The 56,869-nt window shown below is 39.5% G+C and carries 59 protein-coding genes (1 of these 59 cut by a window edge); 25 read left to right on the top strand and 34 right to left on the bottom strand.

Going from position 1 to position 56,869, the window contains the following annotated elements:
* The 6 genes from porN to A9P82_RS06995 all read right to left on the bottom strand — a co-directional run.
* A protein-coding gene (gene porN / locus A9P82_RS07020) for a type IX secretion system ring subunit PorN/GldN (RefSeq protein WP_066205913.1) crosses the window boundary here: on the bottom strand, positions 1–430 show its start. 662 nt of this gene lie to the left of the window's left edge; only the first 430 of its 1,092 coding nucleotides appear in the window; the start codon lies at positions 428–430; the stop codon falls past the left edge of the window.
* Between the two features lie 14 nt (positions 431–444).
* Entirely contained in the window at positions 445–1,971 is a 1,527-nt protein-coding gene (gene porM / locus A9P82_RS07015; RefSeq protein WP_231891223.1) for a type IX secretion system motor protein PorM/GldM, read from the bottom strand.
* Positions 1,972–2,060: 89 nt separating this feature from the next.
* Positions 2,061–2,690 carry a GldL-related protein gene (locus A9P82_RS07010; protein ID WP_066205910.1) on the bottom strand — a complete coding sequence of 210 codons (630 nt, stop codon included), beginning with the start codon at positions 2,688–2,690 and terminating at the stop codon, positions 2,061–2,063.
* Positions 2,691–2,729: 39 nt separating this feature from the next.
* Entirely contained in the window at positions 2,730–4,001 is a 1,272-nt protein-coding gene (porK, locus tag A9P82_RS07005; protein WP_066205904.1) for a T9SS ring complex lipoprotein PorK/GldK, read from the bottom strand.
* 4 nt (positions 4,002–4,005) lie between these two features.
* Positions 4,006–5,646, bottom strand: coding sequence for an adenine deaminase (gene ade, locus A9P82_RS07000; RefSeq protein ID WP_066209696.1), 1,641 nt, complete (start codon positions 5,644–5,646; stop codon positions 4,006–4,008).
* Positions 5,647–5,793: 147 nt separating this feature from the next.
* Positions 5,794–7,176, bottom strand: a complete 1,383-nt coding sequence (locus A9P82_RS06995) for an alpha-L-fucosidase (RefSeq protein ID WP_066205901.1) — start codon at positions 7,174–7,176, stop codon at positions 5,794–5,796.
* A gap of 160 nt (positions 7,177–7,336) precedes the next feature.
* Between A9P82_RS06995 and A9P82_RS06990 the strand changes: the two genes are divergently transcribed.
* The gene (locus A9P82_RS06990; protein ID WP_156522618.1) at positions 7,337–8,758 is read left to right on the top strand and encodes a hypothetical protein; all 1,422 of its coding nucleotides are present in this window, start codon (positions 7,337–7,339) and stop codon (positions 8,756–8,758) included.
* Positions 8,759–8,770: 12 nt separating this feature from the next.
* Here A9P82_RS06990 and trmD read toward each other — a convergent pair whose 3' ends face one another.
* Both trmD and A9P82_RS06980 read right to left on the bottom strand, forming a co-directional pair.
* Complete coding sequence (trmD, locus tag A9P82_RS06985) at positions 8,771–9,445, bottom strand: tRNA (guanosine(37)-N1)-methyltransferase TrmD (RefSeq protein ID WP_066205894.1); 675 nt, start codon at positions 9,443–9,445, stop codon at positions 8,771–8,773.
* A gap of 105 nt (positions 9,446–9,550) precedes the next feature.
* Positions 9,551–10,720: an AIR synthase related protein gene (locus A9P82_RS06980; RefSeq protein WP_066205891.1), complete on the bottom strand. Its 1,170-nt coding sequence runs from the start codon at positions 10,718–10,720 to the stop codon at positions 9,551–9,553.
* A 123-nt stretch (positions 10,721–10,843) separates the two neighbouring features.
* Here A9P82_RS06980 and A9P82_RS06975 point away from each other — a divergent pair, with 123 nt between their 5' ends.
* Positions 10,844–11,473 (top strand): hypothetical protein, encoded by a 630-nt coding sequence (locus A9P82_RS06975; protein WP_066205889.1) that lies wholly within the window; start codon positions 10,844–10,846, stop codon positions 11,471–11,473.
* 54 nt (positions 11,474–11,527) lie between these two features.
* Here the strand turns inward: A9P82_RS06975 and A9P82_RS06970 are convergent, their stop codons facing one another.
* Genes A9P82_RS06970 through A9P82_RS06960 form a run of 3 tightly spaced genes read right to left on the bottom strand, consistent with a single transcriptional unit; the run spans position 11,528 to position 13,401 of the window.
* Entirely contained in the window at positions 11,528–12,331 is an 804-nt protein-coding gene (locus A9P82_RS06970; RefSeq protein ID WP_231891222.1) for a TPM domain-containing protein, read from the bottom strand.
* A gap of 11 nt (positions 12,332–12,342) precedes the next feature.
* On the bottom strand, positions 12,343–12,804 hold the full coding sequence (locus tag A9P82_RS06965; RefSeq protein ID WP_066205885.1) for a TPM domain-containing protein: 462 nt from the start codon (positions 12,802–12,804) through the stop codon (positions 12,343–12,345).
* Between the two features lie 21 nt (positions 12,805–12,825).
* Complete coding sequence (locus A9P82_RS06960) at positions 12,826–13,401, bottom strand: LemA family protein (protein WP_066209694.1); 576 nt, start codon at positions 13,399–13,401, stop codon at positions 12,826–12,828.
* A 152-nt stretch (positions 13,402–13,553) separates the two neighbouring features.
* Here A9P82_RS06960 and A9P82_RS06955 point away from each other — a divergent pair, with 152 nt between their 5' ends.
* On the top strand, positions 13,554–14,504 hold the full coding sequence (locus A9P82_RS06955; protein WP_066209692.1) for a sterol desaturase family protein: 951 nt from the start codon (positions 13,554–13,556) through the stop codon (positions 14,502–14,504).
* A 50-nt stretch (positions 14,505–14,554) separates the two neighbouring features.
* Here A9P82_RS06955 and A9P82_RS06950 read toward each other — a convergent pair whose 3' ends face one another.
* The 4 genes from A9P82_RS06950 to A9P82_RS06935 all read right to left on the bottom strand — a co-directional run bounded on the left by A9P82_RS06950 (position 14,555) and on the right by A9P82_RS06935 (position 18,725).
* Positions 14,555–16,027 carry a glycine--tRNA ligase gene (locus A9P82_RS06950; protein ID WP_066209690.1) on the bottom strand — a complete coding sequence of 491 codons (1,473 nt, stop codon included), beginning with the start codon at positions 16,025–16,027 and terminating at the stop codon, positions 14,555–14,557.
* Between the two features lie 139 nt (positions 16,028–16,166).
* Complete coding sequence (locus A9P82_RS06945; RefSeq protein WP_066205882.1) at positions 16,167–16,601, bottom strand: SDR family NAD(P)-dependent oxidoreductase; 435 nt, start codon at positions 16,599–16,601, stop codon at positions 16,167–16,169.
* Positions 16,602–16,616: 15 nt separating this feature from the next.
* Positions 16,617–17,492 (bottom strand): AraC family transcriptional regulator, encoded by an 876-nt coding sequence (locus A9P82_RS06940; RefSeq protein ID WP_231891221.1) that lies wholly within the window; start codon positions 17,490–17,492, stop codon positions 16,617–16,619.
* Positions 17,493–17,714: 222 nt separating this feature from the next.
* Positions 17,715–18,725, bottom strand: coding sequence for an NAD(P)/FAD-dependent oxidoreductase (locus A9P82_RS06935; protein WP_066205879.1), 1,011 nt, complete (start codon positions 18,723–18,725; stop codon positions 17,715–17,717).
* Positions 18,726–19,204: 479 nt separating this feature from the next.
* Between A9P82_RS06935 and A9P82_RS06930 the strand changes: the two genes are divergently transcribed.
* From A9P82_RS06930 to A9P82_RS06915, 4 genes are all read left to right on the top strand, one after another.
* Complete coding sequence (locus A9P82_RS06930) at positions 19,205–19,756, top strand: nucleotide exchange factor GrpE (protein WP_066205873.1); 552 nt, start codon at positions 19,205–19,207, stop codon at positions 19,754–19,756.
* A gap of 79 nt (positions 19,757–19,835) precedes the next feature.
* Entirely contained in the window at positions 19,836–20,999 is a 1,164-nt protein-coding gene (dnaJ, locus tag A9P82_RS06925) for a molecular chaperone DnaJ (RefSeq protein WP_066205871.1), read from the top strand.
* 67 nt (positions 21,000–21,066) lie between these two features.
* Positions 21,067–21,489, top strand: coding sequence for a YybH family protein (locus A9P82_RS06920; protein WP_066209686.1), 423 nt, complete (start codon positions 21,067–21,069; stop codon positions 21,487–21,489).
* Between the two features lie 152 nt (positions 21,490–21,641).
* Positions 21,642–24,119, top strand: coding sequence for a TonB-dependent receptor (locus tag A9P82_RS06915; protein ID WP_066205868.1), 2,478 nt, complete (start codon positions 21,642–21,644; stop codon positions 24,117–24,119).
* Positions 24,120–24,177: 58 nt separating this feature from the next.
* Here the strand turns inward: A9P82_RS06915 and A9P82_RS06910 are convergent, their stop codons facing one another.
* Complete coding sequence (locus tag A9P82_RS06910) at positions 24,178–24,756, bottom strand: DUF6580 family putative transport protein (RefSeq protein WP_066205865.1); 579 nt, start codon at positions 24,754–24,756, stop codon at positions 24,178–24,180.
* A gap of 254 nt (positions 24,757–25,010) precedes the next feature.
* Between A9P82_RS06910 and A9P82_RS15860 the strand changes: the two genes are divergently transcribed.
* Positions 25,011–25,070, top strand: a complete 60-nt coding sequence (locus A9P82_RS15860; protein ID WP_156522730.1) for a DUF1563 domain-containing protein — start codon at positions 25,011–25,013, stop codon at positions 25,068–25,070.
* Positions 25,071–25,130: 60 nt separating this feature from the next.
* Here A9P82_RS15860 and A9P82_RS06900 read toward each other — a convergent pair whose 3' ends face one another.
* Positions 25,131–26,762: a pyruvate dehydrogenase complex dihydrolipoamide acetyltransferase gene (locus A9P82_RS06900; protein WP_066205857.1), complete on the bottom strand. Its 1,632-nt coding sequence runs from the start codon at positions 26,760–26,762 to the stop codon at positions 25,131–25,133.
* Between the two features lie 282 nt (positions 26,763–27,044).
* On the opposite strand from A9P82_RS06900, the gene A9P82_RS06895 reads away from it, so the two are divergent.
* The 3 genes from A9P82_RS06895 (at position 27,045) to guaB (ending at position 29,709) form a co-directional block, all read left to right on the top strand.
* Positions 27,045–27,536 (top strand): RNA polymerase sigma factor, encoded by a 492-nt coding sequence (locus tag A9P82_RS06895; RefSeq protein ID WP_197492263.1) that lies wholly within the window; start codon positions 27,045–27,047, stop codon positions 27,534–27,536.
* 5 nt (positions 27,537–27,541) lie between these two features.
* Positions 27,542–28,141 carry a hypothetical protein gene (locus tag A9P82_RS06890; RefSeq protein WP_066205854.1) on the top strand — a complete coding sequence of 200 codons (600 nt, stop codon included), beginning with the start codon at positions 27,542–27,544 and terminating at the stop codon, positions 28,139–28,141.
* Positions 28,142–28,209: 68 nt separating this feature from the next.
* Positions 28,210–29,709: an IMP dehydrogenase gene (gene guaB / locus A9P82_RS06885; RefSeq protein ID WP_066205851.1), complete on the top strand. Its 1,500-nt coding sequence runs from the start codon at positions 28,210–28,212 to the stop codon at positions 29,707–29,709.
* A 64-nt stretch (positions 29,710–29,773) separates the two neighbouring features.
* On the opposite strand, the gene A9P82_RS06880 is transcribed toward guaB, so the two are convergent.
* The gene (locus tag A9P82_RS06880; protein WP_066205848.1) at positions 29,774–31,072 is read right to left on the bottom strand and encodes a PSP1 domain-containing protein; all 1,299 of its coding nucleotides are present in this window, start codon (positions 31,070–31,072) and stop codon (positions 29,774–29,776) included.
* A gap of 109 nt (positions 31,073–31,181) precedes the next feature.
* The gene (locus A9P82_RS06875) at positions 31,182–32,321 is read right to left on the bottom strand and encodes a DNA polymerase III subunit (RefSeq protein ID WP_066205845.1); all 1,140 of its coding nucleotides are present in this window, start codon (positions 32,319–32,321) and stop codon (positions 31,182–31,184) included.
* A gap of 279 nt (positions 32,322–32,600) precedes the next feature.
* Here A9P82_RS06875 and A9P82_RS06870 point away from each other — a divergent pair, with 279 nt between their 5' ends.
* Complete coding sequence (locus A9P82_RS06870; RefSeq protein WP_066209681.1) at positions 32,601–33,245, top strand: hypothetical protein; 645 nt, start codon at positions 32,601–32,603, stop codon at positions 33,243–33,245.
* Positions 33,246–33,366: 121 nt separating this feature from the next.
* Positions 33,367–33,810 (top strand): single-stranded DNA-binding protein, encoded by a 444-nt coding sequence (locus tag A9P82_RS06865; protein ID WP_066205842.1) that lies wholly within the window; start codon positions 33,367–33,369, stop codon positions 33,808–33,810.
* 55 nt (positions 33,811–33,865) lie between these two features.
* Here A9P82_RS06865 and truB read toward each other — a convergent pair whose 3' ends face one another.
* Both truB and A9P82_RS06855 read right to left on the bottom strand, forming a co-directional pair.
* The gene (gene truB, locus A9P82_RS06860; RefSeq protein ID WP_231891220.1) at positions 33,866–34,579 is read right to left on the bottom strand and encodes a tRNA pseudouridine(55) synthase TruB; all 714 of its coding nucleotides are present in this window, start codon (positions 34,577–34,579) and stop codon (positions 33,866–33,868) included.
* Between the two features lie 6 nt (positions 34,580–34,585).
* Entirely contained in the window at positions 34,586–35,818 is a 1,233-nt protein-coding gene (locus A9P82_RS06855) for an ABC transporter permease (protein ID WP_066205838.1), read from the bottom strand.
* Positions 35,819–36,063: 245 nt separating this feature from the next.
* Here A9P82_RS06855 and A9P82_RS06850 point away from each other — a divergent pair, with 245 nt between their 5' ends.
* Both A9P82_RS06850 and A9P82_RS06845 read left to right on the top strand, forming a co-directional pair.
* Positions 36,064–37,029, top strand: coding sequence for a KpsF/GutQ family sugar-phosphate isomerase (locus tag A9P82_RS06850; protein WP_066205835.1), 966 nt, complete (start codon positions 36,064–36,066; stop codon positions 37,027–37,029).
* Positions 37,030–37,127: 98 nt separating this feature from the next.
* The gene (locus A9P82_RS06845) at positions 37,128–38,411 is read left to right on the top strand and encodes a sugar MFS transporter (protein WP_066205831.1); all 1,284 of its coding nucleotides are present in this window, start codon (positions 37,128–37,130) and stop codon (positions 38,409–38,411) included.
* A 67-nt stretch (positions 38,412–38,478) separates the two neighbouring features.
* Here A9P82_RS06845 and purH read toward each other — a convergent pair whose 3' ends face one another.
* The 7 genes from purH to A9P82_RS06810 form a co-directional block, all read right to left on the bottom strand.
* Entirely contained in the window at positions 38,479–39,990 is a 1,512-nt protein-coding gene (gene purH, locus A9P82_RS06840; RefSeq protein ID WP_066205829.1) for a bifunctional phosphoribosylaminoimidazolecarboxamide formyltransferase/IMP cyclohydrolase, read from the bottom strand.
* A gap of 19 nt (positions 39,991–40,009) precedes the next feature.
* On the bottom strand, positions 40,010–42,085 hold the full coding sequence (locus tag A9P82_RS06835; RefSeq protein WP_082915265.1) for a ComEC/Rec2 family competence protein: 2,076 nt from the start codon (positions 42,083–42,085) through the stop codon (positions 40,010–40,012).
* 114 nt (positions 42,086–42,199) lie between these two features.
* The gene (locus A9P82_RS06830; protein ID WP_066205824.1) at positions 42,200–42,613 is read right to left on the bottom strand and encodes an OsmC family protein; all 414 of its coding nucleotides are present in this window, start codon (positions 42,611–42,613) and stop codon (positions 42,200–42,202) included.
* Between the two features lie 125 nt (positions 42,614–42,738).
* A complete protein-coding gene (locus A9P82_RS06825) occupies positions 42,739–44,025 on the bottom strand; it encodes a M16 family metallopeptidase (protein ID WP_066205821.1) in 1,287 nt (428 codons plus the stop codon).
* A 3-nt stretch (positions 44,026–44,028) separates the two neighbouring features.
* Positions 44,029–44,340, bottom strand: a complete 312-nt coding sequence (locus A9P82_RS06820; protein ID WP_066205818.1) for a type II toxin-antitoxin system RelE/ParE family toxin — start codon at positions 44,338–44,340, stop codon at positions 44,029–44,031.
* Complete coding sequence (locus A9P82_RS06815; RefSeq protein WP_066205814.1) at positions 44,328–44,519, bottom strand: hypothetical protein; 192 nt, start codon at positions 44,517–44,519, stop codon at positions 44,328–44,330. Before A9P82_RS06815 ends, A9P82_RS06820 begins: the two co-directional genes overlap by 13 nt.
* 43 nt (positions 44,520–44,562) lie before the next feature.
* A complete protein-coding gene (locus A9P82_RS06810) occupies positions 44,563–45,801 on the bottom strand; it encodes a M16 family metallopeptidase (RefSeq protein ID WP_066205812.1) in 1,239 nt (412 codons plus the stop codon).
* A gap of 153 nt (positions 45,802–45,954) precedes the next feature.
* Here A9P82_RS06810 and A9P82_RS06805 point away from each other — a divergent pair, with 153 nt between their 5' ends.
* Positions 45,955–46,350 (top strand): SET domain-containing protein, encoded by a 396-nt coding sequence (locus A9P82_RS06805; RefSeq protein ID WP_066205809.1) that lies wholly within the window; start codon positions 45,955–45,957, stop codon positions 46,348–46,350.
* Between the two features lie 79 nt (positions 46,351–46,429).
* Here the strand turns inward: A9P82_RS06805 and A9P82_RS06800 are convergent, their stop codons facing one another.
* Positions 46,430–46,969 (bottom strand): hypothetical protein, encoded by a 540-nt coding sequence (locus A9P82_RS06800; RefSeq protein ID WP_066205806.1) that lies wholly within the window; start codon positions 46,967–46,969, stop codon positions 46,430–46,432.
* Positions 46,970–47,022: 53 nt separating this feature from the next.
* Here A9P82_RS06800 and A9P82_RS06795 point away from each other — a divergent pair, with 53 nt between their 5' ends.
* Entirely contained in the window at positions 47,023–48,087 is a 1,065-nt protein-coding gene (locus A9P82_RS06795; RefSeq protein ID WP_066205801.1) for a branched-chain amino acid aminotransferase, read from the top strand.
* Positions 48,088–48,477: 390 nt separating this feature from the next.
* On the opposite strand, the gene A9P82_RS06785 is transcribed toward A9P82_RS06795, so the two are convergent.
* The 3 genes from A9P82_RS06785 to A9P82_RS06775 all read right to left on the bottom strand — a co-directional run bounded on the left by A9P82_RS06785 (position 48,478) and on the right by A9P82_RS06775 (position 50,750).
* Positions 48,478–49,236 (bottom strand): SDR family NAD(P)-dependent oxidoreductase, encoded by a 759-nt coding sequence (locus A9P82_RS06785; RefSeq protein ID WP_066205794.1) that lies wholly within the window; start codon positions 49,234–49,236, stop codon positions 48,478–48,480.
* 49 nt (positions 49,237–49,285) lie between these two features.
* Positions 49,286–49,906 carry an NADPH-dependent F420 reductase gene (locus tag A9P82_RS06780; protein WP_066205789.1) on the bottom strand — a complete coding sequence of 207 codons (621 nt, stop codon included), beginning with the start codon at positions 49,904–49,906 and terminating at the stop codon, positions 49,286–49,288.
* Between the two features lie 82 nt (positions 49,907–49,988).
* Positions 49,989–50,750, bottom strand: a complete 762-nt coding sequence (locus A9P82_RS06775) for an SDR family oxidoreductase (protein WP_066205785.1) — start codon at positions 50,748–50,750, stop codon at positions 49,989–49,991.
* A 109-nt stretch (positions 50,751–50,859) separates the two neighbouring features.
* Between A9P82_RS06775 and A9P82_RS06770 the strand changes: the two genes are divergently transcribed.
* The gene (locus A9P82_RS06770) at positions 50,860–51,216 is read left to right on the top strand and encodes a winged helix-turn-helix transcriptional regulator (RefSeq protein WP_066205783.1); all 357 of its coding nucleotides are present in this window, start codon (positions 50,860–50,862) and stop codon (positions 51,214–51,216) included.
* A gap of 82 nt (positions 51,217–51,298) precedes the next feature.
* Here A9P82_RS06770 and A9P82_RS06765 read toward each other — a convergent pair whose 3' ends face one another.
* Complete coding sequence (locus A9P82_RS06765; protein ID WP_066209677.1) at positions 51,299–51,805, bottom strand: GNAT family N-acetyltransferase; 507 nt, start codon at positions 51,803–51,805, stop codon at positions 51,299–51,301.
* Positions 51,806–51,922: 117 nt separating this feature from the next.
* On the opposite strand from A9P82_RS06765, the gene rpsL reads away from it, so the two are divergent.
* The 6 genes from rpsL to A9P82_RS06735 all read left to right on the top strand — a co-directional run bounded on the left by rpsL (position 51,923) and on the right by A9P82_RS06735 (position 55,406).
* The gene (rpsL, locus tag A9P82_RS06760) at positions 51,923–52,303 is read left to right on the top strand and encodes a 30S ribosomal protein S12 (protein ID WP_066205775.1); all 381 of its coding nucleotides are present in this window, start codon (positions 51,923–51,925) and stop codon (positions 52,301–52,303) included.
* Positions 52,304–52,407: 104 nt separating this feature from the next.
* On the top strand, positions 52,408–52,875 hold the full coding sequence (rpsG, locus tag A9P82_RS06755; protein ID WP_066205768.1) for a 30S ribosomal protein S7: 468 nt from the start codon (positions 52,408–52,410) through the stop codon (positions 52,873–52,875).
* A 91-nt stretch (positions 52,876–52,966) separates the two neighbouring features.
* Positions 52,967–53,710, top strand: coding sequence for an MlaE family ABC transporter permease (locus A9P82_RS06750; RefSeq protein ID WP_066209675.1), 744 nt, complete (start codon positions 52,967–52,969; stop codon positions 53,708–53,710).
* An 81-nt stretch (positions 53,711–53,791) separates the two neighbouring features.
* Positions 53,792–54,769: a YpdA family putative bacillithiol disulfide reductase gene (locus tag A9P82_RS06745; protein WP_066205763.1), complete on the top strand. Its 978-nt coding sequence runs from the start codon at positions 53,792–53,794 to the stop codon at positions 54,767–54,769.
* 54 nt (positions 54,770–54,823) lie between these two features.
* Positions 54,824–55,084, top strand: a complete 261-nt coding sequence (locus A9P82_RS06740) for an AbrB/MazE/SpoVT family DNA-binding domain-containing protein (protein WP_066205760.1) — start codon at positions 54,824–54,826, stop codon at positions 55,082–55,084.
* Positions 55,077–55,406 carry a type II toxin-antitoxin system PemK/MazF family toxin gene (locus A9P82_RS06735; protein ID WP_066205757.1) on the top strand — a complete coding sequence of 110 codons (330 nt, stop codon included), beginning with the start codon at positions 55,077–55,079 and terminating at the stop codon, positions 55,404–55,406. Before A9P82_RS06740 ends, A9P82_RS06735 begins: the two co-directional genes overlap by 8 nt.
* A 79-nt stretch (positions 55,407–55,485) precedes the next feature.
* Here A9P82_RS06735 and A9P82_RS06730 read toward each other — a convergent pair whose 3' ends face one another.
* Positions 55,486–55,737 (bottom strand): hypothetical protein, encoded by a 252-nt coding sequence (locus A9P82_RS06730; protein WP_066205753.1) that lies wholly within the window; start codon positions 55,735–55,737, stop codon positions 55,486–55,488.
* A 123-nt stretch (positions 55,738–55,860) separates the two neighbouring features.
* Here A9P82_RS06730 and trpS point away from each other — a divergent pair, with 123 nt between their 5' ends.
* Positions 55,861–56,856, top strand: coding sequence for a tryptophan--tRNA ligase (trpS, locus tag A9P82_RS06725; RefSeq protein WP_066205751.1), 996 nt, complete (start codon positions 55,861–55,863; stop codon positions 56,854–56,856).
* Positions 56,857–56,869: the final 13 nt, after the last annotated feature.

The raw sequence follows: 56,869 nt of genomic DNA, 5'->3' as shown, positions 1-56,869 counted from the left end.
CGTCAATTACTCTCCATACACGCACACGGTAAACGGCATCTGTCGAATATAGCGGCGTGTAGGGTAAAGGCGTGGCTGTACTGTCAGTTGCGTCATCTTCTAAAATGCCATCTCGTCTTAGAGACTTTTTATTGTCTGAAAACAATCCGCCATTGGAAGAATCCTTAATGACAGTAACAGGTAAATTCGGATTAATGCCCATTGTGTCGGCAGCACTTGCATAACTGTCGGTTGGCAATTCTGTGGTATCTGCTGCCGGAACTTTTGATTTCTTCGGGGCACTATTGCTTTGTACGGGAATATCGCCGTAAGAATCTACAGGTGGACGCGATTTTTTCTTTTTGGATTGAGCGTTCAGTGAACCGAATGATATTAATCCAACGAACAAAAGCGCGGATAATTTTGTATAAGAAAAAGATTTGTTCATCATCCTACAAATATTATTTAAAACAAATTAAATGCAATAGGGGCAAGCGTGCGGCTGCCGCCGGGACCTGATGCCCTGATATCGTCTAAAGTAATCGTACATCCCGGTTTTGCACGTTCTATAATATCCCGTACCGGAGCAAACAGATTTCCGGAAACTGCTTTGTGTGTAAACTCCGGATAGCCTGCGCCGGAACACGTAATCGTGAAACTTGTAACAGTAAACTTCACGCCTTCAAATACGAAATTTTCCAATTCGGCACGTACGCCTACTTGTGCTTTAAAATCGTTCAGTCTCATACGTCCGCCTTTGCTGGCGCCAACCATTGCCGTAGGCGTAGGTACGGTTTTTACACGCATTTCCTGCACGGTTTGTGTTTTTCCGTCGGATACGGTAATGTGTGCAACGCCCGGTGTAGATACTCTTGCAATAAACTTGCCATGTCCTTGTGAAGAGATAGAACCCTGGTCAATGGAAGCGTGCAAGGTTTCTGCCCCACGGCCATTTCCACCACCGATAGAAATAGGATTGTCCAAGCCGATGTATAAAACTCTTGTAGCATCGGCACTTACGGTAATGCCTGTGGGCGAACCGACTGTATAAGGAATATCTTTTGTAATAGTTGCAAGGCTACCATCCGGTTTATAAAAAGAAATATTTACACGTTTTGTATAAGTTCCGGGACTTCCTGCGACGGATTTATACAACGCCATTCCATTGGCATCCAGCGGAACATTAGCGCCATCAACTGTTACAGTCGGTTTGGCATTTTTGCTGAATGCACCCACACCTGCGGAAATAGTCAATTCTTGTCCGGGTAAATAATAAGTGGAATTGGATGTAGCCAATGCTTCAAATTCGTCGTATACAACCTGTACGGCGCCTACTTGGTTGTGGCAAAATTCCACAACTTGCGCTTCACTATTTCTGACATCATTCTGGAATTTGCTTAAAATGGTAACTGCGGCAATAGTTGGCGTCATTCTGAAATAAGCGGCGGACCATGTATTGTTGCTGCTGTTTTCAACTTTCGGCGTAGTCAAATCAATCGGCAGAGAATTTTGAAATTGCGCTGCAATTTTCGGGTCTATTGCCAAAAGATTCTTTTTATACTCGGCTAATTTTTGATACAATGTATCGCCCAATTTTCCATCGTCCATAATTTTTGTAGGTACATCTGTATTGTCGTACCACGAAGAAGAACTATCTCCTTTTTCGGGATGGTAGCCAGATTCTTTTTCCAATCTTCCTTTAATGCTTTCTATATAATTATAAAGATCATCCGAATATTGTTTTGCTCTTTCAGCCTTTGGTTCCCACATTGCCGCCTGTTCGCGCGTTTTATCATCATTCATCAATTTCTGAAATGACTCAAATAAAGTTTGATTCTTTTGCTCAATAGTATTCGTTGCATTTCCAAGGCTATCATTGATAGTACGAAAAGCATTCAGTATTTCGGACGATACATTCAGCGCCAGCAATGCTGTAAGCACCAAATACATCAGGTTAATCATTTTCTGCCGTGGCTCGCGAGGTATTGCCATAGTTAATTTTTATTTTTAAAGTCAATAACTTTTTCCACTTGTGAAACGTGCGTATAATGCACGACTGACGTTTCACATCTCACGAAAATTTAATTAGGTTTCACATTCATTGCTGAAAGCATATTTGCATATACCTGATTGAGTTTCACTAAATTTTGCGCCAGTTGGGCAATCTGTTCCTGCGTACGTTTTGCATCGTCGGCGCTGCTTGCCAATGCCGATGAGGTTTCAGTAAGCTTGCTATAAAAGCTGTTCATGTTTGAAAGCGAAGCGGTTGCTTCCTGCAATTTCTTGGCATATTCATCCGTATTTGCAATGTTGTTGCTTGCAGTTCCGATGCGCTGGATGCTTGCCTCCAGATTTTTAAATCCAAGACTTAATCTGTCCAAAGATTCAGGTGTAATGTCGGCGCTTTTCAGCATATCGTCAATGGCTGTTAGCGATGTTTTCTTTGTGTCTGCCGTTTTTTTAGTATCAGCAGAATCAACGGCTATGCCCAACTCGTCCACGGCTTTTGGCGGCGACAGCCAATACAATAAACCGAAGGTTGTAAACACAATTGCTTCGGTACCCAAGCCTACGTAAAGCCAGGCATTTGGCGAGCCGAACGGGGTTGTATGCGTAAGTTTGAATAATGCACCAAGCAATACAGGCACTGCCGCGAAAGAATAGAATATTTCGAGTATTCTGTCTATTGGTCTTACTTTTTCGACTGACATAGATTAAAATTGGGGTTTATAGTTTTTAAAAATTGAGTTTTATTCAGGTAAATTTACAACGACTCTAAAGCCGATGTAGGAGTGTGCTCCGTCCATATCTTCATAAAAGCGATTGTAGGATGTTTTGAACTGCGGCGTGTCTTTCCAGCTTCCGCCGCGCACTACTTTTCTCCGTTTCGATTTTGAGTCGGAATCTATTTTTCCCCATTGAATATCCGGGTTAAAACGGTTCTCAAAATTATCGCCGCCTTCGTAGTAGGAAGTATTTGTCCATTCAGATACATTATCTGCCAAATCCACAATACCGTATTTACCGCGTTCGCCAAAGGCTATATTTTGTGGAAATAATGTATTGTCTTCGACTTCGTCATTTGAATGTTTGCGTGCGTTGTGTCTGCTTCTTTTTTTGGTTTTTGACGAGTCGCGCTGAACAAAAACAAAGGGGGTATCCGGTGTCGTTTGCTGTTTTATTTTTTTATCATTGTCCTCATTCAGGCTGGCGGCGTACGCCCACTCTGCTTCCGTCGGCAGGCGGCAAACCCCGCCTACAGCCATTCTTTTGCTGCGTTGTTCAGTATGGATTCTCTGTCTTGTAAGCCAGTCGCAGTATGCATTTGCCTGTTTCCAGTTTACTCCCACAACCGGGTAATTGGTGTATTTGGGACTTGAGAAATAGCTTAGTGCCATTTGCTCATTGTTGGAATAACCGAAGTCGCGCATCCATACGAGTGTGTCGGGATAAATTTTTACTTCGTATCTGTACCGAAATTCGTTTGGATTTTTTCCCTGGTTTTCTTTTTTTGCTGCTTCCTGATAATCAAAACCCTGCATTACATACACCAGTTTGGACGGGTCAACTTCGTAATGATGGCTCAATGTTTGCGCCGGCGGCAGCAATATGGGCGTAAGTTTTTCCCTGTTTTCAGAGCTGGTGCAATCAATATGCGAAGCATTTTTCCAGTTAATGCTTGTGTCGCCCGCTTTGCTTATGTTGAGATATTTTCCGCCTAAAAGATAGGCTGCAATAGAATCGCGAACCCAATCGGTAAACTCTTTATATTGGGCATTGGTAACCTCGGATGTGCTGATGTAAAAATCGCTGATTAACATGGGATGGTTATCGCCCGGCGACCCGTTTTTATTACTGTCGATGAATGTACCTGTCGGGATTTCTACTACCCGCAGTGGCAACCCCAGCACGTAGCCTCTTTTGCTTGATACTACTTTTTTCAGATGCTGTGTTTTTTGTGCGTACGAAAATGAAATGCTGAATAATGCGAGTGCCAATACGAAACCAAATTGTTTCTTCATAAATTTATTTTATTATAAAAGAAAAATTATCCCCGTCAAATAAGCCTTTATCGCTCAATTTTAAATGCGGGATGACCAACAATGCCATAAAACTTAAAGTCATAAACGGCGCGGACAGCTTACTACCTAACAAATCTTTTGCCATTTTGTCCAATTGCGCATATTTTCTGGCAACTATATAGCCGTCTTCCTTGCTCATTAAGCCGGCTACGTTCAGTGGAAGTACGTGTGTTTCCCGCTCTGCAACGCTTACGCCGCCTTTTACTTCGATGACCGCATTGATTGCACTGAGCAAACTTTCATCATCCACACCCACGGCTACAATATTATGACTATCATGCGCTACGCTCGAAGCAAGCGCACCTTTTTTTAAACCGAAATTTTTAATAAATGCTTTGGCGACAGGTGCTTTTTGATAACGATTAACAACTACAATTTTTAAAATATCTTTTTCCGTGTCGCTTCTTAATGAATCATTTTTAGTTTTGGGTTGAAGAAAAACTTTGTTTGTGATTAATTGTCCATCCAATGCTTCAATTATTGGGATTTCTTCGCGTTCATTGAAAAGAGCCTGCTTTTTCTCAAAACGAAAATCGGAAATATTTATTTTGTCAATAGAAAAATTGTTGATTTCTTTTTCCGCAACAGAATTAATTAAGGATTGTCCGTTTTCGGCGACTAAAGTGCCATCGATATAAGTTTTTAACGGCTTGAAAGATACCAAATCTTTTATCAGAATGAAATCTGCATCATCATTTTCCCGCAGCAAACCTACGTTCAATTTATAATGTAATACCGGATTGACGCAAGCTGCTTTGATGATTTTAAAAATATCAATACCCTTTGCAACAGCTCTTTCGCATAGTTGATTGATGTGTCCGAGAACCAAACTATCGGGATGTTTATCGTCGCTGCAAAACATGATTTCGTCTTCATAATCGTTCAGTAAATCAATCAACGCTTCAAAGTTTTTTGCCGCACTGCCTTCGCGAATCAAAATCTTCATGCCGTATTTCAACTTGTCCAAAGCCTCTTCTTTGGTAAAGCATTCATGGTCGGTTGAGATGCCCACTTCGATATATTTTTTAGCATCATCGCCGCGCAAGCCGGGCGCATGACCATCCACAGGTTTGTTCAAAGAATGTGCGTGCGCAATTTTTTTCATCACTTCTTCATCGCCATGCAGCACGCCGGGAAAGTTCATCATCTCGGCTAAATACTTTATTTCGTCCATTTCCAATAATTCTCTCACTGCGTTACTGTCGAGCGTTGCACCTGCCGTTTCAAAAACTGTTGCAGGCACACAGCTCGGCGCACCGAAATAAAATTTGAAGGGCACTTTCTTGCCGTTTTCAATCATGTATTTTACGCCGTTCACGCCGCAAACATTGGCAATTTCGTGCGGATCGCTCACGGTCGCAACCGTTCCGTGCGTAACGGCAATGCGCGCAAACTCGCTTGGAATAAGCATGGAACTTTCGATATGCACGTGCGCATCCACAAAACCGGGAATAATAAACGGAAGTGTGCTATCAATTTGATTGCCTAATTTTTTTATAGAAATAATTTTTTTGTCAAAAGAAATTTCCACAGGATAAATTTCTTTGGCAAAAGCGTTGACGAGATTGGCGGTTAGAGAATTCATAATTAAAGTTTTACTGTTCAATATTTCATGCTCTTCGGAATTTGCAATTCGCAAATAATTGTGCATTACAAATGCACGGATAAGAGTTCGTGATTGCAAATCCCGAACAGCACAATGCTTCGTGATTGCAAATCCCGAAGAGTCTTTTTATTTCAAATCAAACTCTACAACAGGAACTTCATAAGGCGGCTTTGCTTTTGGCAATTTCAATATCACATCTTTCCCATTATCCGCAACGGTAAAGGGTATTTCGGAGTCATCATTGAGGAGTTGTGCATAAGAAATTTTACCGTTGTAATTCGGTAGAATCAATTGCCCGTTTGTCGGATAATTCAGCAGATGCAAATAGAGTTTTTTTGTTGTGGGATTATACGTCAGCCGTTCATCCATAGAATCAGGCAAATCGTACTGCGCAGGCGGAAAAGTACAGTTGTAAATCGATTGCTTATTCTCGTGCATCCAGTAAGCCAAACTGTCCAAAGCTCTTGTTGCGCGATAATCAAATTCGCCGCGCGCTGTTGGACCGACATTCAAAATAAGATTGCCGCCGTTTGCAGTAGAAGTAATCAGCAAGTCGAGCAATTGATGCTGATTTTTCCATGTGTTTTCGTCGCGGTAATATCCCCATGAGCCGGAAAACGTTTGACAAGTTTCCCAATATTTCCCTTTATATGGAAGTAGCTGTTTAGGCGTTACCTGTTCTGGTGTTTCAAAATCACCGCCGTCGGAATAACCTTCCTGGTCAAGCCCCAGCCGGTTGTTCACGATAATCCCGGGCTGTAATTTCCGCACCAGTTTTATTAAATTTACAGCGTCCCAATCTTCGGGGTGCTTGCCGTATTTATCGTCTTTTCCCCAAGTCCAGTCGAGCCAGAGAATATCAATCTTTCCATAATTTGTGAGTAATTCCGTGATTTGATTTTTGAGGTATTGCTGATACTTTTTCATATCACGACCTTTATTAAAACGTGCATAAGCCGAATCTTTCTGCGCATTGGTTAAGCCGTCTGCAGGGCGTTGCGGATGCACATCGTCCATTGTATAATCGGGATGATGCCAGTCTAACAAAGAATAATAAAAACCAACCTTGATACCTTCCGCGCGAAAGGCATCTACGAACTCGCGTACAAGGTCTCTGTGCGCTTTTGTATTTGTCGCTTTATAATCGGTGTATTTTGAATCGAACAAACAAAATCCTTCGTGATGCTTTGTGGTCAACACGGCATATTTCATGCCTGCAGCTTTTGCTTCTTTCGCCCATTTTTTCGGGTCAAATTCGTCGGGATTAAAGTTGTCGAAATATTTTTGATAAGCAGAATCGGTCAATCTTTCATGGCTTTTTACCCATTCGTGCCGCGCTGCTAAAGAATACAATCCCCAATGAATGAACATTCCGAAACGCGCGTCAGTCCACCATTTCAAGCGTTCGGCTTTGTGTTGAGGCATTTCGTTGAATAGTTTTTTGTCTTGGGAGAAAGCAGATTGTGCAAGAAAACACATTAGAATAAATAACGAGAATATTTTTTTCATTAAACAATAATTTTAAAAGAAAAAATTGGAATATTAATTTGAAAATTCAATGGAGTAAATGTATTGAAAAAAAATATTGTTCGCCAATTAAACAATATTTTAAAAAGATTATTTAATTTTATAAAAGGCTTTAATTATTTTTTCGGTAAAACAAAATTAGATGAAATTTTCTTTTGTGTCTGCGCGGACGATCTTACTCCTCTCGATGATTTTTTATTTACTTTCATGCCATAAAGATGAAGTTAAAAATACTCCGTCAAATAATAATGAGCTAATTATAAGGATAAAGGGAAATGCTTTATACACGGGAAACGAAGAGCCTACAAATGCATTGGGAAATAATGGGGATTTTTATCTTAACTTAAATAGCGGTGTTTTTTATACGGGCAAAACTTCATTTGGTTGGACAAACTCTGTCACATTAAAAGTATCAAACTCTGCCCAAACAACAACTTCTATATTGAACATCGGCAAAGGAATTCCTTCAGAAAGTGTCGGAAAAACAGGAGATTTTTATATCGATACATCGAATTATGTTTTGTATGGACCTAAAGATACCGCAAGTTGGAATACCAATCTTTTAGCATTAACTACAGATTCTGCTACGGAAAATAATTATGTTCTTACATACGGTTTTGATAATATTCATTTGAATAAATCTGCGCGTGAGTTTGGAACAAAATATTTTTACAGCTTCTTATCAATTTCCAATTTTATTTTTAATCAAGATGATTCTATAAGAAGAGCGAAGTATAAGTATTTCAATTATGCAAGAATCAATTATTCGTATTTGGGATTCAATCAAATTTTGGCAAGAGCGATGAATGTTTCTGTGAGACAAGAAGACCTTGTCTCAGACCCTAATATTAAACTTGCCAAAGTTGGACAACCATTTCAATTTATCGCAGATAGTTTGCATAACTCTTTTACGTTTACCGGCGAAGATTCTCTAAGAATGGTATCCAAAGAATATCCCGATTCTATTTTATGGAGACCTCTTGACCCGACAATGAAAGTCGGAGAAAAGATGAGATTTGGAGTAATTACCTCAAAAGCAGATTCAATTAATATTTACGATAATGAATATTCGGCAGGTTCATCCGTCGCGTTAGCAAATTTAATTTCTAAATACATAACTCTTAAATCAACCTATCAGTTGTACTTGTTTATAAAAGTCTTACCTCAATATAAAACGGACTCTTTAAGCAATACCTGGGTTGGTGGCAGATGGACAAATACTTCTTCTAATATAGAAGTCGCCGGCAAAATAAACGATTCGACGAGTTTTTATACTTACACATACATTGTAGGAGATTCATTAAAAATAAGTTCAACTTTGTATGCGCATAGAAATGGTGGACCTAATGTACCGCCAACTATACCTGACTTTTCATTACCCTATTTACCTTCTGACACAACATTTGTTAATACAAATGGCGGCGGTCGTACACAAGGTTATAACGCGGATGAATATAGAAATGGAACTTTTTATCAAATAAGAGTTGTTATGGTTCCGCCTGGACATTCAGTAAATCTTTCGAGTATTCGTTCACAAGGTATTTTTTCAGCTAAAACCAAATAAAAACGAGGATTTTTAATCAAGTATATCCGGTCGTCTTTCTTTCGTGCGTTCAACAGATTGCTCGTAACGCCATTCTTCAATTGTTTTGGGATTTCCGCTCAACAAAACTTCCGGTACTTTCCAACCGCGAAATTCCGCAGGGCGCGTGTACACAGGCGGCGCTAAAAGATTGTCCTGAAAAGAATCGGTAAGCGCGGAAGTTTCATCGTTTAATACGCCGGGCAACAATCTTCCGATGGCATCAATCACTACATTAGCAGCAAGCTCGCCGCCACTTAATACATAATCGCCAATAGAAATTTCTTTGGTTACAAAATGCTCGCGTATGCGCTGGTCAATGCCTTTGTAATGTCCGCAAATAATGAGCAAATTTTCTTTGAGTGAAAGTTGATTTGCAGTAGATTGCTTAAAGCGTTCGCCGTCGGGTGTCATGTAAATAATTTCGTCGTAAGGTCTTTCTTTTTGCAAGTGTTCAATCGCATTTGCCAAAGGTTCGCACATCATTACCATACCAGCACCGCCGCCGAATTGATAATCGTCCACTTGCCCGTATTTGTTCACAGCCCATTGACGCAAGTTGTGCGTTTGTACTGTGAGTATGCCTTTGTCCTGCGCTCGTTTCATAATGCTGTGCGACAAAGGACTGGCGAGTAATTCGGGTACAACCGTGATAATATCGATGTGCATTGTGTGAATGAATAATTGAGGTTTGTGAAATAACTTATCGTGTCCAACTTGCATATCGCCGAAGCAAATTTGGGATACGAAACTTGTAACCGTATTTATTTAAAACTAATACACAATCCAACCTTCACTTGTCTTTAAATGCAATTCCTTTTTGTCCGATGCTTCCGTATGACCGATAATTTTTGCTTCGATGCCGAGTGATTTTGCTGCTTCAATCATTTTGTCGGCTGCACTTTCGTTGGTAAAAATTTCCAGGCGATGTCCCATGTTGAATACTTGGTACATTTCCCTGAAATCAGCTCCGCTGTTGGATTGTATGAGTTGGAATATGGGCGGAATGCCAAATAAATTATCTTTTACAACTTTTAAATTCTTCGGTAAATATTTCATGCACTTGGTTTGCCCACCGCCGCTGCAATGGATAACGCCGTTGATGTCGTCGAAATAATTTTCCAGTAAAATTTTCATCAAAGGTGCATACGTGCGGGTAGGAGAGAGCAATAATTTCCCAATCGTGAAATGCGAACCGCCAATCGTGAGTTCGTCTTCAACTTTGTTTTTTCCGATATAAACGACATCATCATCCAACGTTGTTTCAAAAGTTTCGGGATATTTTTCTGCGTAATATTTGCTCAGCACATCATGGCGCGCGCTTGTGAGTCCGTTGCTGCCGAGCCCGCTGTTATATTCAGTTTCATAGTTCGCTTTGCCGGAGCTTGCAAACCCAACAATTACATTCTTTTCAGCTATTTTTTCGTTTGTAATAATGCTCGATTTTTTTTGCCTTGCACTCATTGTTCCGTTCACGGCAATTGTGCGGACAACATCGCCCACATCGGCAGTTTCGCCGCCGAGATAATGAATGTTTACGCCGTATTTTTTCATCTCGTCGAAGAATGCCTGTGTGCCGTTAATTACCACTTCCAACACTTCACCCGAAACGATTTTTTTGTTTCTGTCGATAGTGGATGAGAATAAAATATTATCGTAAATACCCACACAAAGCAAGTCGTCCAAGTTCATCGCAATGGCATCCTGCGCAATACCTTTCCATACGGAAATGTCGCCTGTTTCTTTCCAATATAGATACGCTAAAATGCTTTTCGTGCCTGCGCCGTCGGCGTGCATGATGTTGATATAATCTTTATCGCCGCCGATAAAATCGGGATACATTTTGCAAAACGCATGAGGAAATAATCCCTGGTCAAGATGTTGAATTGCCTGATGAACTTCTTCTTTTTGTGCGGAAACGCCGCGCTTGGTGTATAAACTCATGCTGCAAAAATAATTGTTATAAATCAGAAGTCGGAAGATAGAAGTTAGAATGTGGGGAAGAAATTGTTTTATTTTTATGGAAAACAATGGAGATTAGCATCTTTATATAAAAGAAAGTTTTGTATGAAAAAAATTGCGTGTTTTTATTTAATAATTATTGCCATGAGTTGCCATAAAAAGAAAATTGAAAAATGGGACACAGTAATAATTGACAATACTTTAAGTCGAAACGATGTTTATAAGAAAATGGATAAAGAGAAAGAAATATTTTCATGGGATGAAAATATGCAAAACTCTAAACGTCAAGATTCTCTATTGGCTAAGAAAAGTAGTGATGTAAAATTATTTGAAGGTTCGCCAAATGAATTCATTGAAACTCTTTTTAATGCAAGCGGAGTAGCCGGATATGCAAGTTATAATAACTGCCGTGCTTATTTACAATCAGATACAGTGATAATAAATATTGGAATCAGTTCAATGTTTACGGGACATAATATCTCTATAAGATATACCAATAAAGCTTTTTCTGTTAAAGGCGAAGATTGGTCTGATGTGATAATGCCCTGTAAGGAAACAACATACGATTCAACAATTTTTCACAAATTGATTTTGGACAAATCAATTTATAAACTCGGCGACAGTTTGTATGGCTTTATTGATTTTAAATCTATCCAAACAAATGACTGCAAAGACACACTTTTATTTCGTGCAAATGGATTTTTTCGCACGAAAATTTTATTACCTAAAGAGTAAAAATCTTGCAAGCATATTATTTACTCGCAGGATTTAGTATTTTACGATTAATTTCTACCAACCGCCGCTTGCGCCACCGCCGCCGCTGCTTCCTCCGCCGAAACCACCGAAGCCGCCACCACTTCCTCCAAAACTGCCGCCGCCAAATCCCCCGCCACGGCTGCCGCCGAAACCGCCATTGAGTAGTGTGGGCAAAATCCACCAACCACCTCCGCTTCCCATTCCTCCTCCGCCACCGCCTCCGCGCGAACGGATGATAATGAACAGAACAACCAATAAAATAATAAGGAAAATGATGCCGCCGCCCGAATCGTCGCTACTGTCATGCGGATTAGGAATTTTATATTCGCCTACGGCGGCGGCTGAAAGCGAATTAATAGCATTATCAATGCCGCGATAATAATTTCCTTCGCGAAAGTTTGGGGTAATATCGTTATCAATAATGCTTCTCGATTGCAAATCGGTAATGGCTCCTTCGAGTCCGTAACCAACTTCGATGCGCACTTTATGGTCATTAACTGCAATCAGTAACAGAACGCCGTTGTTATGTTTTTTACCGCCAATGCCCCAACTGCGGAACAATTTGGTAGCATAATCTTCAATCGGGTAGTCGTCGCCGCTGGAATCTTTGAGAGTAGGAATGGTGACAACTGCAATTTGATTGGAAGTACTGTCGTCCAGCGTAACTAATTTTTCTTCCAGAATTTCCCTTTGTTCGGGAATTAAAAGATTGGCATTGTCCACCACCAATCTCGGCGGATTTGGCGGCGGCAATACATTTTGCGCATTTAGTTTTGTAAAACTAAATACAACAACAAATGCGGTAAATATGTTTTTTATCTTAAAAGAAAAATTCACTATTTATATTTTTATCTCCCGTAGGCAATATCATCGGGAAGTTCGTTTTTATCGGTAGCCGCATCATAGGGAAATGCGTGTGAAAGCGTATCTCCGATTTCCAAAATTACCTGCACAATTCCTTCGGCATAATTGTTCCTGTTGAAATGTGCAATCATTCTTTTTACTTTATTAGTCCAATAACTATCTTCTACGTGATTATATATGCCGCTATCGGCGAAGATGGCTGTTTGCCTGTCTTTCATTGCCACATAGACCAATACGCCATTGCGTTGCGCGGTTTGGTGCATTTGCAATTTTTCAAAAATTTCTTTGGCGCGGTCAATGGCATCAACGTATTTGCACCGGCTTTCAACATACAAACGGATTTCTCCGCTTGTCGTTTTTTCGGCTTGTTGAATAGCCGCCACGATTTCGTTCTGTTGTTCAACGGAAAAAAACTGCGGCGGTTTTCTTGTAAAAATATTCAGCATAAGAGCCAATAAAATGGAAGATTAGAATTGAATGTTAGGCGCATTTTCCGTGCCTGCTGCGGCTTGGAATAAGGCTTTGGGTTTAAAACCGAAAAGGTTTGCAAAAATATTTCCGGGAAACAATTGCACTTTAGTATTGTAATCCGTTACGGCCTGGTTATAATCTTTACGTGCGATGTTGATGCGGTTTTCCGTGCCTTCGATTTCGGTTTCCAGATTTTGAAACTGAGATGTTGTTTTTAAATCAGGATATTGTTCCGATACGGCGAGTAGTTTGCTGAACGAACTTTGCAGTTGTGCCTGTGCCGCTTGAAATTTTGCAAGGCTTGCAGTATCTTCAATATTTACCTGGATTTTTGTAGCATTGGCGCGCGCATTCACAACGCCGATTAATGTAGAATCTTCAAACTTTGCAGAGCCTTTGATGGTTTGCACCATATTTTGATACAAATCGGAACGGCGCTGATAATTGGTTTCAACACTTCCCCATGCGTTATTTACGTTAAGATTTGCAGTTTGCAATCCGTTGTATTTGTTACAACCCCAAAATCCGAGAATGACAATGAGTGCTAAAATGACAATCCAACCTTTTTTCATAGTACTTGTTTTTTTAAAAGTTTTAAATACAGAATAAAAGTATGATTTTAAAAGCATATACATTTACATTTTCGGCAAAAAATCGGGCGAACGGAAACTTTTGGAAGATAAACGGAAGATGTTTTAATATTTTTACTTTTTACATTTGCTTTATGTACAGTTTAAGAGAACAAATTATTCTGCTATGGTCAACGCCGTTTTATATTACGGTAATTGCAATTGAGATTTTGCTGACAAATATCCGCCTTCATAAAAAGACTTACACGCTGCGCGATACTTTTAACAATGTTGTACTCACGCTGTGCAATGCGGCAGTGGACGCGGCTTTCAAGCTTACTTATCTATGGATATTAATACAAGTGTTTAAAGTAAGTCCGTTTCAGCATTGGACTAATATGGCGGCTTATTGGATTTGTTTGTTGATTGCCGAAGACTTTGCTTATTACTGGCTGCATCGTTTTGACCATGAAATACGTTTTTTCTGGGCGGTTCATGTAACGCATCACAGCTCGGAGCATTTTAATTTCAGTACTGGATTTCGTTCGTCGGTGTTTGAACCATTATACAGGTTTGTTTATTTTATTCCGTTGGCTTGGTTTGGCTTCAAACCGCTGGATATTTTGTTTATGTATTCTGCTACGCAAATTTGGGGAACGCTTGTACACACAGAAACGGTTGGTAAGTTGGGTTGGCTTGAATATATTTTTGTAACACCGTCGCATCATCGGGTGCATCACGGTTCTAATCCGAAATATTTGGACAAAAATATGGGAATGTTTCTCATTGTTTGGGACAGAATTTTCGGTACATTTCAGGAAGAATTATCGGAAAAAGAATACGCGCCCATTCATTACGGGCTTACAAAAAATATGGAAAATCCGAATTTATTCCAATTGATTTTTCACGAATGGATTCAGATATATAAAGATGCTACGGCAAAAGGATTGACATTGAAGGAACGCATGAATTATATTTTTGGTGCGCCGGGTTATAGTCATGACGGCAGCAGAAAAACGAGTGTACAAATGCTTGCGGAAGAGAATGAACGGCGCGGAGAAATTGACACTGAGGAAGCGTTGGCAGTAGAAACGATACCTCTGTAAATTTAAAGAGCTACAAAATCTTAAACCTTGTAGCTCTTTAGTATTTTTTGTTACAATGATGCTTTAATCTTCGCTTTGATTTCATCGATGGAAATTCTTTCCTGTTGCATGGAATCGCGGTAACGAATCGTAACAGTTCTGTCTTCTTTTGTTTGGTGGTCAATCGTAATGGCGAACGGCGTGCCAAGCGCATCTTGTCTTCTGTAACGTTTTCCGATGGCATCTTTCTCTTCGTAAAAGCAACGGAAATCTTGTTTGCAATCGTCAAAAATTTCCTGTGCAATTTCGGGCAATCCATCTTTTTTGGTTAATGGAAATATTGCGAGTTTTACAGGCGCAATTTTCGGGTTGATATGCAATACAACTCTTGAATCGGTTGAGCCGTCTTCTTTTGCAATTGTTTCTTCGTGATAAGCGTTTGACAAGATTAACAAAAACATTCTGTCCAAACCAATCGACGTTTCTATTACATACGGAATGTAGTTGCCATAAGGTTTTCCGGTCGCAGGGTCAATGTCTGTATCAAAATATTGTTGCTTCTTTTTGCTGTACAATTGATGCTGCGATAAATCAAAATCGCTGCGCGAATGAATGCCTTCGACTTCTTTAAAACCAATGGGAAATTCAAATTCAATATCGCAGGCTTCTTTTGCATAGTGAGCCAATTTCACGTGGTCGTGATAACGATATTTGCTTGCATCAATGCCTAAGCTCAAATGCCATTTTAATCGTTCTGCCTTCCAATATTTATACCATTCGCCTTCCGTGCCGGGGCGAACAAAAAACTGCATTTCCATTTGTTCAAATTCGCGCATACGGAAAATAAATTGTCGCGCAACAATTTCGTTACGAAATGCTTTACCAGTTTGTGCAATGCCAAAAGGTACTTTCATTCTTGCCGTCTTTTGCACATTCAAAAAATTGACAAAAATGCCTTGTGCAGTTTCGGGGCGCAGGTAAACAATATTATCATCAGGATTATCACTTGCAACTGCTCCAAATTCTGTTTTGAACATTAAATTAAACTGGCGAATTTCTGTCCAGTTACTTGTTCCGCTGATGCTGCATGTAATTTTATTATCGTCGATTAATTTTTTCAAACCTGCAAAATCATCTTTCGCAAGCAACGCATCCATTTGTTGTAAAATATTTTGCGCTTCGCTTTCTTTTCCTTGCGCTGTAATCGTTTCGGCAAAAGCTTCAATCAAATGGTCAACACGATAACGCTTCTTGCTATCTTTGTTGTCAATCATCGGGTCGCTGAAATTGTCCACGTGTCCACTCGCTTTCCATGTTGTCGGATGCATGAAAATTGCGGCATCAATTCCCACAATATTATCGTTCAGTTGCGTCATCGATTTCCACCAATAATCGCGGATATTTTTCTTCAATTCACTTCCGTACGGACCGTAATCATATACGGCGCTGAGACCGTCATAAATTTCGCTGCTCGGAAAAACAAAGCCATATTCTTTGGCGTGCGCTATAATGGATTGAAAATTATTTTCTGCTTGTGTGCTCATGCCGCAAATATAGAAAACACAATTTAAGTTAAGCAGAAATTCTTTGTAAAGAATAAACCACAACGGCACCGAGAACACAACGGAATCACAACGTTGTGAATCGTCTGTGTCGTTGAGTCGTTGTGGTAACCAAGAAAAATCAGTCAAGCAAAAAATCGAAATCATCCGGGAAGCAATACCGCTTCAATATATTTCCATCTGCGAGTTCATAAACAGTTGCTGCAATGTTTTCCGCATTCGGATTTACATGAATAAGCTTTCCTTTATTTCTGATGCGAAAATGTGGAAGTATGGCGCGCATTACATTCATCGTTTCGTTGGCGTAAATTCCATTGTTAAGCACTACGTCAATTCCGCCGAATGTGTCGATGCTGTCGAGAATTACGTTTTCAATACTTGTAATATCGGCAACATTCATTTGTTTTATAAGAATGGAAGAATGTTCTGCCAATTCGTTTACATCGCAGAGTTTGTGCAAAGTCGCGACCACATTCCAACCTTGCTTTGCAAAATATAAGGACATGACTTTTCCTGTACCGAAAGATGCTTCGGTAATCATGATTGTCTTTTTCATCTTGTAAGATTTAGATTAAGTAATCGATGACGGATTTTGCCCGAAATGCTGCTTGAAAGAATACGAAAAGTGCGACAAGCTTTCAAAGCCCACTTCGAGATAAACGTCTGATGGTTTTTGTTTTTTCTCTTTTATCAAATAATATGCTTCCTGCAATCTGCGTTGCTGCAACCATCGATTGGGCGATGTTTGAAACGTTTTTTCAAAATCGCGTTTGAATGTTGCAAGGCTTCTTCCCGTGAGATAAGCAAGACGTTTTATCTCAACATTGAACTTAAAATTTTTGTTCATAAATGCTTCCAAATCTATCTTTCCCGGCATGCTGAAATCGAACAAAATATTTTTCAGTTCAGGATTGGATTGCAGTAATAAAATTATCGCTTCCTGCTTTTTCAATGCAATAAGTTCATCAGAAATCTGCGTTTCAAAATATGGTTCGAGTGAATCGAAATAGTGTTTCAGCAGAACATTCGGCTCAATGCGCGTAACAGCATTGATGCGCATCGCGGCAGCAAGATTATCGTGATGATATTGCTTGCTGAAATTCCAAAGCGTGTCTTTATCAAGTATAATGGATATACCTCGAAAAATACCGTTTTCCGCAGGTTGCTTTACAAATTTTGCAAGCTGGTTTTTCCGGTAAAAAAGCATATCGCCTGCGCGGAAAACATTTGTTTTATTGTTATCGGTTACGGTGTATGTTCCTTCGAGCAAATACGTTATTCCGAAGTCTTCAATAAAATGCTCGCCTGCCCAATTTTTCTCAATATAGCAAGCGTAAATAATTCCTGAATTAACGCCGATTCTGTATGATTTAATTTTCTCGTTATCCATTTTTACAACACAAAGGTCGGTAATAAAAAAGGAATACAGGTTTCTTAAAAAGCTCAAATTTTGTTTCGTAGAAAGCTCATTCAGAAACATAGAGCATATAAAGAATGAGGAATTGAATATTGTTTAATAATGAAAACGCAGGGAAGCATAGTTTTCATCGAAGACGAAAATCTCTTTGTGTCCTTTGCTTTTATAAAAGTAAGACCTCTAAAACTTTTAAGTCTCAGAGGTCTTACTCCTGTACACAAAAACTATATTTCTATGTGGTTTAAATTTGAATTAAAATTCATGCACGCCATTCACAGTCGTGTATTTGAAACTCAAATGCTTGTCGGGGAATACGTGCTTGAACGCACTCTGCATCATAATCGCTCCTTCGTGGAAACCGCACAAAATCAGTTTCAGTTTTCCCGTGTAAGTATTAATATCGCCGATGGCATAAATGCCTTCAATATTTGTAGAATAATCGGTCGTATCTACTTTTATCTGATTTTTTTTATCGATGTCCAAATTCCAATCGGCAATCGGTCCCAATTTCGGGCTTAAACCAAACAACGGAATTAAATAATCTGCATTAATGGTTTGGATTGCTTTGTTCTCATCTTCGTAATGCACTTCTTTCAAAACGCCGTTGCCGTCGATTTTTGTAAGATTGGCTTTCAGTATCAAATTGATTTTTCCTTCTTTTGCCAGATTAAAAACTTTCTCTGCCGAATCGGGCGCACCACGAAAAGTTTCGCCGCGATGAATAAGCGTTACTTTCTTTGAAATACCTGCCAAGTGAATTGTCCAGTCAAGTGCAGAGTCGCCGCCGCCTGCGAGTACAATTTCTTTATCGCGAAAAGTTTCTGGATTTTTTACCATGTACGCAACGCCTTTGCCGTGTTCAAATTCTTCGAGCCTTTCAATCGCGGGCTTACGCGGCTCGAAGGAGCCAAGTCCGGCAGCAATTACGATTACTTTTGCATGAATTTGCGTGCCTTCATTTGTACCTATCGTGAAAGATTTATCTTCATTTCTTTCAATCGTTTCCACTCTTTCGCCCAAAGTAAAAGTCGGATGAAACGGCTTGATTTGTTCCATTAAATTATCGACCAGTTCCTGCGCATTAATGCTCGGAAATCCCGGAATATCATAAATAGGTTTTTGCGGATAAATTTCGGAAAGTTGTCCGCCAACCTGCGGCAGCGCATCTACCAAATGGCAACGCATTTTCAACAACCCTGCTTCAAAAACTGCAAATAATCCAACGGGTCCTGCACCCACGATACATATATCGGTTTCAATCATCTTGAATAAAAAATTTTCGCGAAATTAATCAATCGTTACTTTTTCCGTTTACGAAATACGAAACATTTTTACAATTGACAGCAAAATGACAAATATTAAAAGAATTTTGTCATTTTAAAGCGCAATTCTCTGTCAATTTTACTGTTTTGCGGCTTCGGCAAAAAATTTGACGGTTAAATGGAACGTAGATTTTTTATAATAATGATGAATTAATGTCTGAATTCATTTAAAGTTTTAAACAATAAAGGACCCGAAGGGTTCAATATTTATAGCAAAAATGCTAAGTTGTTACATACGACTCCTTTGGAGTCGAACGTGTGTCTTCACTAAACTGCTATAAACGTATAATCCCGTTGGGATTAAGAAAATTGAAAACAAAAAGTTTAAATGACCATCGGGGGATAATCATAAAAATCATCAATAATCAGCGTTCTATTTTTTCATACAAGAAAACAGATAACAAATAACGGAACACAGATATGAGCAAACACGAACATACCGAGGAAAATCAAAAGCCAATCGAAAATGTAAACGAGCAAGCGGGAGAAACTTCGCAGGAAAATGCGGCAGAAGAACAGGTTTCCGAAACAGAAAAATTGCAAAATGAATTGGCGGAGCAAAAGGACAAATACATTCGTCTTTTGGCAGAATTTGAAAACTATAAAAGACGTACTGCGAAAGAAAGAATCGAATTGATTCAAACTGCAGGAAAAGACATTATCATTTCCCTGCTCGACGTGTTAGACGATACCGACCGCGCGGAAAAACAAATGCAAACTGATACCGACATCAATCATGTGAAAGAAGGTGCGTTTCTCGTGTTCAACAAATTCAGAAATGTGATGCAATCAAAAGGTGTGAAAGCATTGGAAAGCATTAACAGCGATTTTGACGTGGAACAGCACGAAGCTATTGCGGAAATTCCCGCACCAACTCCTGAACACAGCGGAAAAATTATCGACGAAGTTCAGAAAGGTTATTTGCTGAACGATAAATTAATCCGCCACGCGAAAGTAGTTGTGGGAAAATAACCCCCGTCCCCTAAAGGGGCGAAATTTTTATTATCTATTTTTAAATTAAAAAAGAAATTCCCCTTTAGGGGGCAGGGGCATGAAAAGAGATTACTACGAAATATTAGGTGTGAGCAAAAGCGCAACCGCGGATGAGATTAAGAAAGCATATCGCAAAACAGCGATGCAATATCATCCCGACCGCAATCCCGGCGATAAAGAAGCGGAAGAAAAATTCAAGGAAGCAGCCGAAGCTTACGAAGTGCTGAGCGATACGGACAAACGCGCAAAATATGACCGTTACGGTCATCAGGCTTTTGGTCCCGGCACGGGTGGCGGAAATCCTTTTGGCGGCGGCGGAATGGATATGAACGATATTTTTAGTCATTTCGGCGATATTTTCGGAGGCGGTGGTTTTTCCGATTTCTTTGGCGGCGGTGGAAGCTCGCGTGGCGGAAGAAGCCAGGGCGAACGTGGCAGCAACCTTCGTGTGAAAATTCGTTTGAATTATGAAGAAATGGCGAACGGCGTTACCAAAACAATCAAGGTAAAAAAATATATTGTCTGCAGTACCTGTCATGGAAGCGGCGCGAAAGATAAAGGCAGCATTCACACTTGTAAAACCTGCGGCGGCACAGGACAAGTGCGCAAAGTGCAGCAAACATTTTTGGGGCAAATGCAAACCGTTGTGGTTTGTCCTACTTGCCATGGCGAAGGTTCTACTATTTCCGCAAAATGTACAAGCTGTAAAGGCGACGGTCGCGTGTACGGCGAAGAAACCGTGAGCATCAATATTCCCGCAGGCGTGTACGACGGAATGCAACTGAGCATGAGCGGCAAAGGAAATGTAGGCTTGCGCGGCGGCGCTCCGGGCGATTTGATTATTGCGATTGAAGAAGAAGCACACGCAGAACTTCATCGTGATGGATTGAATGTGGGGTACGACTTATTCATTTCTATTCCCGATGCTGTTTTTGGCGCACAGGTGGAAGTTCCTACGATTGACGGACGCGCAAAGATTAAAATTCCCGCAGGCACGCAAAGCGGTAAAATATTTCGCTTGAAAGGGAAAGGTTTTCCTGAAATTAACGGCTACGGACGGCGCGGTGACCAACTGATTAATGTAAATGTATGGACTCCGCAAACACTTTCTTCCGAAGAAAAAGCATCGATGGAAAAGATGAAAGACAGTCCGAATTTTCAACCGCAGCCGAATAAATCAGAAAAAGGATTTTTTGATAAACTGAAAGAAGTTTTTTCTTAATGATGAAAAAACTTAAGAATATATTTTATCTTCATTTTCTCAATTCCTTAATGGTTTAATTATGAAAATGAAATTCATTATAACATTCATGGTCGTAGTATTTGCTGCGACCATTTCTTTTGGACAAAATGCAAAACAAACTATTTTGCAAACTATGCATCAACAGCAAGACGATTGGAATAACGGCGATGTAGATGCTTTTATGCAAGGCTATTGGCAAAGCGACAGCCTGCAATTTGTAGGAAAACAAATCACTTACGGTTGGCAGAATACGCTGAACAATTATAAGAAAGGTTATCCCTCAAAAGAAGCAATGGGAACGCTTACTTTTTCTGATTTGAAAGTAGATGTTTTATCCAAAACTTCGGCGTTTGTCATTGGTGCATGGAAAATTGTCCATTCGGATAAAACTACGATTGGCGGACATTTCACACTTTTATGGAAAAAGATTAACGGCAAATGGCTGATTGTGGTTGACCATACTTCTTAAAGAATACAAATCCTTTTTTGAGGAAGAGATTTTGTTATGGCGCGGGCAAAGCCCGCGCCATATTTTTATTATCCAATCATAAATTAGGTTTACCTAATTTATTTATTAGGTTGTAATAAATTAATTTTTACATTTGCTGGAAATAAAAGCAAATGAAGAAAATATATTTATCCATTATTACTATGTTATTCATTCTCCCTAAATCCTTGTTTTCTCAGGTAATTACGGGAATTGTAAAAGATGCGCAGACCAAGCGACCCGTTAATTTTTGCAGCGTACAAATATTGCAAATACCAACAGGAACAACGACCGATGCAAACGGTATTTTCAAAATCAACATTCCTGAAAATGCTGAACATTTTAGATTGATATTTTCCGCAATCGGTTATCAAAGAGATACAATTGATGCGCAAAATAATCTTACGGTTTATCTCACACCGCAAAACAATTTATTGAACGATGTAGTAGTTACCGGAACGTCCAAAGCAATTCGTATAAAAGAAAATCCTGTGGCAATGGTAAGCGTTTCGCAAAAGGCAATCGAGCAAACTATTTCTGAAAATACGATTGATGCGATTTCGCAAAATGCGCCCGGGTTTGCTGCCGTGAAAACAGGTCCGAATGTATCGAAGCCTTTTATCAACGGGCTTGGCTACAATCGTGTATTGACTTTATACGATGGCGTTTTACGAGTTGAAACACAACAATGGGGCGACGAACACGGCGTGCCGATGGACGATTATACAATCGACCGAGCAGAAGTGATTGAAGGTCCGTCGAGTTTGATGTATGGCTCCGATGCAATCGCGGGCGTGTTGAGTATGTTTGTGGTTTTACCAAAAGACACAGACAGATTAATTCACGGAAAATTTCTTTCGGAATATCAAACCAACAACGGATTAATCGGTAATAGTCTGATATTGAATTACGGCAGCAAACATTGGTCTTATGCATTGCGCGGCTCGGAGCGCATTGCAAAAAATTACAGTAATCCAATCGACGGGCGAGTATATAACACAGGCTTTAAAATGCAGAACCTGTCTGCTTTTGCGGGTTATAAAAATGCAAAAGGTTATTCGCATTTTAATCTTACTTATTACAATAACCGACAAGGCATTCCCGATGGAAGCCGTGATTCATTAACGCGAAAATTTACTTACCAGATTTATGAAACAGAAGGCGAGAATATAAACATTCCGCAAGTGGATACAATTACCATTCGTCCTATTGTTCCGAACAATATTTTAAATTCATACAAGCTTAGTCCGTTGTCACAACGCATACAAGATTTTCGCATTTATACTGATAATCAATATCAGCTTGGACAAAGCGAAATCAAAGCTACGCTTGGCTTTGAGCAAAATATACGAAGAGAATATGACCATCCGACAGACGTAAATCAGGCTGGCGAATACATTGTTTTAAACACAGTTGATTATGCGGTTCGTTACAACGCGCCGAGTGTTTGGAACATTCAACCTTCGGTTGGCGTAAATGGAATGTATCAAACCAACAGCAATAAAAATGCAACGGATTTTCCTATTCCTGATTATCATTTGTTCGATATTGGCAGTTATTTTTATGGTTTGTGGAAGTACAAGCAATGGACGATTGCGGGCGGTATTCGTTATGACCGGCGCAGCGAAAACGGCGATGATATGTACATCAAGGCAAATCCTGTAACGGGATTTTACCGGCAAGTTTTCAGCAACGATACTGTGGGAAGCGCACATCAGTTCAATGCGTTTCATTTTTCTTTTCAAGGCATCACGGGAAGTGTTGGTGCAACGTATGCGTTGAACAATCAAATCAGTTTGAAAGTAAATATTGCACGCGGTTATCGTGCGCCGAATATTACGGAAATTGCATCGAACGGATTAGACCCCGGCGCGCATATTTATTATGTTGGCAATTTGGACTTCAAACCTGAATTTAGTTTGCAGGAAGATTTAGGTTTGCTTGGAACATACAATGATTTTTCTTTTGAACTGAGCGTTTATAACAACTACATTCAAAATTATATTTATGAAGATTTGGAAGTGGATAAAAACGGCGTGCCTGTTGTGATTGTGCCGGGCAATAAAACTTTTCAATACCAACAAACCAATGCGGAGTTGTATGGTTTGAACGCAACATTCAATGTACATCCGCAAAGTTGGAAAGCCTTTCAGTTCGACAATTCTTTTTCGATGGTGTATGGCAATAACTTAAATCCGAAATATAAAAATGCAAAAACACAGGGACAATATTTACCTTTCATTCCGCCGCCGCGATGGCTGAGCAGCATTGATTATGACATTGAAACGAAGAATAAAATTTTGCAGAACATTTCCCTGAAAGTCACGACAGACTTGAATCTTGCGCAAAACAGGTATCTCGGTTTATATAACACGGAAACACCTACGGCGGTATATACTTTGTTGAATTTTTATGCGACAGCAGATGTTCATTATTCAAAAAATAATATCATCAATGTTGAGTGTGCCGTGAATAATTTGCTGAACACGGCGTACCAAAATCATTTAAGCAGGTTGCAATATTTTGAATATTACACGCAATCGCCGAACGGGCATTTGGGTATTTATAATCCGGGAAGAAATTTTTGTTTTAAAGTGATTGTGCCGTTTTAATAAAAAAAGCGCAGATATTTTTTTATCTGCGCTTGCATAAAAGTTTATGTTTAGTTTCTTAATGAGAAACTGCCATTTTCTTTGCGGTAAAATTCTGCACTCCGTAAAATGCACCGAACAAAATGCCTGAATAAACGATTGTTGAAACCACACTCCAAGGCAAATAAAACGGCAAGCCGTCAATATAACATTGAAGCAAAGTTTTATGCTCATTGTAATATGATTGCGTAAATGCCCAATAAGAAAAATTAGATAGAATATAGAATAGCGTAGGTGCTGCAATTGCTGCAAGCGTAACATTCACGATATTGATTTTCTTGATAAAAAATCCTATACAAACTGTGATTGCAAACAAAATATAATTCAGCCATTGGTCTTTGTAAAATCCCCAATTTCCGTTAAATGGTTTGCCTGCATTATAAAGTAATTGATAAATGATATCCGAGAAAAAAAACGTTATCAGCGGTAAAGCAAAAGCCAATTTTTTATTATCCTTAAAAATTACTCCGCCGAAAATTGCCATCGCAAACATGGGTGTAAAACCATAAACACCTTTTGGCAAAGGAATAAAACGATACAAAACTGCAATAACAATTAACGCAGCAAAACTGATGATGATTTTATTGGATAATTTCATTCATGATATTTTTATTTCAGAAATTTCAGGAAAGCAAATATGGCGCTCAACTGCGTAACCCAGAACACAAACGCCCATAATATGATTTGAAATTTAGATTCTGATATTTTGGATTCTACCTTAGCAATTTCAGCCGCGACAAAATCTTTTGTTGCAATATTAGGAACCTGCTCTTTTATTTCTTCTTTTACCGAAGTGCGTACATAACTTACCAGTGTTTCGGCTTCCGTTTCGCCTAACTTCTTTTTCAATACATTGAAAAGCTGTATATCGGTTATGTGCAATGTTTCCGCCATCAGATTTTTCTTTCGTAAAATTAATTTAAAATAACAAAATTACAATAGAATTTTATAAAGACAAATGCCTCAAAGAATTTACAACAACATCTTCAAAGGCTCTTCCAGCAAGCCTTTCAGCGTTTGCAGGAATGCGGCTGCCGTTGCGCCGTCCACCACGCGATGGTCTGCGCTCAACGTAACTTTCATAATGTTGCCCACCACAATTTGCCCGTCTTTCACAATCGGTTCTTGCGAAATGCCGCCAACCGCAAGAATACACGCATCGGGCGGATTGATGATTGCCGTAAATTCATCAACGCCGAACATTCCCAAATTGCTAATCGTGAATGTACTGCCTTCCCAATCGGACGGCTGCAATTTTTTATCCTTTGCTTTCTGTGCGAAAGTTTTTACTTCCGCAGAAATTTGTGTCAATGATTTTGTATCTGCGAAGCGAACAACAGGCACAAGCAATCCGTCTTCCACCGCAACTGCAACGCCAATGTTCACATGATGATTGATGCGGATTTTATCGCCCAGCCAACTGCTGTTCACGGCAGGATGTTGTTTCAACGCAACGGCAACCGCTTTCAACACAATATCGTTAAAGCTGATTTTTGCTTTGCCGTCTTTATTCAACACGGGACGCGCGGCAACCGCAGCATCCATGTTGATAGACATGGTAACATAAAAATGTGGCGCGGTAAATAAACTTTCCGACAATCGGCGCGCAATGGTTTTGCGCATTTGTGTAACAGGAATTTCGTCGAAAGAAACTTGTCCCGCAGGCGCGGCAGTTGCAAAGGTTTCAACGTTCGCAGATGCAGGTGCAGCTTGCGTTTGTGCACTTGGCGTATAATTCTCCACATCGGCTTTTACGATTCTTCCGTTGTCGCCGCTGCCTTTTACATATTTTAAATCGATGCCTTTTTCGCTTGCCAATTTTTTAGCCAAAGGCGAAGCCAAAATTCTTCCTTCGTTTACCACAACCTGTTCCGCTTGCGGCGCAGGCGTTGCGGCAGGCGCAGCAGATTTTTCAACAGTTTGAGCTTCTTCTTTAGCAGGCTCCGCTTCGCTTGCGGAAGTGTTACTTTTTGCTGCGGCAACAATCGCGTTTACATCAATTCCATCGCTGCCGATGATTGCGAGTAAATCATTTACCGCAATTTTTTCGCCGGCAGGCGCACCTTGATAAAGCAGTTTCCCGTTTTTATAACTTTCCAATTCCATCGTTGCCTTGTCGGTTTCGATTTCGGCAAGAATATCGCCTTTCTTCACATCATCGCCCACATTTTTTTGCCAGGAAGCGATTACGCCTTCCGTCATTGTATCGCTCAGGCGAGGCATCAAAACTACTTCGTCCAATTTGGAAATATCGATAGATGAACTTGGCTGAGATGCAGTCGCAGCAGGTGTTTCAGCAGGTTTTGCTTCTTCGGTTTTTGCAGGAGCAGTTGCGCCGCCGGAAACCAATGCGCTAATATCTTCGCCTTTATTACCAACGATTGCGAGCAAATCATCTACCTGCAATTTGCCGCCGTTGTCTGCGCCGAGATAGAGAATCGTTCCATCTTTGTAACTTTCGAGTTCCATTGTTGCTTTGTCGGTCTCAATTTCTGCCAACAAATCGCCTTTCTTCACATCGTCGCCCACTTTTTTGTGCCATGCGGCAATCACACCTTCGGTCATCGTATCGCTTAAACGCGGCATTTTAATTACTTCTGCCATAATCTTATGTATAAAATTTTGCTCTGTTGTCGAATAAAAAATCGTGCGTGAAATTACGCCAAAAAACCTAAATGCTCTAAGTCGCCGCAAATTTAATTGGTTAAATTTAAAATGGGTGGAAGTTTGTTAAGAAAAACATGCCATTGTTGCGTCTTCAGACCAACAACGAATACGGTTTATGGTAAGTCATCGCCATGCTAAGACAAATGATAGCAGGAAATTTTTTGGATTTAACTGTAACAAATTTAATTTGTCTGCAACTTATTATAAAGCAATTGTATTTTGATAAAGAATGAAACACAACAAAAGTTCGGAAATCTTATAAAAGAAAATCAATTACTAATACTCAAGGTTTCCCGAATTTATACTTCTACACCACAAGATTGTCAGGATTTGTTTCAAGAAATTGTAATTCAGATTTGGCGCGCTTTTCCATCGTTCAAAGGCAATTCAAAAATCACTTCATGGATGTATAAAATAGCAATTTATACGGCTTTGATGAGAGTGAGAAAAGAAAAGTCTGCATTAAGATTTCAAGACATCAACGATATTTCCGAAAATATTATCCAAGTCAGTTACGAACCTTCTGACGATGAAAATCTGGAAAAATTGTACACCGCTATATCTAAGCTAAATTTGGTTGAAAAGGCAATTGTAATGCTGTATCTCGACGGAAAGTCATACGATGAAATGGAAGAAATAATTGGTATCAACGCAGGAAACTTGCGCGTAAAAATGAGTAGGATAAAAGATAAATTAAAACAATTGGTATAAAAATTATGGAACTTGATAATTTAAAAGAAAACTGGCAAAATCAGCAAGCCAAGACAGACGATATTAAATACAATCGATTGCTTGGAATTTTGCAAAACAATGAATACAATCCGCTAAATTCATTTGTGAGAAAAAATAAAAAAAGGCTTTGGGGAATGCTTGCCCTGTTGGGAATCTGGGTATTGAATGATATACAAAAACCCGAAAGACTAAGCAATCCTTTGATTTGGACAGCAACCTTATCTATAATCGTTTCCTTGTTTTTTAACTTGAAAAATTACATGATTGCAAACAGATTGATAAGCATTGATTCATCGTTAAAATCCAATATCGAAATGGAAATTGTCGCGCTGATAAAAAACAGAAAAGATGCAAAGATTGCAGGTATAATTGTAATTATACTTCTTGCCATTGTAATAGAGCTGATGATTACTTTTGATATTCCACCGTTAATGCCCGGGTGGGCGAACACGCCTTCGTTTTTTCGCATCTTAGCATATCTTTCTTTTGTATTTTTAATGTATATATGGAACAGATTTTATACGCAGCCTAAGTTTGAAAATAATATCGGGCATCTTAAAGATTTATTGGAAGCAATGAGTTGATTTCTTCATTTAATATTCCCTTTACAAAAAAATTTTGCCTATAAAAATTTCTCGTTCTACCTTTGCTCATGGCAACAAGAAATTCTCCCCAAAGCACACAATCTTCCCTTTCAAGATTTTACGGAACAGGTTTAACATTCGACGATGTATTGTTACAACCCGCATATAGTGAAGTACTTCCAAGCGAAGCAGACCTTCGTACCAATCTCACAAAAAGTATTCAACTCAATGTTCCCATGCTGTCCGCAGCAATGGACACCGTAACCGAAGCAAGCCTTGCGATTGCGTTGGCACGCGAAGGCGGATTGGGCATTTTGCACAAAAATATGTCTGTCGAAAAACAGGCGGAGCAAGTGCGCAAAGTGAAAAGAAGCGAAAGCGGCTTAATTCTCGACCCGATTACTTTGCACGAAAATGCAACCATCGGCGATGCTTTGAAACTGATGAAAGAAAATAAAATCGGCGGTATTCCTGTTGTGAATCAGCAAAAAAAATTGGTCGGAATTATTACCAACCGCGATCTGCGTTTTGAAGATAATATGAAGCGTAAAGTTTCAGAAGTAATGACCAAAGAAAATCTTGTAACTGCGCCCGCAGGAACGGATTTGAAAAAAGCAGAAAAGATTTTCCGCCAACACATGATTGAGAAATTGCCTGTCGTAAATAAAGCCGGCGATTTGGTGGGGCTGATTACTTACCGCGATATTCTTCAACTGAAAAATTTCCCCAATGCCGTAAAAGACGGTTATGGTCGTTTGTTGGTTGGAGGTGCATTGGGTATTACCAAAGATTTGCTGGAGAGAGCCGAGGCATTGCTGCAAGTGGGTGTAGATGTAGTTGCACTCGACAGTTCGCACGGACATACAAAAGGTGTGATTGATGCCTTGAAAAATCTGAAAAAGAATTTTAAAAATCTGCAAGTGATTGCAGGCAATATTGCCACAATAGCAGGAGCTAAAGCATTAGCCGATGCAGGTGCAGATGCTGTGAAAGTGGGCATTGGTCCGGGTTCTATTTGTACGACAAGAATTGTTACGGGCGCAGGTGTTCCGCAACTTTCCGCAATTATGGATGCTGCCAATGCGCTGAAAGGAACGGGTATTCCCGTGATTGCCGACGGTGGTATTCGCTATACGGGCGATATGGTAAAAGCGTTAGCGGCAGGAGCTGAGACTGTGATGATGGGAAGCGTGTTTGCAGGTGTAGAAGAAAGCCCCGGAGAAACCATTATTTTTGAAGGACGTAAATTCAAACAATATCGCGGCATGGGGAGCATCGGCGCGATGCAGCAGGGAAGCGGCGACCGTTATTTTCAAGATGGAAAAGCAGATGCGAAAAAACTTGTTCCCGAAGGTATTGAAGGTCGCGTGGCATACAAAGGTTATTTGAGTGAAATTGTTGCTCAGTATGTGGGCGGATTGCGCGCAGGTATGGGACTGACCGGCTCGAAAAACCTGGAAGCATTGCGCAAAGCAACATTTATCCAAATTACCAATGCCGGTATGTCTGAAAGTCACGCGCACGATGTTTATATTACGAAAGAAGCGCCGAATTACAGCAGAAGATAAATTTATAGCAGATTAATAAAAATAAAAACGGAACGTATTAAACACGTTCCGTTTTTATTTTTACTTATTGCTTCGGCTTTGCCGTTCCATTGTTAGGCTTGTTATTGTTATGATGATTATTCGGCTTCGGCGAATGCTGGCGGCGGTCATTATTTTTCCGCTTATCATTATTATGATTTTGCGGGTGCTTAGCTGTGCCGCGATTGGCGTGCTTGTGATTGCTTTGTTGTTCTCCTTGTTGTTTTTCCGCTTTGTGTTTGTGCTTGCGTTTTTTGTCGTTGCGTTCCAGCGCGCTCAGGCTGATGTGCCCGACTACGTCCACAAAACTTGGCTCTACTTCTTTTACTTTTCCTACCAATTCTACGGCTTCAAGGCTTTCGGGTCTCTCGCCCTTATTGTTCAGCATTTGGATTTCCTTTACACGTTTCAGCGTGAGCGGATATTGCTTTGAGCTGTCGGGCAAAGTGTACCACATTAAATCTTTGAAAATATCTTTCTTTACCAAAAATGCCTTGCCGCGTTGAATTTCAAGCGTGTCGGCATTGTTGGGAAAATGCTGTAATGCGTCAAGGTAAGTATCCAATTCATAATTCAAGCAACATTTCAACCGCCCGCATTGTCCGCTCAGTTTTGTCTGGTTAATGCTGAGATTTTGGTAACGTGCAGCCGTTGTATTCACACTTTTAAAGTCAGTCAGCCAAGTGCTGCAACAAAGTTCGCGACCGCAACTGCCAATGCCGCCGACTTTGCTCGCTTCCTGACGAATGCCTATCTGGCGCATTTCCACTTTCAGCTTAAACTCGCCGGCAAACATTTTAATCATTTCGCGGAAGTCCACACGGTCGTCTGCTGTGTAGAAGAATGTTGCTTTTTTGCCATCTGCCTGAATTTCCACTTCGGAGAGTTTCATTTGTAGTTTCAATTCGCGGGCAATTTCGCGCGAGCGCATCAGTATTGTTTGCTCTTTATTTTTGCTTGTATTAAAAAGTTCGAGGTCCCGGTCGCTACTCTTGCGGAGAATTTTTTTAAACTCGGCGGAAGTTTCGTTCACGCCTCTTTTTTTCATCTGAAGTCTTACGAGTTCGCCACAAAGACTCACTTCGCCAACATCGAAGCCGCTGACACCTTCGACTGTTACATATTCGCCCTTGTCGAAAACCTGTAGAGTATTGTTTATAAAGAAATCTTTGCGACTGCCGTTTTTAAAACTCAGCTCAACAATTCTGCAAGCGCCGTCAAGATTATCAATCGGTAAGTTTTGTAACCAATCGTGTACATTCATTCTATTGCAACTTCCCGTGCTGCAACCGCCATTGCTTTTGCAGCCGCCCGGTTTACCCGTACCACAATTTCCGCATCCCATGTTCCTGAATATATATTTTGATTTTGCAGGGATTGCTCCCGGCAAAAAGTGAATTAATGATATTTAATATATTTATGTGCCTCATTGGTATAACTGTTAAAATTATACTTTACGAATCCGCCAAAATTACTGTTTTATGCTGAATAATATATTTTAATTTGATGCTCAGTGCATGGAAAAGCATTTTGGCATTAGCGTTTCTTTCGATATAATAAGCGGCTTTGTCAAGTTCTTCCACAATTGCTTCCTGCTGGCTTACGGAAGCGATTTTATTTAACCGCAAAGCAAAATCTTTGTCTTGTTCAGAGAGCGCAACATTTTGTTCGCCAATGATTCTCAGGCGTAAACTTTGTGCGAGCAAATGGTTGAAATAACGTAAAAACTGTTTTTGCTTTTCTCTGCCGAGCTTGTTCATTTCTTCAATCCATTTTACAATTGCAGAATGTCCGCCTTTTAAAATAGCATTGAGCCAATCGCGCAAATATTGCTGCCAATCGTCCGAAGCGTGTTGTAATAATTGTAATGCAGCGCGGTAATTTCCTTCGGAAATATTGGCAACGTCCAATGCTTTATTGGCTGACAAATTTGCTTTTTGTTCCAATGAAAGTTGAATATCTTTCGTTTCCAACAAAGGAATTTTTACCAATTGTGTGCGGCTCAAAATTGTAGGCAAAATTTGTTCTTCATTTTCTGCAACAAAAATGAACAAGGTTTTTGCCGGCGGTTCTTCAATCAGCTTCAGAAGTTTGTTGCCTTCTTTTCCCAAATATTCGGGCATCCATTGGATCAGAATTTTGTATTCGCTTTCATAGCTTTTCAGGCTAAGCTTACGCATAATATCGTTACATTCTTCTGCCGTAATATTTCCCTGCTTGTTTTCTGCACCAATGGATTGCAGCCAGTCAAAAGCATTTCCGTACGGGTAATTTTTTAAAAATTCGCGCCATTCCGAAATGTAATCTGCACTCGTAGGTTTGTCGCCCGACTTTTTTGGAATCACGGGAAATGAAAAATGAATATCGGGATGAATGTATTGCGATGCTTTTATACAAGGCGCGCAAACGCCGCAGACTTCGCCGTTTTGCTTATTTTCGCACACAATGTACTGTGCAAATGCCAATGCCAAGGGCAACGCGCCCACGCCTTCTTTTCCTAAAAACAACAATGCGTGGCTGATGCGGTTTCTGCCGACCATATCTGCCAATTGTGTTTTTATTGCTTGCTGACCTATAACATTTTTAAATTGCATAAAAGCGAAGATAGGAAATTAGGGCTTTCGCCGGATTGCAATGCCCACACTTTTGCTTGTCAGTTTCTGACACAGACGATTGATTTTTCAGGATTATGTATTGTCGATAAAAGATTACCGTTATTTTTGTGCAGAAATAAATAATTGTTTTGCAGTACGTTTTAATTATAAAAAGTTTCTAACTTTTTTGAAAAGTGCTTGTTTGGCACGATTTTCAAATATAGGTTTTATGAAACTCAGGTGTATGAGAATTTAAACATTAACTTAAAATCTAAACAGATGAAAAAACTATTATTCTTAGCAGTTGCAGGTGTGTTAGGCTCTTTTGGCATTGCCAATGCACAAATTCAAAAAGGAAATTTGATGTTGGGCGCCGATTTGGGAAATAGCGTTGCAGGGTCGGCTGGCATCAATACAGGTCTATTTGGTGCAAATTTCAACTTAAATAAAAATGCAGGATGGGGTATTGGAATCAATCCTAAAGTTGGTTATTTCGTAAAGGATAATCTATTAGTTGGAGGAATTGTTACTTTGGGTTACAACAAAGCCAAAGGTGTTGATGCTGACCATACAACTACATACGGTATCCAAGCTTTAGGTCGTTATTATTTAAGTCCGGGCGAACATGGTATTGATAATTACTTAAAACACGGTCGTTTCTTTGTGGAAGCAAATGCAGGTTTTGCCGGCACTAATACGAGCGGAAGTGGCGGAACAACAAATGGTTTTGCATTTGGTTTTGGTCCTGGTTATTCTTATTTTATTACACCGAATGTAGCCCTAGAAGGATTGGTTAAATATAATGGCTTGGCAGGTGGAGGAAGTGCCGGCTATCAAAATTCGTTAGGAATCAACTTCGGGATACAAGTATTTTTACCTTCGTCTAAGGTAAAATCGATGATTAAAGACCCATCACAATTGTAGCAGTATTCTGTACAAAACCTGATAAACAAAAAGCACGGTAAAAAATTTTTTATCGTGCTTTTTGTTTTAAAAAATGTATATTGCTCTTTTGATTGTAATCATTATGTAAAAATTTAATTCTATGATTAAGCTACAAGTAATTGGAAATTTAGGACGAGATTGTACTGTAAATAATGTAAACGGACGCACGGTTATCAACTTCAGCGTAGCACATACCGAACGTTTCAGAGATTCTGCCACCGGAGAAATGAAACCCCGGACAACTTGGGTCGAATGTGCTTACTGGACAGACAGAACGGCGATTTCTCCTTACCTGAAAAAAGGAACAATGGTATATGTTGAAGGAACCCCGGATACACGCTCTTACCAAACGCAGGATGGAACTATGAAAACTTCGCTTACGTTGCGCATTGTGAATGTGCAACTGTTAGGCGCGAGAACAGGCGACAATTCAGGCGAAGGTTCATCTGCACCAGGTGGCAATACAAATTCGGCGTCACATTCATCGTCGTCGGACTATACACCGGCTTCCGATTTTGACGGAAATGATGATTTGCCGTTTTAATCTTTATAAGAGGGACGAAAAAAGATATATGTGCCGGAATTTTTCGGCACATTTTTTATTGCTGAACAGCGCCTTTTAATGCTTCAATTTCTTGCGTAAAAGTTTCAATTGTTTCCGCATCTTCCAGTTTGAAATTACCGATTCTTGTCCGGCAAAGTTCGCTTAAATGTGCGCCCACATTGAGTTTTGCGCCAAAATCATTTGCTAAAGTTCGGATGTAAGTTCCCGTTGAACAAACCACACGGAAATACACTTTAGGCAAATCAATCTTTGTAATTTCAAATTCTTTGATGAAAATTTTTCTTGGTTCGAGCTTTACTTCAATGCCTTTGCGCGCAGCAAGGTAAACAGGCTTTCCGTCTTTTTTTATGGCAGAATGAATCGGCGGCGTTTGTTCTATTTCGCCTGTGAAATTATCGGTACAACTAATTATTTCGTCATTCGTTAAATGCGAAATATCTTTTTCATTTTCGGGTGCGCTTTCCAAATCGTATGTTGGCGTGGTTGAACCTAAAGTAAAACTGCCGGTATATTCTTTTTCCTGCGCCATATATTCGTTTATTTTCTTGGTAAACGCGCCTGTGCAAACAATGAGCAAGCCTGTTGCCAGAGGGTCGAGCGTGCCTGCATGACCAACTTTTGAAACGCCGGTTAGTCCGCGAATTTTTTTAACTGCATCAAACGAAGTCCAACGCAAAGGCTTGTTCAGTAAAATAACTTTTCCGTCCAAAAATGGCTGCATTGCAGGATGCACAGGTTTTTGCCGCATAAAAAATCAATCAAAATTTATTGCCTTTACAGGCTGTATTTTTTTTATAAAAACAGTAGGTAAAATAAGCGATGCATAGCATACAAGAAACGTAGCTACGCATATGATAAATACTTCTGTCCACACAATTTTAATAGGCGCCACGCGAATGTAATACGCCGATTCATCGAGCTTCAGGAAACCCGTGTATTGCTGCAACAAACACAGTCCAACACCAAACACAAAACCGTACAATACGCCGCGCAAAGCGATAATGGACGAGTGATACAGGAATATTTTTTGTATCAGCCAGTTGCTCCCGCCGAGCGATTTTAAAACGCCTGTCATTTTCATTCGTTCCAAAACCAGAATCAATAAACAGGTTATTAAATTGATAATCGCAACCACAGACATAATCACATATATGACGGTTTTGTTCACGTCCTGAATATCGAGCCAGTCAAAAATATTCGGGTAAACATCACGAATAGTGCGGCTTGTCCACGAATCGGGCAGTACGTTGTTGAAGTCGTCGGATACAGAATCCATGCTCTTGTAATTTTTTAAAAATACTTCGTAGCCGCCAATCTCATGATTTTCCCAACCATTAATTCGGCGTATCAAACGAATGTCCGCAATTGCAAAAAGTTTGTCGTATTCTTCAATGCCGGTTTTGTAAATGCCTGCCACATGCAGCTTTCGGCGTTGCGGCTGGTTTTGTGTTGAGGATATAAAAAATACATTTACCGTGTCGTTCAGCTGAATGTTCAGCTCTTTTGCAATCGGCTGCGACACAACAATATCTTTGCTGTACAAAGTATCTGAAAAATTAACCCAATTGCCTTTTTGTAAAAAAGATTTCAGATTGTCAAAATTATAATGCGCGCCAACACCTTTGATTAAAATGCCTTCGATGTCTTTGTTGTGTTCAAGCACGGCAGACTTTGTTGCAAAGGGCTGAATTTTTTCCACGCGGCTATCTTTTCTCAACATATTGATGATACTGCTGTTTTGCTCCAGCGGCGTTTCTTCCGCGACAATGGATTTTGTTGGTTCGTTCTCCTGAATATGAATGTGTCCCCAAAAGCTGAAAATCTTTTGACTGATGGCGGTTTGAAATCCGCTTACAAATGAAGAGGCAATAATCATAGCTGCAACGCTGATGGCTGTCGCAACTGTCGCCAACCGGATGATGAATCTTGAAAAAGATTTTTGCCTGTTAAAGGCAATTCTTTTTGCTATGAAAGAAGATACATTCATCCGGTAAATATTCGATTGGTTAATGTGGCGAAGTTAAATGTTTAAATGAATAAAATTAAAACACATAGAAACAGAGATTTTACATAGATAGATTAAAGCGAGTATAATGCGGCTCATAGATTTTCATCTTCGATGAAAGCACCATAATTCCCTTTATTATAAAATGCAGAATGAAATTAAAATCTTAATGCTATAATAAATCCTATGTATCTATGTGGTTTCATTTTCCCCTAACTTTGGCGCGTATGAGCAATGCAATCATAGAAACGGCAAAGAATGTAATTCTCGCAGAACGTGATGCCATCAGTGTTTTGGCGGATTTAATAAATGAACAATTTGAGAAAGCAGTTCAGGCAATTCATCTTTGCAAAAGCAGAATTGTTGTGAGCGGCATTGGTAAAAGTGCCATTGTTGCACAAAAAATAGTGGCTACTTTTAATTCCACAGGAACGCCGGCTATTTTTATGCACGCGGCAGATGCGATTCACGGCGATTTGGGTATGATACAAAAAGAGGATGTTGTCATTATTCTCAGCAAGAGCGGCGAAAGCCCGGAAATAAAAGTGTTGTTGCCTTTGATAAAAAGTTTGAATAATACAATTATCAGCATTGTGGGTAATAAGCAATCTTATCTTGCAAAACAGTCGGATATTGTGCTGAATAGTTTTGTAGAAAAAGAAGCGTGCCCGCACAATCTCGCTCCCACTTCTTCCACAACTGTTCAAATGGTTCTTGGCGACGCGCTCGCAGTTTGCTTAATCGAACTGAAAAAGTTTTCTTCTGAAGATTTTGCAAAGCTGCATCCGGGCGGAAACTTGGGCAAAAGATTTTATTTAAAAGTAAACGACATTTACAAACATAATGCTGCACCTAAAGTTTTAGTTGATGCGGATTTGAAGAAAGTGATTCTCGAAATTTCCAAAGGAAGAGTAGGCGCTACGGCAGTTACAGATGGAAATAATTTGTTGCAAGGAATTATTACGGACGGCGACGTGCGGCGTTTACTGGAAAAAACAGAACAGCTTTCGGGCATCACGGCGAAAGATGTTTTGTCCGCAAATCCAAAAACAATTTCTGCTGAAACCCTTGCTATTGAAGCCTTAGAGCTAATGAAGCAATTTGATTTAAGCCAACTGATAGTTACGAATGAACAAAATCATTTGCTTGGATTTATTCATTTGCACGATTTGATTCGGGAAGGAATTTTCTGATTTTCAAAGCTGAATGAAAACACAATCGTTTGCACTAACCTGTTTCAGTTTGAGAAGAAAAGATTAAGTTAGCGAATTATTAACTTAATCAAAAAATTATGCCTGCATCGTCATCTGCAAACAAAAGCTATCTTGTGCCAACACTTCTCATTGGAACTTTATTTTTCGTATTTGGTTTTATCACGTGGGTAAACAGTACGTTGATTCCGTATTTGCAAGCCGCTTGTGAACTGACTCCTTCACAAGCCATTCTTGTTACTTTTTCTTCTTACATAGCTTATGCGGTAATGGCGTTTCCGTCGTCATGGGTTTTAAAATTTACGGGATTTAAAAAAGGCATGATTCTCGGGTTGCTCATAATGGCATTGGGCGCGTTGATATTTATTCCTGCCGCGCACACAAGAACTTTTGGTGTGTTTTTGACGGGGTTGTTTGTCATCGGCATTGGCTTGGCTTTGTTGCAAACAGCGTCAAATCCGTATATTACTATTCTTGGTCCTATAGAAAGTGCAGCAAAAAGAATCAGTGTAATGGGCATTTGTAACAAAGGTGCCGGTGCATTAGCGCCGTTGATTATGGGAACAATTTTGCTGAAAGGAATGGATGCTTTTGCGCCTGCAAAATTGGCCGCGCTCGCTCCCGATGCCAAGAATCAATTGCTTGACCAATTGGCAAGCCGAATTGTTGCGCCGTATGTAATTATTGCTATTGCATTTGTGATTGTAGCCATTGCTATTTATTTTTCTTCTTTGCCCGATATTAAAAATGAAGATGAAACCAATCCTTCACACGCAACCAAAGACAGAACGAGCATTTTTTCGTATCCGTATTTGTGGTTGGGTTTTGTAACGCTTTTCCTGTACGTGGGAGTGGAAGTAATTGCCGGCGATGCAATTCAATTGTACGGGCATTCCGGCTTGGGTATTCCGCTTGAGATTACAAAGCATTTTACAACTTATACTATGCTTGCTATGCTTGGCGGATATTTGCTGGGAATTGTATTGATTCCGAAATTCATATCACAATCAACAGCGTTGAAAGTTGCAGCCATACTCGGTATTATTTTATCTATCGGCGTTATATATTCTCCGGGCATTTATTCCATTTGGTGTTTGGCATTATTAGGTTTTGCCAATGCGCCTATGTGGCCTGCAATCTGGCCGCTTTCTATTGACGGGTTAGGAAAATTCTTAAAAACAGGTTCGGCATTATTAATTGTGGGAATTGCAGGCGGCGCAATTGTTCCATGGCTTTGGACAAAATTGAGTGCCAGTGAAAGTGTAGGAATGCAACATGCTTTCTGGCTGCTCGTTCCTTGCTATGCTTTTATTCTGTTCTTTGCAACCATCGGAAATAAAATAGGAAAGACCGTAGGGGAATAAAATGTGATTGCCACAGATACACAGATAAAAATAATTTGTGCATCTGTGGCAATTTTGTAGAAAATAATTAATGCCTGAAATGCCGTTGATTGGTCAAAACCATTGCCAGATTTTTTTCAACCGCATAAGCAATACTGTCTTTATCGCGAATTGAACCGCCCGGCTGAATGAATGCTTCAATGCCTGCAGCGTGCGCAATTTTTACACAATCGTCAAACGGGAAAAACGCATCGGATGCCAACACCGCGCCATGCAAATCAAAAGCAAATTGTTTCGCTTTTTCAATTGAATGACGAAGCGCATCCACGCGGCTGGTTTGTCCGCAACCTTTACCTACAAGTTGCAAATCTTTAATCAACGCGATGGCATTGCTTTTTAAATGCTTGCAAACAATGTTGGCAAAAGCCAGTTCTTTTTGTTCCGCTTCGGTGGTTGTTCTACCGCCGACTTCTTTCCATTCTGCAAAATTTCCTTTGTCCGTATCTTGAACTAACGTTCCGTTTAAAACAGATTTATATTGATTATTTGCAATTGAATATTGAGGATTTATTTGCAGTAAAATTCTGTTCTTTTTACTTTTCAAAATTGCAAGTGCATCTTCGTCAAACGCAGGTGCAACCAATACTTCAAAGAAAATTTCGTTAATTGCATTTGCCGTTTCGGCATCTATATTTTTATTGGTAATAATCACACCGCCGAACGCACTTTCCGGGTCGCCTGCCAAGGCTGCGTCCCATGCTTCTTTCAATGTTTTACGAATGGAAATGCCGCAAACATTGGTGTGTTTGAAAATAGCAAACACAGCATCTTGCTCATCCTCAAACTCGCTGATGAGCTGGATGGCGCCATCTGCATCTACGAGATTGTTGTAAGATAATTCTTTGCCGTTAAGCTGTGTAAACACTTCATTTAAATTGCCGAAGAAGCTGCCGTTTTGATGTGGGTTTTCGCCGTAGCGCAAAGAAATTTTGTTTTTCAACGGTTGAAAAATTGTTCCGTTGAAGTAATTATTAATGGCAATATCATAATTCATCGCCACTTCGAAAGCCTTTGCTGCAAAGGATTTGCGCTGTTCAAGTGTTGTTGCTCCATTTTGATTTTGCAAAATTTCCACCAAAGAACTGTAATCGTTTTTATCGGAAATCACAACGAGGTCTTTAAAATTTTTCGCTGCTGCACGAATCATGGACGGACCGCCGATGTCGATTTTTTCAATGATTAATTTCTCTTCATTGGTTTGCTTCAATGTTTCTTCAAAAGGATATAAATCAACAATCACTAAATCAATTTCGGGAATGTTATATTCTTTCATTTCCTGAATATCTTGCACGTTGTCGCGTCTTCCTAAAATGCCGCCAAATACAGCGGGATGCAGTGTTTTAACGCGACCGCCAAGAATAGACGGATACGTAGTAAGGCTTTCAACAGGCACACATTTAATGCCCAAATCTTCGATAAATTTTTGTGTTCCGCCGGTAGAATAAATGGTTACATTTTGTTCGGACAATGTTTTGACCAATGGCTCTAATCCGTCTTTGTAAAAAACAGAAATGAGTGCCGATTGAATTTTCTTTTCCATAAAATTTTCTTGTGTGATTTTATAAGTTCATTACGAAAGCGCCTTGCGCGGGAATCGAATGAAAGTGCAAATGTACGCTGTCGCAGGCTTTTTTCCATTGGTTGATTTTCCACAGTTTATTTGTATTGTCGAAGACAAAAATTGTTTTCGGAAAATGATTTTTCATTTGCCGAAAATCAATATCAACATTGTTTGACAAAATGAAAACATCTGTTTTTTTATTTGTGTCTAATTGATTTGCTGAACTATTATTTAGTATAAAAATGCTTTTGTTTTTAAACTGAAATTCGGGATAAATTGTACGCAACTCCGGAAAATTGTTTTTTGTTTTCACATGAAGAAAATTTCTTGCAGGTTTTAGTATATATTGATATTCTTCAGAAAATTTAGTAAATGTTGTATCGCTGAAATTCACGTACGACGAGCCTTTCACAAAATCAATAACCGTATGTTTCGAAATGTTGTAAACAATTGTTTTTTGCTGATGAGATACATGAATATGCCGGACAATATTAATTGTGAAGAAACAGAACGCGCAAACTAATGTTGTAGTTATTGCAATTTTATTTTTTATTTTTATAAAAAAATAAATACAAAAAGTTGCAATAATTAATAACACAACCTGTAATATGTTGATATAAATTCCCTCAATAACCGAGAAAGAAATATTACCGACTAATTGTATAGTTGTGTCAAAAAACGAAATTAGTTTTTCAACAATTTTTCCTGCAAATAAAGACAATGGAGAGAAGAAACTTAATGCAAACATTATAATTTCCGCATACAATATAATTGCTGAAAGTGGCACTGCTACAATGTTTGCGAGCAAAAACAAAACCGGAAACCGATGAAAATAATATAATACAAAAGGTAATGTCAATATTTGTGCGGCTAAAGAAAGTGCAATTGTCTGCCACAAAAATTTAATTATTTTATTATCGAATTTAATGAGATTAGAGATTGGTTTGTAAAATAAGGAAATGCTCAAAACGGCTGCATAAGAAAGTATAAAACCTGCGTCCCACAAATAATAAGGATTAATCAACAACAATAAAAATGCAGAGAAGGCAAGCGAATTATAAATAGAAGATTGACGTTGAAAAATTTTCGCCAGTAGAATTATTGTAAACATAATTGCTGCGCGCGTTATAGAAGCAACGGCACCTGCAACAAAAGTGAAAATCCAAAGAATAATTATTATCAGAATTGTGTGAATAATATTACCGTGTTTCAGCCGTTTTAACGGCGATAACAGCCATATAAAAATGTATGCGATTAAAGCCAAATGCATTCCGCTAATCGCGATGATATGTATCACACCTGCATTGGAAAATGCCTGTAATATATCTTTGTCCAAATCGCTGCGATAGCCAATTAGCAAGGCTTTCGCGACAGCGCGCTCTTGATTTCCGGAAATATTTTCATCGATTTTTTTGATGATCCAAGCGCGCGTGTCGTTCAGTTTTTTGCTTAAAAAACTAATATGCTTTTGAGGCAATACATTGAAATCTTCTTTATTCAAAAATTGCTGAAAATAAATGCCATTCTGATGACAATAAGCTGTATAATCAAACTCGCCTGGGTTTCCTGCATTGCGAATTTCTTGCAACGGTTTTTTAAAAATTAATTGTGAACCGGCTTCCAAATTCGGTGGCAAACTGTCTTTGTATATGTACACAAATATTTTTCCCTTGGCTGTTTTCCATTTCCCGTTATCTAAAATTTTTTCGATGAAAGCTGTGCTTTTCCATGTTTTCGGCTTGCTGGTTAATGGCTCTTTTAATGAAATTAAATATGCCTGCGGCGATGAAAATTTACCGACAAATTGTTCATTGTTTTTTACATTATTCGTATAAAATCTGAAGCATCCCAATGACGTCAAAAGCAGCAGCAATAAGCAATTGCGCGTATATTCAAAACGAAATTTAATATTGAGCGGAAGTAATGCAAACGCAAAATAAAACGCAATAAATATAATTGCTGAAATAATGATGTTATGAATTGAAAAATGAAAATTATTCTGCAAAATGATTCCAATGGCGAGTGAAATCGCTAAAGACAGAAAAGGAATTTTTCTTATGGTCGGGTTGTTCACGGCACGACATTTTGTAATGAACGCTCAAGGTTATTGAACACAAATTACAAAATTTTATGCAATAAAAAAGACCGTTTACGGCGGTCTTAGATATACAATAAATATGTTTTCGCATCAGCTTACCAGCGTTGCATCCAGCAAGATTTCAAAACTGAATGCGCCACTTACGGGACAAGTTTCCTCCGCACCTTTGGCAATTTTTTGAAATTCTTCTTCAGAAATGTTCGGCACTTTTGCTTTTAAAACCAGTTCAGACTTTGTGATTTTCCCTTCATCCAAAGTGATGTAGGAAGTAGTTTCCAGCTCGTCGGGAACAAAGCCGGCTTGCGTTAAATCCAAACTTAACTTCATGGTAAAGCACCCGGCGTGTGCTGCTGCGAGCAGCTCTTCGGGATTCGTTCCTACGCCATCCGCAAAGCGGCTGTTAAACGAATATTGCGTTTTGTTGAGCGTAGTGCTTTGCGTAGTAATATTTCCTTTTCCGTCTTTGATAGTGCCGTTCCAAACGGCTGTAGCATTGCGTTTCATCTTTAAATTATTTTATTGTTTTTAATAATCAGACGGAGTGCGAGGTTATCGCATTCCATAATTTTTGTTGATTATCAAAATTACGAAATTGATGTGTGGCTAAATATTAAACTTATGAGAAGAAATTAAAACACCGTCAATTGATGAAAATCGTCTTCCGTCAAATATTTATTTGCAATATCCTGCAACGCTTGTGCGGAAATGGTTTTAATGGTTTCGATGCTTTTGTAAAAAAATGTTTCGTCCAAATTGTTTAGTACATAACTTTTCCAGCGATTGATGATTTGAAAAGGTCCATCCAGACTGCCGAGAATGCTGCCGAGCATATAATTTCGTACGAGTTCAAGCTCATCTTCGTCAATCAGTTCTTCGCGCAAAATTTTTGCTTCTTTCCACACTTCATCAATCGTTGCCTCGCAAACGTCTTTGCCCGCTTCGGTGGAAATGATGAGCGCGCTTTCTTTGATATGGTTTTGCAAATAGCTGTGAATGCCGTAAGTGTAACCTTTGTCTTCACGAATATTGCTCATCAAGCGCGACCCAAAATAACCGCCGAAAATCGTGTTCAGCACCTGCACTTTTTGCCAGTCTTCGGAATGCCGATTAGGGAAATTCCGCGCAATTCTTATGGCGCCTTGCACGCTGCTTTCGTCGTTGATGATAATTTGTTTTTTCTCTGTTGATGGATTTGACGAATAATTTAGTTGATTAACTAAATTGAAATTATTTTTAAAATCTAGCGAACCAAAATATTTGTTTAATTGCTCGTGAATATCGTTGGGTAATTTTCCCGCAGCGAAGATTTGACAAGTTCCGTTGGTATAATTTTCTGTATAAAAATTTATCAAATCTTCTCTTGATAAAGCGTCCAAACCCGCAGCAGTTGTGAATTTTCCGTAAGGATGCTGCTTGCCGTACAAGGCTGCGTCAATCAATCTTCCGGCAACAAATTCTCCTTTTTGCAAATTAATCGCGAGACGTTGTTTTTGGTTTTGTTGGTAAATGGAAAGTTCCGTTTCCGGGAAAATACTTTCTGTAATCACCTCACTTATCAAGGGCAAAAGTTGCGGCAAATGCTTGCTCAGACAGCTCACGCCGATGGAGGAAACCTCGTTGCTGCAAAACGTAGAAAGATGCGCGCCGTAAAACTCAAATGCTTCGCTTATTTCAAAAGCGGTTTTATTTTTAGTCCCGGTTTTCAACAAGTAATTTACAGATGCTGCAACTAAGTTTTTCTTTTCAAAACTATTTCCTGCGTAAAAAACAAATTCAATATTGGCAACTTCTTCCGCGCCTGCATTTACGAGGTACACAGGCGTTTTGTTGTCCAGAGAAAATTGTTCGCAGGGTTTTAATTTAATATCGAAATTGACCGCATCTACAATCGGCGGCGCTATGGTTCTGTCTAACATTGTTTATTTTGTATAATCTTTAATCGGGTTTACATTTTCCAACAAACGTGCTTGATGATGGATGGTTACAACAGTTACAACGTCTTTGTCGTAATGATAAATGATGCGATAAGACTTGTGCAGTAATTGTCTAAGTCCGTTGTATTTATCGGGAAAAACAGGCTTGCCTATTTCAGGATATTTTTCCAAAGTGTCAATCTTTTTGTCAATTGCAAGAATGAATTTATTCGCGTTGGATATAGAATCGGCAGAGATATAATCTTTTATGTGCTCAATATCTTTTAAAGCTGATTCAGCATAAATTATTTGAGCCATGAATACATTATTTTTTTTGCTTCTTCCTGTGTATAAACTTTGCCTTCGCGCATATCTTTTAAGCCTTGCTCAATTTTTTCCAGCAAAATAATTTCTTCAATCACTTCGTCAATGTCCTCAAATTCTTCCTGCGGCATTGCTTCAATTGCAGCTATTATTTTTGTTTTTGAGATAGACATAAGAAAAATGTTTTTTCAAATTTACGATTTATTCCCCACGAAATCAATTCTCCGCAAAATATCGCAAAGTATTGCTGTTCGAAGGTTTGAAAATTTCTTTTGCTGTTTTTGTAAGCGATTCCAAAGTTACGGATTGATACTTGCCAAGTTCTTCATTCATTAAGTTTGCATCACCCAATAATTCATAAAAAGCCAGACTATTCGCACGGTTGAGAACGCTCATGTCTTCAAACGCAATCATACTTTCCGTTTTGTTGATGACTTTTTGTAGCTCTTTTTCCGAAATACTTTCGTTCAGCAATTTTTCAATTTCTTTATCCACGGCAGCTTCCGCGTCCTGCATGGAAACGCCTTTGGACAATTTGCCGTCCACAACAACCAAACCTGCATCAATACTTCCTAAATGATAACATCCGATGCCGGAGAATAATTGCTGCTCTTTTACCAGACTTTGGTACAATCTCGACGATGGTCCTTCGCCCAAAATATCCGTGAGCAAATCAACCACATAATAACTTTCGTCCAATCTTCCGCCGATATGCCAAGCCTTGTAAAGTGCGTCCACAGGTACTTTCGCACGAACTTCGGTTATTTTTGCTTCGGTTTGTTCAGGCTCTTGCGACAAATTTCTTTCGTATTTTTTCCCTGAAGGAATCGGCGCAAACCATTTCTCCGCAAGCGATTTTATTTGTTCTGTTTTTACATTTCCTGCAACTACGAGAATCGCGTTGCTTGGCGTATAATGTTTAAAGAAGAAATTTTTTACATCATCCAATTTTGCATTTTCAATGTGGCTCAATTCTTTTCCAATCGTCATCCAGCGATAAGGATGCGTGGTGTACGCCATTTCGCGCAGCTTGTGCCAAACATCGCCGTAAGGCTTGTTGATATAATGTTCTTTAAATTCTTCACTCACAACTTTGCGCTGCACGTCCAAACTTTTTTTGCTGAATGCAAGGCTTAGCATTCTGTCGCTTTCCAGCCAAAAAGCCGTTTCAATATTTTCCGCAGGAAGCTGGCAATAATAGTTGGTCAAATCGTTTGTGGTGTACGCATTATTCTCTCCGCCGGCACGTTGCAAAGGTTCGTCGTAATCGGGAATGTTGATGCTTCCGCCAAACATTAAATGCTCAAATAAATGCGCAAAGCCTGTCTGCTCGGGGTTTTCGTCGCGCGCACCCACATCGTACATGATGTTTACAACAGCCATTGGCGTGGAATCGTCTTCGTGAACCAACACGCGCAATCCGTTGTCTAAAACAAATCTTGAATATTCAATCATAATTTTCTAGTATAAAAAGTGTGTAAAATTACGGCATTGAGATGGAAAGTTGAAAATCGAAAAAAATGACAAGAAATAAAAGATTCCTCTATTTCATATTTTATAATTCTTAATTCAAAAATCCCTTACATTTGTCTCCGTCAAAATTCATCTATGATATTACCTTTTTTAACTATTGCGCCGTCGGAGAACAGAGGCAAAGGCGTGTTTGCAACCAAAAATATAGCTAAAGGAACGATTGTTGAAATTTCTCCTGTGCTTGTTTTATCGCCGAAAGACAGAAAACAACTTGAAGCAACAAAGCTCACAAATTATATTTTCGAGTGGGGCGACAGTCGTCGGAAAGCTGCCATGGCATTGGGTTACATCTCAATGTATAATCATAGTTATGATGCGAATTGCGAGTACGAAATGGATTTTGATGATGAAATAATGACGATTAAAACCGTAAAGCCGATTAAAAAAGGAGAGGAGCTGTTTATCAACTACAATGCAACGCCGGATGATAAAACCGAAGTCTGGTTTCATCATTTGATTAAAGAAAGTTAATACACTCCCGCAGATTTTCGCCGATAAAAAATACGCAGACACTCGCAGAAAAATCCGCGAAAATCTGCGGGAAATTATTCTATAACTGAAACATCACTTTCAACGCATTCCACAATTTTCCTTTGAATGTTTTTGCGTCGGGTGTGTTTTGCATCATAGATTGAAGCGAAGGTGCATTCAGTATTTGAACCTTATGAATCGTTTTTATTTCAAATAAATTATCGTGTTGCGGCAGCGAAATTTTTTCGGCGTTCACGCCAAAAAATAAAACAAATTTGCTGTTTGCATCTTCGATTATCTGGTTAAAACTTGCGGGCGTTTTTGCAAGATTGATAATAGATACATCGCCGATGTTAAATTTGCAAGCCGCGAGAATATTGGACAAAAACTGCAATTCATTTTCGCCGATAAATACATTTTCGGCATCTTCCACTAAGATAGAAATATTGCGCTGATTGTTGCCGAGCCACTGCAATTTGTTTACATTTTGCGTAGGATTAATTTCCTTACCTTTGGACGGAATTTCAACAGCACGAACAAGCTTTTCTTTCGGTTCAATAATGACCAAATCATTTTTGTACAGTTGTGTGAAAATAAAGCCGGGCAGATGAAAATCCATAATAAAACAATAATAATTTACAAAGCACGAATATACATTTAAAACCCAATTTTATGGATACCGTTTCAACAATTAAAGTTACAAAAACAGAGACCAGCAGATTATCGCAGGTAAAACTGGAAAACCTGTCGTTTGGAAAAGTTTTTACAGACCACATGCTGGTTGCCGATTATGCAGACGGCGCGTGGCAAAGTGTGGAAATTATACCTTATCAGAAGCTTTCTTTTGAGCCGTCTTTGGCGGCGATTCATTACGGACAATCGATTTTTGAAGGCATCAAAGCATATTTGAATGTTCGCGGCGAAGCGGTTATTTTTCGTCCGTATGAGAATTTTGCGCGCTTCAATGAATCGGCTTTGCGTATGCAAATGCCTGAAGTTCCCGAAGAGATTTTTATTGATGGAATGAAAGAATTGATTAATCTTGATAAAGAGTGGATTCCAACAATGGAAAATCATTCTTTATACATCCGCCCGTTTATGTTTGCAACGGATACGTTTATTGGAGTTCGCCCTTCGGCTACTTATAAATTTATCATTTTGTTGAGTCCTACGGGACCATATTATGCAAAGCCGAGTCGCATTGCGGTGGAAGAAAAATATACGCGCGCTGCGCCCGGCGGCGTTGGTCGTGCAAAGAATGCAGGCAACTATGCCGCGAGCCTGAAACCTGCTGAGGACGCTCGTTTGCGCGGTTACGACCAGGTTTTATGGACAGATGCTTTTGAACACAAATGGTTGCAGGAAGTGGGAACGATGAATGTGTTTTTTGTGTTGAAGGATGCGGTAGTTACTCCGTCTTTGGAAGAAGGAACAATTCTTGACGGCGTTACGCGCAGAAGCGCCGTAACCGTTTTAAAAGAAATGGGCTTGAATGTCGAAGAAAGGCGCATAAACATTGATGAATTGGTAGATGCCTATAAAAAAGGCGACCTCATCGAAGCATTCGGAACAGGAACTGCGGCAACTATTGCGCCGATTAAAGAATTGGCGTATAAAGATGAACATTTGGAATTTGACTTGGCAAAAAATCAGGTGTCGAGCGAATTGGGTAAACGTCTTTCTGATATTCGTTCAGGCGTTGCAGAAGATACGCATGGCTGGATTGTGAAGATATAATTTTTCATTTTTTGTAAAATAAAAATCCGCTTTGATTAAAATTTCAAAGCGGATTTTTGTTGCAAGTCGTTTTTGCCAGGGAATTTCTTTGGTTTCGGGATTATTTTCTTCGCTGAAAAATTTGCCAGTTACTCCGTCGTTGTCAGTCAAAGCGTATTTGATTATATGTTTTGTCGCTTCCTCAACTGTTCCTGTTTCTATATATGTCCGTTGAAATCTGTTTTAATAAATCCGGTGTAAACGACATTAATTCTGAACGTGATGTCCCGAAGTTCAAACGCGGGGTCAATTTTGCATATGTCCCAAAGTGATTTTTGTTAAAAACAAAAAGCCACAAATAATTTGTATCTGTGGCTTTTTAGTGATTGTTTCAAACTTGTCTCTATGCGATTAAAAACCGTACATACCGCCCGAAACAGAAAGCTGTTCGCCGGTAATCCACGCCGCATCATCGGAAGCAAGAAATACGGCAGCTTTCGCAATATCTTCGGGCTTTCCCCTGCGACCAAGCGGTGTATTAGCAATAAACATTTTCTCATATTCGCTGCCTTTGGTAACGCCTGCATCGGCTGCTCCTTCTGTTTCCGTAGCGCCCGGCAAAATGGAATTGATACGAATGTTTTTTGCTCCCAATTCTTTCGACAATGAAATCGTAACGGCATCTATTGCTGCCTTAGTTGCTGAATACATCGAGGCGTTCGGGAGCGGCATTTTGCTTGCACCCGAACTGATATTGATGATATTGCCGCCTTTATCGCTAAACAGTTTCAAAGCGGCTTGGATAGTAAGTACAGCCCCCAGAACATTAACATTGAAAGACTGATGAAAAATTTCTGCCGTTACCTGTTCGATAGGCGCGTATCCCTGATACACCGCATTGTTTACCAAAATATCCAACGAGCCAAAAGCATTTTTGGTTTCTTCAAACAGCTTGTTTACATCAGCTTCATTTGATACATCGGCTTGCACTGCAATGGCAGTTCCGCCGTTGTCGGTTATCGTTTTCACTACTTTGTCTGCTGCTTCTTTACTGGAAGCATAATTTACAACTACCTTTGCCCCTTCGTGGGCAAAGGCTTTTGCAATGCCTGCACCTATTCCTTTTGATGCGCCTGTAACGATTGCTACTTTGTTTTCTAACTTACTCATTTTTGAAAATTTATTTTTAAGATTTAAAATATGCCATCACGATTCATCATCAATCGAACTTGACCAAGTCCTGAAATATCAGCCTGCCCCATCTCTTTCCGATAGCGTGTACAAGTAGTCCTCCTTCCGAAAGCCCGCCAAGGTTAATCGGCGCAAAACCGAGATTTTCCGTAAGTTCACTAATCTCCGCTACTGCGCCGTCATCATCGCCTGCCAGAAACACAACTCTTCTTCCGCCATTTACATTTGGGTTTTGGTTAAGAACAGCAGCTATCAAATGGTTAAAGCCTTTTACAAGTTTAGCCCCGTTAAATGCCTGCTCTACAAACTTGGAAGACGGCTGTCCTCCCAATTCTTCAAGCGCGGTAAACGTGTTCATCGCATCAACGATAATTTTTCCTTTCCAGTTAGGCAGCGCCTTTGCGACATTTGGATGAGACTCGAAACGAACAGCTAAGAAGATGATATCCGCCTTAACGGCTTCTGCCAAAGTTTTGGGAATAACTTCGGTGCCGATTGCTGCCGCATCGGCAGCAAAGCTTTTAGGGTCTCGAGTGGTTGCAACAAATACTTCAATGCCGTTGCGGGCAAACGCCTTCGCGAGTGCCTTTCCTATATTGCCGAAGCCAATAATTGCATAGCTCGCTACTTTGTCTTCTGTTTTGCTCATTGTGTCTGATTATTTTTAATTAAATTTTTTGGTAAAAAGCCACAAACAATTTGAGTGTATGTGGCTTTTTGTTTATTGTTGGTTATTGCAGTGAAGTGGCAAGATTCAGCATTCCGCCGTCTGCCAATATTTCTGTACCTGTAATAAAACTTGCTGCGTCAGAAGCTAAGAACAAAACTGTTTTAGCAATTTCGTCTGCATTGCCAACTCGCTTTACCGCAGTTGCCGCAGCCATTTGTTTTTTGAATACTTCTTTTTGTTCATCACTGAAACCGCTTGCTTCCATCCAATTCGTTTCAACTGCTCCCGGAGTAACAATATTTACACGAATTTTTCTGCTTGCCAATTCATTGGCGGCAATTTTAGTAATGGTGCTTACGGCGGCTTTCGTTGCCGAATAAACACTGCCGTTTGCCATGGTAAAATGGGCAGCGTTTGAAGACGTTGTTATAACTGATGCTCCTTCTGCTAAATGTGGTATCAATTTTTGCAATGTGAAGAACAAGCCTTTTACATTGGTGTTGAACTGCGCGTCAAAATCCTCTTCGCTTGTAAATTCAATCGGTGCAAATTTTCCGAAACCTGCGTTCAGAAAAAGCACATCTAATTTTCCGTTTGCTGCAACTGCCTTTTCTAACGTTGCGATGTCAGCCAATTTTGAAATGTCGGAAACCAGTGTATTTAATTGAGGGCTGTTGATTTCTGTTGCCGCTTTTTGCAAGGCATCAGCCTTTCTTCCTGTTATCAAAACATTTGCTCCCGCATTGATAAATGCTTTTGCCGTGGCTAAGCCAATGCCTGTGCTGCCGCCTGTAATAACTATGTTTTTGTTTGTAAAATCCATTTTGAAAATTATTTTAATTATTTAATAGAGCAAAGGTAGAATCGGTAAGTTATTTTTAGTAACTTTGTGCTCAAAAATAACAGTAACACAGGTGTAACAAAGTAACATTATGGGGTGTAAAATAGCAGAGTTCCAGCAGGAGCAAAAGAAAAGAATGAGGTCTGTTCAGGACGCGATGGATGCGCTGAACGGGAAATGGAAAATTTCCATTATTTCATCTATTTGCTGTTACGGCAAAAGGCGTTTTTCCGATATTTTGAACGATGTGGAAGGGATTTCCAACAGAATGTTGAGCAAAGAATTAAAGGAATTGGAAATAAACCAATTGATAAAACGAAGCGTTTTAGAGACGCAACCCATAACGGTTCAATATGAACTGACGGAACATGGCAATACGCTGCAAACCATTATCAGTAATCTTTCAGATTGGGGAGTTGTACACCGAAAGAAAATTGTGGGGAAATAGATTACCGAATGTTTTTTCTAATCCAACCCAATGAGTGTTACAAAATATCTCGGAAAGAAATGATGTATCAATAAGAGAAATTTTACACCAAATTTTTTATCATCCAAATATTGCATGTCGGGTGTCCGGAATTTCCCAAAGGGTTTTCCAATCTTTTAAACCCGTTTTTCTCATAAATGGAAACGGCTTTTGAAAATACGGGAAGGCTTTCAATATATAATTGTGTATAGCCAAAATTAGTCGCGGCTTCAAAACATTTTTCCATCAATATTTTTCCCAAGCCTTTGCCTCGTGCTTCTTTGGAAATATAAAATTTTACCAATTCTGCACAGCCTTCGGGCAAATTTTCCGTTGGATAAATTCCGCAACTGCCGACAATCATATCATTTATCTCAGCCACAAAAAAGACTGATTTCGGTGTACGGAAAAGCTCATACAAGTTATCCGTTGTCGGGTCGGAGTAAACTGTTCCACATTGCGGCGCATCAAATTCGTGAAATACTTCGCGTATCGTTTTTGCGACAGTCGGATTATCTTCGGACCGAATTTCCCGAATCTCAAAAAACTTATTTGGTAAATTGTCAGGCATAATTCGACAAAAATAATGAAGAAACCTGCCGTTTTTCATTATTTATCCGTGAAAATTTTGAAATGTGTAAATAATATACTTACCTTTGCAGTCCGTTAAAAAAATAAGTATTTTAGAATGCCTACTATACAGCAATTAGTAAGAAAAGGTCGCGAGACCATCAAAGCAAAAAGTAAATCAAGAGCGTTGGATGCTTGTCCTCAACGTCGCGGCGTATGTACTCGTGTATATACCACTACTCCTAAAAAACCAAACTCGGCTCTGCGTAAAGTTGCAAAGGTGCGTTTGACCAACAAAGTGGAAGTTATCGCTTACATTCCCGGAGAAGGGCACAATTTACAGGAACACTCTATCGTATTGATTCGCGGTGGTCGTGTTAAGGATTTACCGGGTGTACGTTATCACATTGTTCGCGGTAGCTTAGATACTGCGGGCGTAAAAGGACGCAAGCAAAGCCGTTCCAAATATGGCGCTAAGAAAGAAAAAGCTAAGAAATAAACCCTTAACCCCTAAAGAGGGAAAGAGTATAAATATTTTTTCATAACGGCTGAGTAAAGTTTTAATACTTGAAGAAGTTCAGCCAACATTAAAAATTAAAACAAATGCGTAAAGCGCAAGCAAAGAAAATTCCTTTAGCACCTGATGCTAAATACAATGACATCGTGGTTACACGTTTTGTAAACAACTTAATGTGGAGCGGTAAAAAAAGTACGGCTATAACTATTTTTTACGATGCTTTGGATAAAGTTTCCAAAACTACCGGAGAAAACGGTTATGAGGTTTGGAAAAAAGCATTGGCAAATGTAACTCCATCTGTTGAAGTTCGCAGCCGCAGAATCGGTGGTTCTACTTTTCAGATTCCTGTGGAAGTTCGTCCGGATAGAAAAATTTCACTGAGCATTAAATGGCTCGTTCGTTACAGCCGCGACAGAAACGGGAAAACAATGGCAGATAAATTGGCAAACGAAATTGTTGCCGCAAGCAAGGGCGAAGGTGCTGCTTTCAAAAAGAAAGAAGATACGCACCGTATGGCGGATGCAAATAAAGCATTCTCGCATTTCAAAGTTTAACGGAATAAAACTTAAATATTGTAAAAGCTGTTCGCCCGCGAACGGCTTTTTTATTTTAAATGCCTTAATTTGCAAAACATATTATAATAGTATGTTTTCAAGTTTTCTTACTTCGTTCGGCAGATATTTACAGATGTTGAAACTAATGTTCAGCAAGCCTGAAAATTTCAAAATGTATTGGAAAGAATTTATGACCCAATGCTATGAAATCGGTTACGGCTCACTGCCCATTGTACTGATAATTTCTGTGTTTCTTGGCGCGGTTACAACAGTACAAACGGCTTATCAGTTGGTAAGTCCGTTGATACCTCAGGCAACTATCGCGCAGATTGTGCGTGAGAGTATGATACTCGAGTTATCGCCAACGGTTTTGAGCATTGTACTTGCGGGCGTTGTAGGCAGTAAAGTGGCTTCGGAGCTTGGAAACATGCGGGTTTCGGAGCAAATAGATGCTTTGGAAATTATGGGAATTAATTCCGCGTCATATTTGGTGCTGCCTAAAATTTTGGCGTCGATTGTGGTTGTTCCCTGTTTGGTTGTAATTTCCATTGTTGTAGGTATTTGGGGCGGTCGTGTTGCCGGAAGCATGGCAGGCATTATCTCGCCGAATGTTTATGACCAGGGAGCGCGGCAGAATTTTACGGCGTTTAGCGTAGTGTTTGCATTAATCAAATCATACACATTTGCTTTTCTTATCAGCAGTATTTCCGCATATTTTGGTTATTATGTAAAAGGCGGTTCGCTCGAAATCGGTCGTGCAAGTACAAAATCAGTCGTGGTTAGTTGTATCATGATTTTGTTTGCTGATTATATTTTGGCGGCGATATTATTATAAACGTGAGAAGTGAATCGTGAAACGTGAGTGGCGTTTTCTCACGACTGACGTTTCACGTCTCACAACAATGAACTATTATCCATGAACTCAATTTTAGACATACTCATTATTGGTGCCGGACCGATTGGTCTTGCCTGTGGCATTGAAGCGCAAAAAAACGGATTGGATTATTTAATTGTGGAGAAAGGAGCATTGGTCAATAGTTTGTATCACTATCCTTTGTTCATGACGTTTTTTTCAACGGCGGACAGATTGGAAATTGGCAACATCCCTTTCATGTGTCTTGCGCCGAAACCCGGACGACAAGAGGCTTTGGAGTATTACAGAAGCGTGGCGCGTAATAAAGAGCTGAATATAAACTTGTATGAAAAAGTAGAAGAAGTAAATAAGCAAAACGATGGAATTTTTTCCGTTGTTACTTCAAAAAAAATATATCGTGCGAAGAATGTAATTGTAGCTACGGGCTTTTACGATATTCCCATTTACATGAATGTTCCGGGTGAAGATTTGCCCAAGGTGCATCATTATTACAAAGAAGCGCATCCTTATGTCGGGCAAAAAGTTTTGATTATTGGCGCGAATAATTCCGCCGTTGATGCGGCTTTGGAAATATGGCGAAAAGGCGGCGAACCTACGATGTTAATTCGCGGTAGCGAAATCGGCGAACGTGTGAAATATTGGGTAAAGCCCGATATTGAAAACCGCATTAAGGAAGGAAGTGTCAAAGCGTATTTTAAATCGCAGCTTTTGGAAATAAAAGAAGATGCAATAGTGCTGAAAGATGCCGATGGAAATATTGTAACGCTGGAAAATGATTTTGTACTGGCAATGACGGGCTACAGACCAAATTTTGATATGCTGAAAAAGTTCGGTATTCATTTAAACGAAGCCGATGATTTTGTTCCTTCTTATAATGACGATACGATGGAAACCAACGTGGACGGGCTTTTCCTTGCAGGCGTAGTTTGCGGCGGCATGAACACGCACAAATGGTTTATCGAAAATTCAAGGGTTCATGCAGAGAAAATTTTGAAGAGGATTTTGGAGAAGAAAGGATAAAATTAGTTTGTAATAACGTGTAATTACACTAACTTTGCCGTTAAACAAATTTATATGGAAGTCGCAATTTCACAAACAAAAGTGGTTAGAATAGGAAATTCCAAAGGCATTGTGATACCTAAAAAAATGCTTCATGTTCTTGGCGATGAAGTGCGTTTGAAATTGGAAAATGAAACGATTTTGATAGAGCCGCTCCAAAGAAAGGTTGTGCCGCAGGAACAATGGGAAAAAATACTTGCCGAAAGTAAAAACGAATATGATTACGATGAATTTGCAGATTTTGATACTGCTCTAACTGACGGCTTAGATGATTAAGAACTGTAAAAAATGGGACATTGTTTGGGTAGATTTAGATCCGACAAAAGGCAACGAAATCAGGAAAACGCGACCTTGCGTTATTCTCTCGCCAAATGCTATCAACAATACGTTGAACATTGTTACGATTGCGCCCTTGACTTCTACGATTAAAGAGCTTCCAATGCGAATTACGATTATGCATAACAAAAGAAAAAGCAGCGTGTGCATTGAACAAATTCGTACCGTATCTAAAGAACGAATTGTTTCCATAGACCGACAACCTGTTAAAGAAGAATACAGAGAATTAATTACGCTGACTATTTTTGAATACTTCAAATAATTTTAATAAACTTAGTACGGACGGGCTTTTACAGAGAAAATTGTGAAAAGGATTTTGGAAAATAGGAATTGAAATATTGTTATTCTTTATGGCTTATAAGTTCATTAAGCCGTTTTATTTTTACTCGTGGAAAAATCATTTCAACAAAAAACAAGAATATAATAAGGAAGATATCTATAAATCCCCAAAAAGTAATTTCTTGAGTGTAAATCATTTCATTTATTGTTCTACTTATTCTAAATGATATATAAGGAAGAGCAAAAGTCAGAAGAAGCATGCCAATAACTATTTTAGGGAAAATCTTTTTTGTTTTATTTAAATCCTCAATCATTTTATCCCACTCTTCTCTGCTTTCAAAGTTTCTATTTTAGTATCTTCAATCATATTGATTTTGTTAAGGTAACACAAATTTATTGCATCTTTTTATCCTCTCAAAATACTTATCTTCGCTGCCATGCAAAAAGAAGTTGTTTTAAGCGGAATTCGTCCAACGGGATTTCTTCATCTTGGAAATTATTTTGGCGCCATGCGCAATTATGTGCGTATGCAGAATGAATATAATTGTTACTTTTTTGTAGCCGATTGGCACAGCTTAACTACGCATCCCGACACGAAAGAATTGCAAAACAGCGTGCATCGCGTGCTCGCAGAAAATATTGCTTGCGGGCTTGACCCTGAAAAAGTTTCGCTCTATGTGCAAAGCGATGTTCCCGAAATTGCGGAGTTGTATTTATATATCAATATGCTTGCTTACAAAGGCGAGTTGGAAAAAGTGCCTACGTTCAAAGATAAAGTGCGCCTGCAACCCGAAAATGTAAATGCAGGATTACTTACCTATCCTGTTTTAATGGCTGCGGATATTCTTATTCATCGCGCGGTAAAAGTACCTGTGGGCAAAGACCAGGAGCAGCATTTGGAAATGGCGCGCAATTTTGCGGAACGCTTCAATCACAGGTACGGCGAGGTTTTCCCTCAGCCGAAAGCCTTTAATTTCAGCCATGATTTGGTTAAGATTATGAGTCTCGACGGCAATGGAAAAATGAGCAAGAGTGAAAACCAAATGGCTACGATTTATCTTTCGGATGATGATGAACTGATTCGTAAAAAAATCATGAAGGCAAAAACCGATTCCGGTCCTACGGAAGATAATTCGCAGAAACCTGACTATATTGAAAACATTTTTACACTGATGAGTCTGGTAAGTGAGGAAGATACATTGAAAAAATTTGAAGAAGATTATAATAAATGCAGCATTCGATACGGCGATATGAAAAAGCAGTTGGCGGAAGATATGGCGAAGTTTGTTGCGCCCATTCGCGAGAAAGCCACAGCTATTCAGAATGACAAAACGTATTTGAAAAAAGTGATGAGCAAAGGAGCCGCTAAAGCGCGTGAAAGCGCAAGCGCAACTATAAAAATTGTGCGTGAAAGTATGGGAATTAAATATTAATTTGCTAAGCCGG

This window comes from Arachidicoccus sp. BS20 (assembly GCF_001659705.1).
Classification (GTDB): Bacteria; Bacteroidota; Bacteroidia; order Chitinophagales; family Chitinophagaceae; genus Arachidicoccus.
This window is presented reverse-complemented; position numbering and strand designations above follow the sequence as displayed.

What these genes read in the sequence shown, in the direction of transcription:
- porM (WP_231891223.1), bottom strand. Translation starts at nt 1,971, where the DNA reads ATGGCAATACCTCGCGAGCCACGGCAGAAAATGATTAACCTGATGTAT.
- A9P82_RS07010 (WP_066205910.1), bottom strand. Translation starts at nt 2,690, where the DNA reads ATGTCAGTCGAAAAAGTAAGACCAATAGACAGAATACTCGAAATATTC.
- porK (WP_066205904.1), bottom strand. Translation starts at nt 4,001, where the DNA reads ATGAAGAAACAATTTGGTTTCGTATTGGCACTCGCATTATTCAGCATT.
- ade (WP_066209696.1), bottom strand. Translation starts at nt 5,646, where the DNA reads ATGAATTCTCTAACCGCCAATCTCGTCAACGCTTTTGCCAAAGAAATT.
- A9P82_RS06995 (WP_066205901.1), bottom strand. Translation starts at nt 7,176, where the DNA reads ATGAAAAAAATATTCTCGTTATTTATTCTAATGTGTTTTCTTGCACAA.
- A9P82_RS06990 (WP_156522618.1), top strand. Translation starts at nt 7,337, where the DNA reads ATGAAATTTTCTTTTGTGTCTGCGCGGACGATCTTACTCCTCTCGATG.
- trmD (WP_066205894.1), bottom strand. Translation starts at nt 9,445, where the DNA reads ATGCACATCGATATTATCACGGTTGTACCCGAATTACTCGCCAGTCCT.
- A9P82_RS06980 (WP_066205891.1), bottom strand. Translation starts at nt 10,720, where the DNA reads ATGAGTTTATACACCAAGCGCGGCGTTTCCGCACAAAAAGAAGAAGTT.
- A9P82_RS06975 (WP_066205889.1), top strand. Translation starts at nt 10,844, where the DNA reads ATGAAAAAAATTGCGTGTTTTTATTTAATAATTATTGCCATGAGTTGC.
- A9P82_RS06965 (WP_066205885.1), bottom strand. Translation starts at nt 12,804, where the DNA reads ATGCTGAATATTTTTACAAGAAAACCGCCGCAGTTTTTTTCCGTTGAA.
- A9P82_RS06960 (WP_066209694.1), bottom strand. Translation starts at nt 13,401, where the DNA reads ATGAAAAAAGGTTGGATTGTCATTTTAGCACTCATTGTCATTCTCGGA.
- A9P82_RS06955 (WP_066209692.1), top strand. Translation starts at nt 13,554, where the DNA reads ATGTACAGTTTAAGAGAACAAATTATTCTGCTATGGTCAACGCCGTTT.
- A9P82_RS06950 (WP_066209690.1), bottom strand. Translation starts at nt 16,027, where the DNA reads ATGAGCACACAAGCAGAAAATAATTTTCAATCCATTATAGCGCACGCC.
- A9P82_RS06945 (WP_066205882.1), bottom strand. Translation starts at nt 16,601, where the DNA reads ATGAAAAAGACAATCATGATTACCGAAGCATCTTTCGGTACAGGAAAA.
- A9P82_RS06935 (WP_066205879.1), bottom strand. Translation starts at nt 18,725, where the DNA reads ATGATTGAAACCGATATATGTATCGTGGGTGCAGGACCCGTTGGATTA.
- A9P82_RS06930 (WP_066205873.1), top strand. Translation starts at nt 19,205, where the DNA reads ATGAGCAAACACGAACATACCGAGGAAAATCAAAAGCCAATCGAAAAT.
- dnaJ (WP_066205871.1), top strand. Translation starts at nt 19,836, where the DNA reads ATGAAAAGAGATTACTACGAAATATTAGGTGTGAGCAAAAGCGCAACC.
- A9P82_RS06920 (WP_066209686.1), top strand. Translation starts at nt 21,067, where the DNA reads ATGAAATTCATTATAACATTCATGGTCGTAGTATTTGCTGCGACCATT.
- A9P82_RS06915 (WP_066205868.1), top strand. Translation starts at nt 21,642, where the DNA reads ATGAAGAAAATATATTTATCCATTATTACTATGTTATTCATTCTCCCT.
- A9P82_RS06910 (WP_066205865.1), bottom strand. Translation starts at nt 24,756, where the DNA reads ATGAAATTATCCAATAAAATCATCATCAGTTTTGCTGCGTTAATTGTT.
- A9P82_RS06900 (WP_066205857.1), bottom strand. Translation starts at nt 26,762, where the DNA reads ATGGCAGAAGTAATTAAAATGCCGCGTTTAAGCGATACGATGACCGAA.
- A9P82_RS06890 (WP_066205854.1), top strand. Translation starts at nt 27,542, where the DNA reads ATGGAACTTGATAATTTAAAAGAAAACTGGCAAAATCAGCAAGCCAAG.
- guaB (WP_066205851.1), top strand. Translation starts at nt 28,210, where the DNA reads ATGGCAACAAGAAATTCTCCCCAAAGCACACAATCTTCCCTTTCAAGA.
- A9P82_RS06880 (WP_066205848.1), bottom strand. Translation starts at nt 31,072, where the DNA reads ATGGGATGCGGAAATTGTGGTACGGGTAAACCGGGCGGCTGCAAAAGC.
- A9P82_RS06875 (WP_066205845.1), bottom strand. Translation starts at nt 32,321, where the DNA reads ATGCAATTTAAAAATGTTATAGGTCAGCAAGCAATAAAAACACAATTG.
- A9P82_RS06870 (WP_066209681.1), top strand. Translation starts at nt 32,601, where the DNA reads ATGAAAAAACTATTATTCTTAGCAGTTGCAGGTGTGTTAGGCTCTTTT.
- A9P82_RS06865 (WP_066205842.1), top strand. Translation starts at nt 33,367, where the DNA reads ATGATTAAGCTACAAGTAATTGGAAATTTAGGACGAGATTGTACTGTA.
- truB (WP_231891220.1), bottom strand. Translation starts at nt 34,579, where the DNA reads ATGCGGCAAAAACCTGTGCATCCTGCAATGCAGCCATTTTTGGACGGA.
- A9P82_RS06855 (WP_066205838.1), bottom strand. Translation starts at nt 35,818, where the DNA reads ATGAATGTATCTTCTTTCATAGCAAAAAGAATTGCCTTTAACAGGCAA.
- A9P82_RS06850 (WP_066205835.1), top strand. Translation starts at nt 36,064, where the DNA reads ATGAGCAATGCAATCATAGAAACGGCAAAGAATGTAATTCTCGCAGAA.
- A9P82_RS06845 (WP_066205831.1), top strand. Translation starts at nt 37,128, where the DNA reads ATGCCTGCATCGTCATCTGCAAACAAAAGCTATCTTGTGCCAACACTT.
- purH (WP_066205829.1), bottom strand. Translation starts at nt 39,990, where the DNA reads ATGGAAAAGAAAATTCAATCGGCACTCATTTCTGTTTTTTACAAAGAC.
- A9P82_RS06830 (WP_066205824.1), bottom strand. Translation starts at nt 42,613, where the DNA reads ATGAAACGCAATGCTACAGCCGTTTGGAACGGCACTATCAAAGACGGA.
- A9P82_RS06825 (WP_066205821.1), bottom strand. Translation starts at nt 44,025, where the DNA reads ATGTTAGACAGAACCATAGCGCCGCCGATTGTAGATGCGGTCAATTTC.
- A9P82_RS06820 (WP_066205818.1), bottom strand. Translation starts at nt 44,340, where the DNA reads ATGGCTCAAATAATTTATGCTGAATCAGCTTTAAAAGATATTGAGCAC.
- A9P82_RS06815 (WP_066205814.1), bottom strand. Translation starts at nt 44,519, where the DNA reads ATGTCTATCTCAAAAACAAAAATAATAGCTGCAATTGAAGCAATGCCG.
- A9P82_RS06810 (WP_066205812.1), bottom strand. Translation starts at nt 45,801, where the DNA reads ATGATTGAATATTCAAGATTTGTTTTAGACAACGGATTGCGCGTGTTG.
- A9P82_RS06805 (WP_066205809.1), top strand. Translation starts at nt 45,955, where the DNA reads ATGATATTACCTTTTTTAACTATTGCGCCGTCGGAGAACAGAGGCAAA.
- A9P82_RS06800 (WP_066205806.1), bottom strand. Translation starts at nt 46,969, where the DNA reads ATGGATTTTCATCTGCCCGGCTTTATTTTCACACAACTGTACAAAAAT.
- A9P82_RS06795 (WP_066205801.1), top strand. Translation starts at nt 47,023, where the DNA reads ATGGATACCGTTTCAACAATTAAAGTTACAAAAACAGAGACCAGCAGA.
- A9P82_RS06785 (WP_066205794.1), bottom strand. Translation starts at nt 49,236, where the DNA reads ATGAGTAAGTTAGAAAACAAAGTAGCAATCGTTACAGGCGCATCAAAA.
- A9P82_RS06780 (WP_066205789.1), bottom strand. Translation starts at nt 49,906, where the DNA reads ATGAGCAAAACAGAAGACAAAGTAGCGAGCTATGCAATTATTGGCTTC.
- A9P82_RS06775 (WP_066205785.1), bottom strand. Translation starts at nt 50,750, where the DNA reads ATGGATTTTACAAACAAAAACATAGTTATTACAGGCGGCAGCACAGGC.
- A9P82_RS06770 (WP_066205783.1), top strand. Translation starts at nt 50,860, where the DNA reads ATGGGGTGTAAAATAGCAGAGTTCCAGCAGGAGCAAAAGAAAAGAATG.
- A9P82_RS06765 (WP_066209677.1), bottom strand. Translation starts at nt 51,805, where the DNA reads ATGCCTGACAATTTACCAAATAAGTTTTTTGAGATTCGGGAAATTCGG.
- rpsL (WP_066205775.1), top strand. Translation starts at nt 51,923, where the DNA reads ATGCCTACTATACAGCAATTAGTAAGAAAAGGTCGCGAGACCATCAAA.
- rpsG (WP_066205768.1), top strand. Translation starts at nt 52,408, where the DNA reads ATGCGTAAAGCGCAAGCAAAGAAAATTCCTTTAGCACCTGATGCTAAA.
- A9P82_RS06750 (WP_066209675.1), top strand. Translation starts at nt 52,967, where the DNA reads ATGTTTTCAAGTTTTCTTACTTCGTTCGGCAGATATTTACAGATGTTG.
- A9P82_RS06745 (WP_066205763.1), top strand. Translation starts at nt 53,792, where the DNA reads ATGAACTCAATTTTAGACATACTCATTATTGGTGCCGGACCGATTGGT.
- A9P82_RS06740 (WP_066205760.1), top strand. Translation starts at nt 54,824, where the DNA reads ATGGAAGTCGCAATTTCACAAACAAAAGTGGTTAGAATAGGAAATTCC.
- A9P82_RS06735 (WP_066205757.1), top strand. Translation starts at nt 55,077, where the DNA reads ATGATTAAGAACTGTAAAAAATGGGACATTGTTTGGGTAGATTTAGAT.
- A9P82_RS06730 (WP_066205753.1), bottom strand. Translation starts at nt 55,737, where the DNA reads ATGATTGAGGATTTAAATAAAACAAAAAAGATTTTCCCTAAAATAGTT.
- trpS (WP_066205751.1), top strand. Translation starts at nt 55,861, where the DNA reads ATGCAAAAAGAAGTTGTTTTAAGCGGAATTCGTCCAACGGGATTTCTT.